At 29.6% G+C, this 57671-nt stretch carries 51 protein-coding genes (1 of these 51 cut by a window edge); 34 read left to right on the top strand and 17 right to left on the bottom strand.

The window, feature by feature from the left end; genetic code table 11:
- The first annotated feature begins 170 nt into the window (after nt 1-170).
- On the top strand, nt 171-1418 hold the full coding sequence (locus KQI86_RS16040) for a S41 family peptidase (protein ID WP_216440435.1): 1248 nt from the start codon (nt 171-173) through the stop codon (nt 1416-1418).
- A gap of 105 nt (nt 1419-1523) precedes the next feature.
- The gene (locus KQI86_RS16035; RefSeq protein WP_216440434.1) at nt 1524-2384 is read left to right on the top strand and encodes a mechanosensitive ion channel family protein; all 861 of its coding nucleotides are present in this window, start codon (nt 1524-1526) and stop codon (nt 2382-2384) included.
- 125 nt (nt 2385-2509) lie between these two features.
- Here KQI86_RS16035 and KQI86_RS16030 read toward each other — a convergent pair whose 3' ends face one another.
- From KQI86_RS16030 to KQI86_RS16020, 3 genes are all read right to left on the bottom strand, one after another.
- Nucleotides 2510-2965, bottom strand: a complete 456-nt coding sequence (locus KQI86_RS16030) for a GerW family sporulation protein (protein WP_343216187.1) — start codon at nt 2963-2965, stop codon at nt 2510-2512.
- On the bottom strand, nt 2958-3497 hold the full coding sequence (locus tag KQI86_RS16025) for a DUF2953 domain-containing protein (RefSeq protein WP_216440432.1): 540 nt from the start codon (nt 3495-3497) through the stop codon (nt 2958-2960). Before KQI86_RS16025 ends, KQI86_RS16030 begins: the two co-directional genes overlap by 8 nt.
- Nucleotides 3498-3851: 354 nt before the next feature.
- Nucleotides 3852-5060 (bottom strand): hypothetical protein, encoded by a 1209-nt coding sequence (locus KQI86_RS16020; RefSeq protein ID WP_216440431.1) that lies wholly within the window; start codon nt 5058-5060, stop codon nt 3852-3854.
- Between the two features lie 70 nt (nt 5061-5130).
- Between KQI86_RS16020 and KQI86_RS16015 the strand changes: the two genes are divergently transcribed.
- Nucleotides 5131-5916: a hypothetical protein gene (locus KQI86_RS16015; RefSeq protein ID WP_216440430.1), complete on the top strand. Its 786-nt coding sequence runs from the start codon at nt 5131-5133 to the stop codon at nt 5914-5916.
- Between the two features lie 103 nt (nt 5917-6019).
- Entirely contained in the window at nt 6020-7231 is a 1212-nt protein-coding gene (locus KQI86_RS16010) for a hypothetical protein (RefSeq protein ID WP_216440429.1), read from the top strand.
- Nucleotides 7232-7416: 185 nt separating this feature from the next.
- Here KQI86_RS16010 and rbr read toward each other — a convergent pair whose 3' ends face one another.
- Nucleotides 7417-8001: a rubrerythrin gene (gene rbr / locus KQI86_RS16005; RefSeq protein ID WP_216440428.1), complete on the bottom strand. Its 585-nt coding sequence runs from the start codon at nt 7999-8001 to the stop codon at nt 7417-7419.
- Nucleotides 8002-8163: 162 nt separating this feature from the next.
- Here rbr and KQI86_RS16000 point away from each other — a divergent pair, with 162 nt between their 5' ends.
- The 3 genes from KQI86_RS16000 to KQI86_RS15990 are packed head-to-tail and all read left to right on the top strand — an operon-like array spanning nt 8164 to nt 10310.
- Nucleotides 8164-9207, top strand: a complete 1044-nt coding sequence (locus KQI86_RS16000) for a DNA polymerase IV (RefSeq protein WP_216440427.1) — start codon at nt 8164-8166, stop codon at nt 9205-9207.
- 36 nt (nt 9208-9243) lie between these two features.
- Nucleotides 9244-9957, top strand: coding sequence for a hypothetical protein (locus tag KQI86_RS15995; protein ID WP_216440426.1), 714 nt, complete (start codon nt 9244-9246; stop codon nt 9955-9957).
- A 59-nt stretch (nt 9958-10016) separates the two neighbouring features.
- A complete protein-coding gene (locus tag KQI86_RS15990; protein ID WP_216440425.1) occupies nt 10017-10310 on the top strand; it encodes a hypothetical protein in 294 nt (97 codons plus the stop codon).
- Nucleotides 10311-11160: 850 nt separating this feature from the next.
- Here the strand turns inward: KQI86_RS15990 and KQI86_RS15985 are convergent.
- On the bottom strand, nt 11161-11601 hold the full coding sequence (locus KQI86_RS15985) for a hypothetical protein (RefSeq protein WP_216440424.1): 441 nt from the start codon (nt 11599-11601) through the stop codon (nt 11161-11163).
- A 159-nt stretch (nt 11602-11760) separates the two neighbouring features.
- Between KQI86_RS15985 and KQI86_RS15980 the strand changes: the two genes are divergently transcribed.
- The 5 genes from KQI86_RS15980 (at nt 11761) to KQI86_RS15960 (ending at nt 16919) form a co-directional block, all read left to right on the top strand.
- Nucleotides 11761-13050 (top strand): NCS2 family permease, encoded by a 1290-nt coding sequence (locus KQI86_RS15980; RefSeq protein ID WP_216440423.1) that lies wholly within the window; start codon nt 11761-11763, stop codon nt 13048-13050.
- A gap of 335 nt (nt 13051-13385) precedes the next feature.
- Nucleotides 13386-13604, top strand: a complete 219-nt coding sequence (locus KQI86_RS15975) for a FeoA family protein (RefSeq protein ID WP_216440422.1) — start codon at nt 13386-13388, stop codon at nt 13602-13604.
- Nucleotides 13601-15352: a ferrous iron transporter B gene (locus tag KQI86_RS15970; protein WP_216440421.1), complete on the top strand. Its 1752-nt coding sequence runs from the start codon at nt 13601-13603 to the stop codon at nt 15350-15352. The genes KQI86_RS15975 and KQI86_RS15970 overlap by 4 nt, the downstream gene beginning before the upstream one ends.
- A gap of 18 nt (nt 15353-15370) precedes the next feature.
- Entirely contained in the window at nt 15371-16006 is a 636-nt protein-coding gene (locus KQI86_RS15965) for a class I SAM-dependent methyltransferase (RefSeq protein WP_216440420.1), read from the top strand.
- On the top strand, nt 15960-16919 hold the full coding sequence (locus KQI86_RS15960; protein ID WP_216440419.1) for a lysylphosphatidylglycerol synthase transmembrane domain-containing protein: 960 nt from the start codon (nt 15960-15962) through the stop codon (nt 16917-16919). The genes KQI86_RS15965 and KQI86_RS15960 overlap by 47 nt, the downstream gene beginning before the upstream one ends.
- Before the next feature lie 93 nt (nt 16920-17012).
- Here the strand turns inward: KQI86_RS15960 and KQI86_RS15955 are convergent, their stop codons facing one another.
- Complete coding sequence (locus KQI86_RS15955; protein ID WP_216440418.1) at nt 17013-17753, bottom strand: MBL fold metallo-hydrolase; 741 nt, start codon at nt 17751-17753, stop codon at nt 17013-17015.
- A gap of 260 nt (nt 17754-18013) precedes the next feature.
- Between KQI86_RS15955 and KQI86_RS15950 the strand changes: the two genes are divergently transcribed.
- Both KQI86_RS15950 and KQI86_RS15945 read left to right on the top strand, forming a co-directional pair.
- Nucleotides 18014-19384 carry an MATE family efflux transporter gene (locus tag KQI86_RS15950; protein WP_216440417.1) on the top strand — a complete coding sequence of 457 codons (1371 nt, stop codon included), beginning with the start codon at nt 18014-18016 and terminating at the stop codon, nt 19382-19384.
- A 101-nt stretch (nt 19385-19485) separates the two neighbouring features.
- Nucleotides 19486-20298, top strand: coding sequence for a PrsW family intramembrane metalloprotease (locus KQI86_RS15945; RefSeq protein WP_216440416.1), 813 nt, complete (start codon nt 19486-19488; stop codon nt 20296-20298).
- A 93-nt stretch (nt 20299-20391) separates the two neighbouring features.
- Here KQI86_RS15945 and feoB read toward each other — a convergent pair whose 3' ends face one another.
- Together feoB and KQI86_RS15935 are read right to left on the bottom strand one after the other, a co-directional pair.
- Complete coding sequence (feoB, locus tag KQI86_RS15940; protein WP_216440415.1) at nt 20392-22503, bottom strand: ferrous iron transport protein B; 2112 nt, start codon at nt 22501-22503, stop codon at nt 20392-20394.
- 17 nt (nt 22504-22520) lie between these two features.
- Nucleotides 22521-22763: a FeoA family protein gene (locus tag KQI86_RS15935; protein WP_216440414.1), complete on the bottom strand. Its 243-nt coding sequence runs from the start codon at nt 22761-22763 to the stop codon at nt 22521-22523.
- Nucleotides 22764-22910: 147 nt separating this feature from the next.
- Here KQI86_RS15935 and KQI86_RS15930 point away from each other — a divergent pair, with 147 nt between their 5' ends.
- Nucleotides 22911-23396 carry a metal-dependent transcriptional regulator gene (locus tag KQI86_RS15930; RefSeq protein ID WP_216440413.1) on the top strand — a complete coding sequence of 162 codons (486 nt, stop codon included), beginning with the start codon at nt 22911-22913 and terminating at the stop codon, nt 23394-23396.
- Nucleotides 23397-23795: 399 nt separating this feature from the next.
- Here the strand turns inward: KQI86_RS15930 and KQI86_RS15925 are convergent, their stop codons facing one another.
- Nucleotides 23796-24416, bottom strand: coding sequence for a DUF2238 domain-containing protein (locus KQI86_RS15925; protein ID WP_246582860.1), 621 nt, complete (start codon nt 24414-24416; stop codon nt 23796-23798).
- A gap of 119 nt (nt 24417-24535) precedes the next feature.
- A complete protein-coding gene (locus KQI86_RS15920) occupies nt 24536-24781 on the bottom strand; it encodes a hypothetical protein (protein WP_216440412.1) in 246 nt (81 codons plus the stop codon).
- Nucleotides 24782-25195: 414 nt separating this feature from the next.
- On the opposite strand from KQI86_RS15920, the gene KQI86_RS15915 reads away from it, so the two are divergent.
- The gene (locus KQI86_RS15915; protein WP_216440411.1) at nt 25196-25864 is read left to right on the top strand and encodes a YoaK family protein; all 669 of its coding nucleotides are present in this window, start codon (nt 25196-25198) and stop codon (nt 25862-25864) included.
- Between the two features lie 81 nt (nt 25865-25945).
- Here the strand turns inward: KQI86_RS15915 and KQI86_RS15910 are convergent, their stop codons facing one another.
- Together KQI86_RS15910 and KQI86_RS15905 are read right to left on the bottom strand one after the other, a co-directional pair.
- Nucleotides 25946-26827 carry an SDR family oxidoreductase gene (locus KQI86_RS15910; RefSeq protein WP_216440410.1) on the bottom strand — a complete coding sequence of 294 codons (882 nt, stop codon included), beginning with the start codon at nt 26825-26827 and terminating at the stop codon, nt 25946-25948.
- 257 nt (nt 26828-27084) lie between these two features.
- A complete protein-coding gene (locus KQI86_RS15905) occupies nt 27085-27933 on the bottom strand; it encodes a PLL family lectin (RefSeq protein ID WP_216440409.1) in 849 nt (282 codons plus the stop codon).
- Between the two features lie 223 nt (nt 27934-28156).
- On the opposite strand from KQI86_RS15905, the gene KQI86_RS15900 reads away from it, so the two are divergent.
- The 3 genes from KQI86_RS15900 (at nt 28157) to KQI86_RS15890 (ending at nt 32261) form a co-directional block, all read left to right on the top strand.
- A complete protein-coding gene (locus KQI86_RS15900; RefSeq protein WP_216440408.1) occupies nt 28157-30217 on the top strand; it encodes a sensor histidine kinase in 2061 nt (686 codons plus the stop codon).
- A 221-nt stretch (nt 30218-30438) separates the two neighbouring features.
- Nucleotides 30439-31170 carry a hypothetical protein gene (locus KQI86_RS15895; protein ID WP_216440407.1) on the top strand — a complete coding sequence of 244 codons (732 nt, stop codon included), beginning with the start codon at nt 30439-30441 and terminating at the stop codon, nt 31168-31170.
- Nucleotides 31171-31262: 92 nt separating this feature from the next.
- Complete coding sequence (locus KQI86_RS15890; RefSeq protein ID WP_216440406.1) at nt 31263-32261, top strand: patatin-like phospholipase family protein; 999 nt, start codon at nt 31263-31265, stop codon at nt 32259-32261.
- A gap of 74 nt (nt 32262-32335) precedes the next feature.
- Here KQI86_RS15890 and KQI86_RS15885 read toward each other — a convergent pair whose 3' ends face one another.
- The gene (locus KQI86_RS15885) at nt 32336-33226 is read right to left on the bottom strand and encodes a hypothetical protein (protein ID WP_216440405.1); all 891 of its coding nucleotides are present in this window, start codon (nt 33224-33226) and stop codon (nt 32336-32338) included.
- 249 nt (nt 33227-33475) lie between these two features.
- Here KQI86_RS15885 and mnmM point away from each other — a divergent pair, with 249 nt between their 5' ends.
- From mnmM to KQI86_RS15870, 3 genes are all read left to right on the top strand, one after another.
- On the top strand, nt 33476-34060 hold the full coding sequence (gene mnmM, locus KQI86_RS15880; RefSeq protein ID WP_216440833.1) for a tRNA 5-(aminomethyl)-2-thiouridylate-methyltransferase MnmM: 585 nt from the start codon (nt 33476-33478) through the stop codon (nt 34058-34060).
- A gap of 221 nt (nt 34061-34281) precedes the next feature.
- Nucleotides 34282-35175 carry a polysaccharide deacetylase family protein gene (locus KQI86_RS20420; RefSeq protein ID WP_216440404.1) on the top strand — a complete coding sequence of 298 codons (894 nt, stop codon included), beginning with the start codon at nt 34282-34284 and terminating at the stop codon, nt 35173-35175.
- Nucleotides 35176-35992: 817 nt separating this feature from the next.
- The gene (locus KQI86_RS15870) at nt 35993-37030 is read left to right on the top strand and encodes an Rpn family recombination-promoting nuclease/putative transposase (protein WP_216440403.1); all 1038 of its coding nucleotides are present in this window, start codon (nt 35993-35995) and stop codon (nt 37028-37030) included.
- 348 nt (nt 37031-37378) lie between these two features.
- Here the strand turns inward: KQI86_RS15870 and KQI86_RS15865 are convergent, their stop codons facing one another.
- Nucleotides 37379-37879 carry an SEC-C metal-binding domain-containing protein gene (locus tag KQI86_RS15865; protein ID WP_216440401.1) on the bottom strand — a complete coding sequence of 167 codons (501 nt, stop codon included), beginning with the start codon at nt 37877-37879 and terminating at the stop codon, nt 37379-37381.
- A 195-nt stretch (nt 37880-38074) separates the two neighbouring features.
- Here KQI86_RS15865 and KQI86_RS15860 point away from each other — a divergent pair, with 195 nt between their 5' ends.
- The 7 genes from KQI86_RS15860 (at nt 38075) to KQI86_RS15830 (ending at nt 47931) form a co-directional block, all read left to right on the top strand.
- Nucleotides 38075-39085, top strand: coding sequence for an acyltransferase (locus tag KQI86_RS15860; protein ID WP_216440399.1), 1011 nt, complete (start codon nt 38075-38077; stop codon nt 39083-39085).
- Between the two features lie 450 nt (nt 39086-39535).
- Entirely contained in the window at nt 39536-43051 is a 3516-nt protein-coding gene (locus KQI86_RS15855) for a cell wall-binding repeat-containing protein (RefSeq protein ID WP_216440397.1), read from the top strand.
- 416 nt (nt 43052-43467) lie between these two features.
- Nucleotides 43468-43722 carry a hypothetical protein gene (locus KQI86_RS15850; protein WP_216440395.1) on the top strand — a complete coding sequence of 85 codons (255 nt, stop codon included), beginning with the start codon at nt 43468-43470 and terminating at the stop codon, nt 43720-43722.
- A gap of 23 nt (nt 43723-43745) precedes the next feature.
- Nucleotides 43746-43895, top strand: a complete 150-nt coding sequence (locus tag KQI86_RS15845; RefSeq protein ID WP_216440392.1) for a hypothetical protein — start codon at nt 43746-43748, stop codon at nt 43893-43895.
- A gap of 313 nt (nt 43896-44208) precedes the next feature.
- Complete coding sequence (locus KQI86_RS15840; protein ID WP_216440391.1) at nt 44209-44367, top strand: hypothetical protein; 159 nt, start codon at nt 44209-44211, stop codon at nt 44365-44367.
- A gap of 617 nt (nt 44368-44984) precedes the next feature.
- A complete protein-coding gene (locus tag KQI86_RS15835) occupies nt 44985-46220 on the top strand; it encodes a hypothetical protein (protein ID WP_216440389.1) in 1236 nt (411 codons plus the stop codon).
- Nucleotides 46221-46545: 325 nt separating this feature from the next.
- Complete coding sequence (locus KQI86_RS15830; RefSeq protein WP_216440387.1) at nt 46546-47931, top strand: M20/M25/M40 family metallo-hydrolase; 1386 nt, start codon at nt 46546-46548, stop codon at nt 47929-47931.
- Nucleotides 47932-48253: 322 nt separating this feature from the next.
- Here KQI86_RS15830 and KQI86_RS15825 read toward each other — a convergent pair whose 3' ends face one another.
- Entirely contained in the window at nt 48254-49240 is a 987-nt protein-coding gene (locus KQI86_RS15825) for a N(5)-(carboxyethyl)ornithine synthase (protein ID WP_216440385.1), read from the bottom strand.
- 377 nt (nt 49241-49617) lie between these two features.
- Between KQI86_RS15825 and KQI86_RS15820 the strand changes: the two genes are divergently transcribed.
- The 4 genes from KQI86_RS15820 (at nt 49618) to KQI86_RS15805 (ending at nt 56341) form a co-directional block, all read left to right on the top strand.
- On the top strand, nt 49618-52512 hold the full coding sequence (locus KQI86_RS15820; RefSeq protein WP_216440384.1) for a cell wall-binding repeat-containing protein: 2895 nt from the start codon (nt 49618-49620) through the stop codon (nt 52510-52512).
- A 216-nt stretch (nt 52513-52728) separates the two neighbouring features.
- Nucleotides 52729-53436 (top strand): lysoplasmalogenase, encoded by a 708-nt coding sequence (locus KQI86_RS15815; protein ID WP_216440382.1) that lies wholly within the window; start codon nt 52729-52731, stop codon nt 53434-53436.
- Nucleotides 53437-53683: 247 nt separating this feature from the next.
- Nucleotides 53684-55738 carry a methyl-accepting chemotaxis protein gene (locus tag KQI86_RS15810; RefSeq protein WP_216440380.1) on the top strand — a complete coding sequence of 685 codons (2055 nt, stop codon included), beginning with the start codon at nt 53684-53686 and terminating at the stop codon, nt 55736-55738.
- Between the two features lie 147 nt (nt 55739-55885).
- A complete protein-coding gene (locus KQI86_RS15805) occupies nt 55886-56341 on the top strand; it encodes a hypothetical protein (protein ID WP_216440378.1) in 456 nt (151 codons plus the stop codon).
- A gap of 306 nt (nt 56342-56647) precedes the next feature.
- Here the strand turns inward: KQI86_RS15805 and KQI86_RS15800 are convergent, their stop codons facing one another.
- Nucleotides 56648-56977 (bottom strand): CGGC domain-containing protein, encoded by a 330-nt coding sequence (locus KQI86_RS15800; protein ID WP_216440376.1) that lies wholly within the window; start codon nt 56975-56977, stop codon nt 56648-56650.
- A 206-nt stretch (nt 56978-57183) separates the two neighbouring features.
- On the opposite strand from KQI86_RS15800, the gene KQI86_RS15795 reads away from it, so the two are divergent.
- Nucleotides 57184-57597, top strand: coding sequence for a DUF2935 domain-containing protein (locus tag KQI86_RS15795; protein WP_216440374.1), 414 nt, complete (start codon nt 57184-57186; stop codon nt 57595-57597).
- A gap of 21 nt (nt 57598-57618) precedes the next feature.
- Here KQI86_RS15795 and KQI86_RS15790 read toward each other — a convergent pair whose 3' ends face one another.
- Nucleotides 57619-57671: the 3' portion of a pyridoxamine kinase gene (locus KQI86_RS15790; protein WP_216440372.1), read on the bottom strand. Its footprint extends 820 nt past the window's final position; the window shows 53 of its 873 coding nt (coding positions 821-873); its start codon lies off the right edge, out of view; it ends in the stop codon at nt 57619-57621.

Raw genomic sequence — 57671 nt, 5'->3', positions numbered from 1 at the left:
GTATTGAAGAAATTCAATACGGTTCTTTATGCTTTAATTCACAATCTTACTAAAATGTAATAGAGAAAATGGAAAACGTAAGGGGATAGTAATGTAAGTATATGGAATATAAAAAGGAATAATATTAAAATATATATGAAGAGATTATTTATAAAAGGATGGATAAGCATATGTTTAAAAAAATATTAATACCGCTAGTAATAATTTTATTATGCTTTAGCTTAGCAGTGCATAGTAAAAGCTATATTTCTAGAAGTGGAGATAGGTCTGATGCTTGGGAAAAAGACATAGAATATCTTCATAAAACTTTACCTAAAAAACATAAGGATTTATTTTTTAAAATAGATGAAAAAGAATTTGATAATAAAATGGAAAATTTAAAAGCATCCGTTGATAAAATGAATGATGAGGAGATAATAGTAGAAATACAAAAGATATTAGCATCAATAGGAGATGCACATACCACAATTAATATATCAGCGAAAAAGATGTTTCCATTAGAATTATATTGGTTTGATGATGGCATATATGTGATTAATACATCAGATGAATATAAAGATATTAAATACAGCAAACTTAAGAAAATTAATGGTAAAGATGTTGATAGCGTTGTAAAAAGCATTAAAGAAGTTATCTCTCACGAAAACCAAGGAAAATTAAAGTCACAAGTTCCAATGTATATTACATTACCAGTGGTGTTACAGGGGTTGAATATCATAGAAAATGATGAAACTGCATTGTTCACATTTGAAGGCTTAGATGGAAAAGTTCAAGAGATTAAATTAAATACTTTAGATGGAGATAGGGTATTTGATGATATATTAGGTAAAGGTAAAGTAGGAGAAGAAGTTCCTTTATATATGAAAAATAGGGATGAATATTATTGGTTTGAGCATTTAGAAGAGAGTAAAATAATATATTTTAAATATAATCAATGTGCTAATATGAAAGACAAACCCTTTAAAGAATTTTCCAAGGAGTTAATTGACATTATAAACAAAAATGATATAGAAAAGCTTGTTATTGATATAAGAGATAATGGTGGAGGAAGCTCTAGAATATTAAATGAATTTATAGATGAAATATCTAAGAGTGATATAAATAAAAAGGGAAAAATATATGTTGTTGTTGGAAGAAAAACATTTTCTTCTGCAATATTAAATGCCATGAGTTTAAAAGAGAAAACAGAGGCTTTTTTTATCGGAGAGCCTACAGGAGGAAAGCCTAACCACTATGGGGAAGTTAAAAGTTTTAAACTGCCAAACTCTAAAATAACAGTGAGATATTCTACTAAATACTTCAAGCATTCTGATGAAGACTTAAAATCCTTTATTCCGGACAAGATAATAGAACCAACCGTGGAAAATTATATAAATAACATAGATGAGGTTATGAAATATATAATAAATTTTTATTAAATTCCTATTAAAATGATGTAAAATATAATTTATAATAATATACTTAAACATAGACATTAATTCGTAGAAATATATATATTAATTCAGAGAAAGGTGAAGCTAGCAATGGGAGATATATTCGAAGCATTAAGTAGGCATTTTAATGGGGACACAGCTTCCCAAAAATTTTTAACATCTTTAATGCTATTTATTATTTTGCATTTAATTAACAAGTCTATAGCAAAATATATAGATAAAGCTAACTTTAGCTCAATGAAAACTATAAAACTAAAAAAAAGTGTGTCTATTTTTACTAAAATTATATTTGCAATATTAATTGTACCGATTTGGTGGTATGAATCTAAAGATATACTTACTTTCTTAGGTTTATTTTCAGCTGGTATGGCTTATGCGTTGAAGGATTTAGTATCTAACTTTTTAGGATGGGTCATGATTAATTCTCATAAACCATTTGTAGTTGGTGATAGGATTAAGATAGGAGAAAGCCTTGGAGATGTACTTGAAATGAATTGGTTTCACACCACAATAATTGAGGTTACACAAAACAATGATAAAACTTATGGTCAAAGCACTGGTAGGTTAACCTATATTCCAAACTCAAAATTTATTTTCGGTGAGGTTGTAAATGAAACAGGCACCTTCCCTTATACTTGGAACGAAATACAAATAAGTTTAAAAAATAATAGTGATTGGAAGAAAGCTAAGGATGTTTTAATGGATGTTGCTTCGAAAGAATTAGGTAATATTGAAGAAGAAGCAAAGGAATATTTAGATATTGCAGCGAAGACTCATCCAATTTATTATCAAAATCTTTCTCACATAGTTTACACTTCCATGGGAGAAGGAAAAATAATACTTACACTAAGGTTCATATGTCGTTCAAGAAACTATAGAAACTTAGAACATAGTATAACGGAAGCGATTTTAAGTGAATTTGAAAAGTATAATAATATTTATTTATTATAGGCTAATTATAAGTTAAAGCTAATAAATGAAATTTAAGAATGAAGAATATAAGAATCCACCTATATTATGTTTTATAGGTGAATCCTTTTTGTTTGATCTTAATTTTTAATTGTTTATTGGCCGAACTATGGTTTTGGCTTTGCTTGGTTTTGTTGCTGAGCTTGCTGTTGATTTTGCTGTTGAGCCTGTTGATTTGGTTGTTGGCCTTGTTGAGCACCTTGTTGCATATTCTGCTGAGCATTTGGCATCATGCTACTAATCACTTGAGGTATTTTATCCATAAGCTGGTTAGCGTTAGCTTTTTGAGTTACAGGCAACATAGATACATTATCTTTATCGATAACCACAACAGCATCTGTGCTTATTTTAGCACCTAATCCAACACCTGGAGTTTTGCTTTCGTTGCTTCCTGACTTCATAGAGTTTGTTCCACTACCATAACCTAAAGTAACAGAAACTATAGGAACCAAGGTCTTATTTTCTACAGTTAAAGGAGCTCCCATAACAGAATTTTGTTTAGCAAAATCTTGTACTTCAGTAAAAAGTATATCCATGTTTTCATTAAAAGATGTATTATTCATATTCATATCCTCCCTTAGTTTTTTTAGAATATAATTTATTTGAACTATAAAAATATTGTATTATTGCAGAAAGAGCATTAATTTTTATTAATCCCTTCATGTTGAAAAAAGAATCTTCAGTCATAAAATCTGCATTATGATACAACTCATCAATATTTAAATATTGGGAGATAAAGCTTATAAATCCATATACCATTCCTGTAATAGATGGGTCATTAAATCCATAGGAAGTTTCCATAACAATATAATCAGGCTTAATTCTTCTTATAAGATTTATGTTATTATTCATTCCACCATTTACATTTTTTAAAGGTCTATCTAATATTTTTTTATCAAATAAATATAAGTTTATTATTTTAATCCCATCATTACTTTTTATATTTCCTCTAAGTATAGATTTTAACCATGAAAAAGTTAAGTTATATTCAGGTATTTCATAAGAATTAACCCCAATAGCAATACTAACGGGAAATATAGCAAGAAGTAAAATAAATAAAAGTATTATCAATAACAAAATCAATAAAATATACATAATAAGCATCTCCTCAATAGATAGTTTGCTACAATACTTATTAAATATTTGTTGATAATAATAGATTAAAATGAAGAATGTAACAATTTAATTTATAAAAAGCCCTAATGCTAAAAACAATTTTGGTTAGATGTTTAGATGTCTAGTTTTTTACATTTTTAAAATTTTTAGATATTGTTAAACGCGAAAGAGCTAAGCATATAGTGAAAAAGCGACTTTTTTCGGAGCGGCTTCATTACATACTTAGCTCTATATTTATGAAACTAAATTATTTTTGAAGTGACGTCATTATATACTTAGTTCCCTTTTGGATACCTGGTTAATTTTTCAGAAACTTATATTTTAAAAATACAACTATAAAATCATATCTGTAATATCTTCTGTTGTCTCTTCATCCATATTATAGAGTTTAATTTTAGTTTTCCCATCTTCTTCTATTAAATAAAGCAAGAAAGATGAATTTTTTTCAGGTCCATAATGTCTCACAAATCTTAGTGGCCCAAAGATATCTTTCTTGGAAATAATATCTTTATAAGAATTATTTTCTAAATTCTTAACTCTTATTGTTCCTTTGCTATTTTCATCATAAAAGGTATATATTAAATTATCTTTATTTTTACTTTGAGAAAATATAACAGCTGGAAGCTCTCCTCTTTTATCCATGTTAAAATCAATAGTATCCAATGTTTGTGTACCTATATTATTAAAAAGACTAGTATAAAAAATACTAATTTTTTTCTCACTAGACGAAGTTTTATCTAAAGCTAGACCGGGAATTATATAATCTTTATTGTTTGGATTTATATAAATTACATCCTCTATAATAGGTTTATTTTTAAAGTAGTTTTTATTATTGTTATTTAAGTCGTGTTCATAGAGGCTTAACTTTCCTCTATTTGAGGAAATATAACTAACTATATGTTCAAAATCATGCATGTAACTAAGACTTACAATAGGTCTAGTGTATATTATATTTGACATGGATCCAGTCGCACCAATGGAAGGATTGAAATTAAAGGTTCTAACATTAAACTTATTAATTGAATTGTCCCCTTCTTTTGCAAATATTAAGTCAGAAGACATATCAGCAGTAGTAGCATCTTCAAAATCTTTTACCTCTACTCTATAATTATTCATATATTTATTTTTCATTTTATCGTTCATGAGAATTTTTGGATCGAAACAAAATGAAATAACACCTTTATCATAAAAACATATTATTTCAGGATAGTCAGAGAATCTATCTGATATTTTCATATAACTATTCAAATACTTATGAGATTTAAACTTATCAAGATGAGTAGTGGTATTATCTTTTATATTTAAAAAATAAATATTTGAGTATTCTTCTGAATTTTCTATAGTTGTTCCTAATATGAGCAAGAACAAATCATCTTCATAAATCAAAGGTTTTATTTCTTTTATAGTGCCAAATTTTTTAGATTCTATATTAAAAGTAGGAGCGCTATATTTAGGAATTTCATAACTATTTTCATAAAAATAAGCACCGATAGTAATTAAGAGCATAATTCCAGTTAAAATAAACATATAAAATTTCTTCATAATTCTTCCTCCAAAATATGGTACAATTATATTATAGTATATAATTGGGATTAATGTAAGGAGAATGACAATGAGTGTTTCAGATAAGTATAGTAAAGCTTTAGGTAAATTGAACAAATATGTTTGGATTATCTTAATACCTATATTGTTGGATTCATTGGATTTAATGATTCATTGGTTAATTTACAAGATAAAATATATACCAGCATTTAGTATATTTAAAATTAAAATAGGATTGATGCATACTCCAGCTTCTGTGAGATTTTTATTAGAGGATTTTCCTACTCCAATATTTAGTTTAAAAAATAACATGGTTTCAGGATTATTAACCAATATAAATTTGTTTACCATATGCTTTGCTATAACAATTCTTCTTGTAGTTAGCTATTTTACTGGAGTATATCTAGTGACATTAAGTAAAATTGAAGAAGAAGATTTCAGTTTGAAAGAAGTTATTATGCTAGACAATAGCATTTGGGCAAAGTTATTTTTGTATAGAGTGGTAACTATAATACCTATGATCTTATTTATACTAGATAGGGCTTTTATAGTGACGTTTTTCCTTTCGATATTCTTTGTCTATGTTGAATATTCTATAATTTTAGACAAAGGATCCATATTAACAAACTTTAAAAATGGTATGGCATTTTTATTTAACAATATAGGACTTACCATAAAAAGTACATTTTATTGCGGAATTATTTTTTCGGTTTTAAGTATTATTGTATTCCCTATTGCTAACTTAGGTATATCAGGCATAATTGTTGACATACTAATTGTTGCTTATTTTGGTACAGCATTTAACAAAATGATAATGGAAATGTATAGAGATGGACAAGTGAAAGTTGAAAACTGAGAGTAAAAAGGCTTTCGTGTAATTACAATAACATTATTTTTAGGTATAAACAAATTTGGTCATATCATATATTTTATATGTGACAATATAATGGTCTCTATTAATGATGTTAGGAGGAATTAACATTAAAGTTGATAATCTGCTGAATGCTTTAAAAAGTATACCACAAGAAAATTTAAAGGAATTAGCGGTGGTTTCAAGAAATGGGAAAATTATAAAGGGTAAAATTGAGTTAATAGCAACTTATAAAATAGAGCGTTACGAAATAGATGAGGCATTAAGCTTTATAGGAGCAAACTTTGAGGACCTAGGATACAATTTTGGAATAATAACAATTAACGTTAAAGACATAAATAAGATATCTAAGATTCCAGGAATAGATGAAATTGAGCTACCTAGGACCATTTATTTTGATGAAGCAAACTATGACTATAAAGCTTTATCTAATGATAACGAAAGTAATTCAATAATTGGATTTATAACATCAGGGATTAGTTATAATCACCCAGAATTTATTGATGATAAGGGTGAAAGTAAACTTGATTATATTTATGATTTGTCTCAAAAAGGAAAAATGTGGGATAAGAATGATATAAATAAAGCATTAAAAAGCCAGAATCCAATGAAAATATTACATCATAGGGATGATTTAGGATATGGAAATTTTATGGTGAAAAATGTACTAAAAAATACTAGAGGAAAAAGGCCAATTATAATGGTAAAAGTAACTCCAGGGAAAAATATAGTGCATACCAAAAGCACTTTAATTATGAAGGGAATAAAGTATTTGATAGATAAAAAAGGAGAATTAAAAAAACAACTTATTATATATTCTGCTTTTAATGATAAATATAATTTCAGCTATAAGGATAGCTTATTTAGCCAATATATTGATATGATAATAGAGAAGGAAGGGATTAAATTTATATTAGAAAAGCAGTCAAATACGGATAAAGTTTATTTCAAGAGAGGTAAAATAAATAAATTTCAAAGTATACCATTCCACATAAGACCTCGAAAAGGCAATGTTACATTGCAACTTCATAAGGAGTTTTTAAACAACTATATATTAGAAATAGTAAATCCCTTGGGAAAGACAAGTGGCTTAATAGAATTATCAAAAGGCTATACCGATGGATATATAGGAGAAAATAAGTATCATATATATGATACAGGTCCAAAATCATATAATATAAACGGTGAAATAATAATAAGCATAGTATTAAATGAAGATGTTATAGATGAAGGACAATGGAAATTAAATATAGTTTGCAAAGATGAGTATAGGGGAATATATGCTTTAAGTTTTGTTTAATTTTATAGTTGATAGCTAATAGTTATTTAGCTGAAAGTTAGGAATGAAGAATTAGCTAAAATTTAAAAATGAAGAGTGATGGATAAAATTCTATCCATCACTCTTCGTTTTTAATTCTCCATTGAACTCTTAATTCTTAATTCTTCATTGAATTATTGATTATCAAGGATCCACTTTCAATTATCTTAAACTGGATCATACATTATTTCAAAGTAACCTTGAGGATATTTACATGCTGGACAAACATTTGGTGCAGCAGGGCCTTCAAAAATATATCCACAGGTTCTACATTTCCATCTTTGAGCAGAGTCTTGGGAATAAAGCTTTCCATCCTTTATTCTATTGTATAAGTCCAAATATCTTTGTTCATGATGAGTTTCAATCTCTATTATTTTTCTAAAGGCAAACTCTATTTCTGGGAATCCTTCTTGCTTAGCTATATCCGCAAATCCAGGATATAAGGTTCCCCATTCTTCTTTCTCACCTTCAGCACCATAAAGCAGGTTTTGTTCTGTATTTCCTATACCAATTGGGTATTCAGCATCAACCTTAATGTGGGCTTTGCCTAAACCTGCAATTAAAAAATCGTAAAATATTTTAGCATGAGCTCTCTCGTTATCAGCTGTTTCTCTAAATACAGAAGCTACGTGTTCATGACCTTCACTTTCTGCAATCATAGCGTAATATGTATATCTATTTCTTGCTTGTGATTCTCCAGCAAAAGCCTTAGCTAAATTATCAGCAGTTTGTGTACCTTTAAGACTTTTCATAAGTATACCTCCATTATTATTTTGATTATATTAGGATTATATCCATAAATATCTAATATAAACTATGAATTTGTAAAAAGTAGCTTTCTTCAGAGATGTAATTATCATAGTTTTTGTGATAACATTAAATTAAAGTATTAATTAAAGGATTGATATGTATATATGGATAGAGTCATTATGCATGTAGATATAGATGCATTTTTTGCATCGGTGGAGCAATTAGATAATCCAGAATTAAAGGGAAAACCTGTGATTGTTGGTGGTGTTGGTGAAAGAGGGGTGGTGGCTACGGCCTCCTATGAAGCTAGGAAATATGGAGTGCACTCTGCCATGCCTGCCTTTAAAGCTAGACAAATTTGCCCTATGGGAATATTTGTACCTACAAGACATGAGAGATATAGAGAAGTATCAAATGAAGTATTTAAAATGCTCTATTCTTTAACTGCCATAATAGAACCTTTATCCATAGATGAAGCGTATATGGATATAACTAAGGTTAATATGGAGCCATTAGAATGTGCAAAATTTATAAAAAGGAATATAAAAGAAAAGGTAGGACTTACCGTATCTGCAGGGGTATCCTATAATAAATTTTTAGCAAAATTAGCATCAGACTGGAATAAGCCAGACGGAATAACCATAATTACAGAAGATATGATACCAGATATATTAAAACCATTGCCAGTAAGCAAAGTTCATGGCATGGGGAAAAAATCTGTAGAAAAAATGAATAATATAGGAATTTTCACTATAGAAGATATGTATAATCTATCAAAAGAGTTTTGTATAGAATACTTTGGGAAGTTTGGCGTAGAGATATATGACAGAATAAGAGGAATAGACACTAGGGAAGTGGAAGTATTAAGGGAAAGAAAATCTATAGGAAGAGAAACTACCCTAAAAAAAGACCTATCCAATAAAGAGGATATGAAAAAGTATTTAGAGTATTTTTCAGAGGAAGTTTCGGAGACTTTAAAAAATAAAAATATATGGGGAAAAACTATAACAGTAAAAATTAAAACATCTAAATTTGCGAACCATACAAAAGGTAAAACTATAAACTATTACACTAACAATAAAGATGAAATATATAAAATAGCCTATGAAATATTAAGAGATATGGAAATAGAGGATAGTATAAGACTTATAGGACTCACAGTATCAACTCTTACAGAAAATAAGGTGGAGCAATTGACATTTTTTTAGATGATAATTGAAAGTTTTATTGAGGAGGGAAAGGAAATGGGGAATAAATTTTGGGGAATCGCTGTGTTGATTTTTATGGCTTTAGCTATGATTTTTTCTGTGTTTTTGGAGCGTAGTTCTGCCGGGCAGAAAATATCTAAAAATAAAAAAATAAAGAATGTTTTAATATACACGTTATTAGCATTATCTTTTGGCTCTTATTTATGTTACAGTACAGAATTTATAAGTGACTTTATATATGCATCCATAATATCTATAGCATTAATTACAATATCTATTTTATGGGAAAAATATTCAAAGAATTATAAGTATAAAAAAATAATAGAGGGAGTCTTAGTTTGGAGCATATTGTTTACTTTTTTTCGACTTTTAAATAAAAACTTAGTTATTAGCGCTGGCCATTACTGGATACCAGCTATGGCAGTATTAAGCATAAGAAATATATTTAAAGAAGATGATGATAAAACCTCTGGGAAAATTCTCTTAGCAAATATAATAGGAGTAGTATTAGTGGTATTTATGTTTAATTATTTTTCAGAACCCTATAGAGGACGTGGAAAAGCTGAAATAGCAGGAGAAAAATATTTAATAGAAAGTGGAATTGCTAAAAAAGGAGAGAATATAAAGATTGATAGATTAAATGGTAATGATGAATATGTTAGGATGTTTGCAAAACTAGAGGATAATCAAGTTTATACATTATATTATAAATTAGGGAAAATTGAAAAGGCTGATAAACTTGTACATTAAATTGCTAGTTTGTAAAATTGTATATAATTGTATAAATATGAAATAGGAGGATAATACTTTTGAATAGCAAAAGAATATTATTATTTAAAGCTATATATATTTTTCATCTTGTTCTTCTTATTATTTTAAGTGCAGGAAGATTTCTTACAAATTCAATATTTCAACAGCAATTATATATATTTATAATTTATTATTGTCTTATGGTTATTTCAGTTTTTTTGATTATTGATCCAAGTATAAGTTATCCTACTAGAAAATCAGATAATAAAGAATTATTTTATACTAGAATTTGGGCAGTTACGCTTGTGCTTTTAAGTATTATAAGATTAATAGAATTATCTATGCTTAGATGAGCCGAGACATATCTAAAAATCTAAAAACTAGGTATGTAAATATCTAATTAAATTGATTTTTCATTTATATATTTTTACAAAAATAATTAGGTATCCAAAATAGGAACTGAGATACATAGTGACGTCGCTTCAAGAAAAGGCGCTCCTCCCACTATGCACCTCAGTTCATCTATGTTTTACAGCATCTAAAAATCTAAGAAATTAGACACCTAATTAAAATGGTTTATCAATTGTAGATTTCTACAAAGATAATTTAGTTTTACAAATGAAAAGCTAAGCACATAGTGAAGCCGCTCCGGGAAAAGTCGCTATTTCACTACATGCTTAGCTCTGTTGTTGTTTATAAATATATTTTTAGATTTAGGTTATGATAAAGAGTTTTTTAATCATTGATTTTCTCAAATTTAGTAAAGATTTATTTATTCTATAAAATTTAAAAAATGCTATGTAATGTGCCCTATGCATTTGAGCAAAATCTAGAAATTCTTAATTTATTTTAGAAAAATATCGTTAAGATGCTGCACATGTTTGACCATAGGGAGTTTGTCAGCATTAGGGAGTTTTATAAAATAAATCTTAGAAGTTCTTATTGCAGCGAATCAGCATAATAAGCATTATATAGTATTTCTTTATTTGTTGTACGCATAGATTGTTTTCAAATATAAGCTTCTACAAAGATAATTGGGGTTCCAAATCATAGAGCTAAGCACATAGTGAAGCCACTCCGGAAAAAGTCGCTATTTCACTATATGCTTAGCTCTGTTGTTGTTTATAAATATATTTTTAAAATTGTAAGTATTCATCAACTTTCAATTATAGATTTTCAATTATATAAGTTTCCTTAATAATTTTATTTTCTGTTATCCAAAAGCATTTTAGAGCCAATGGCTATGAATATTAAAGAAATAATACTAGTCCTAATGTATCTAGTTATCTGCCAATCAATATGAATGTGTGTTAATGGGAAAATTACATTTCTAAATATAGCCATAACTCCTATGATTATAAAGATATATCCTAGGTATTTAACATGAATAAAGTCAAAAGATAAATTTAAATTGTCCTCGCAACTTTGAGGATTATATATAGCTTTTCTTACATCAAATATACTGTAAAACCAAATAATCGGAATGAACATACCTATTATAGGTAGACTAATCCAATCAGTTAAAGCAATTAATCCGAAGAATGCCACCATAATTTGAAGTCCTTTTTTTTGTAATCCTAAATAAAGATGACCTGCTCCGGGTATTAAAGAAAAAAATAAAGCTAATGATTTCTTATTTTCCAAAATCAACATCTCCTTAAATATTTAATATATTATTACTATAGAATACAAATCTTAATATAAAGGAGAGAGTAATATTAATTTTTTCTTAATATGTCATTGTATCTTTGATATAATAATAGATGCATGTTAATAAACATGTGGGTGGGCGGAGGGACTTATATGAAAAGGAAGAGGGAATTGAGAGATAATAATATTAATTTTAAAGAAGAATTAATCGCAGCACTAACTTCATTTTTCGCAGTAGTTTATATCGTTGTAGTAAATTCAGCCATATTATCCGATGGAGGTATACCTTTAGAAGGAGCAATTATTGCTACGGTGCTCGCTTCTGCGACAGGATGTTTATTAATGGGATTTTTGGGAAAAACCCCTATAATACTAGTACCAGGAATGGGTGTAAATGCACTATTTTCCTATACCATAATAAAATCCATGGGATTGCCTCCAGGGCAAGCTTTAGCTGTTGTTTTCCTATCAGGAATTATATTTTTAGCAATAGCATTTACTAAGATAGGAGAAGAACTTTTAAGGTCTATACCTGATTCATTAAAAGAAGGAATTGGAGTAGGAATAGGAATACTGATTACTTTTATAGGTCTTCAAAAAAGTGGAATAATAGTAAGTAATCCTAGCACTTTCGTAGCACTAGGAGATATTAAAAATCCACAAGTTTATACAACTCTTATAAATTTAATACTTACCTTATTTTTATTTGTAAGAGGAATTAAGGGAAGCTTTTTATTTGGAATAATTGGAGGTACAGTTATTTCATATTTATTTGGAGGGGTAGACCTATCCCAAATAAGCTTATCTCTATTTTCTTTAGAAGATTATAGAAGTCTTTTCTTTTCTATGGATTTTAGCGGAATAAGCAATGTTTCTTTCTGGATTGGGGTTTTTTCTATAACTTTAGTATTAGTATTTGAAAATATAGGATTACTTCATGGACAAGTAAATGTAATGTTAAATAAGGAAGACAGGTTTAAAGATAGCTTTAAAGCCTGTGCTATATCATCAATGTTAAGTGGAATATTTGGAACAAGCCCTACAGTAGTGGCTATAGAAGGAGCAACGGGCATAACTTCAGGTGGGAAAAGTGGATGGACGTCAATTTTTACAGGAATATTATTTTTGACTTCACTATTTTTTATACCTTTTATAAAAGTTATACCTAATAGCGCTATTGCCCCAGTATTGATAATAGTAGGAAGCTTAATGGTGACAAATATATTAAACATACCTTTAAAAGATTTTGAAGAAGGATTTCCAGCATTTTTAACTATAGTTACCATACCACTTACCTTTAGTATAGTAGATGGCATGGCTTTTGGGTTTGTAGCCTATCCCTTAATTAAAATTATGAAAGGTGAAGGAAAGAAAGTAAGTTTCACAATGTATATAATATCAACAATGTTTTTAATGAGTTTTTTGGTGAAGATATTTATTTAGAATAGAATAATTAGTGTTGAGCATATAAATTTAAGCTTTTACAAAGATATCAAGTGATTCTTAGCTTCAGATGGAGTTTGCTTAAAAGGAATACTTACTTCAACTGAAGCTTAGAAGAACTTATCCAGGGACGTAGCATCCGTTATCTCCCACTTGTAGAAGATGGGAGTGTTACGGATGCTAGTCATCGGATAAAATGGGTATTAAATTCTAGATTTACAAGGATTTAATACCCATTTTGTGTTTTTTGTAACAAAGTATTGATTTCATGGAAATTATATGGTAAATTAATGGAGAATGATATTCATTATCAATTAAATAAATGGAGGGCAATTATGAATTTATATGATCTAAAGGTAAGCAGTAATTGCGAAATAGGAAACATACCAGAAATACCACTATTGAACTCTATTGGAGTTAGAAAAGGAATAAGAGTTGAAGTGGTGTCAAAGCAACCTTTTAGTGGACCTATAGTTATAAAAATCGCAAAGCGAAACATAGCAATAGCCAAAGAAATAGCAAATAAAATAAAAGTTAAGGAGGTTGCAGTATGAGTTGTTGCAGCAAAGAAATACCAGTTGATATACAAAATGGAGAGCTGAAAATATTACTGATGGGTAATCCCAATGTAGGAAAAAGTGTTATTTTTTCAAAGTTAACTGGTATGGAGGTAATCACAGCAAACTATACAGGAACTACTGTAAGCTTCACTCATGGGAAGATAAAATCTGATAAAAACAAAGCAGTTCTTATAGATGTACCAGGAACCTATTCTCTACAAGCTACTTCTGAAGCAGAAAAGGTAGCGGTAGATTTCTTAGAAGATGGAGCAGACGCAATAATTTGTGTTCTAGACTCAACAAATTTAGAGAGAAATTTAAATTTAGCTTATCAAATTAAAGCCTATGGTATACCAGTGGTATATGTATTGAATTTAACAGATGTAGCTAATGATCAAGGAATAGAAATTGATGCGGTGTTATTAGCTCATGAACTTGGAGCTCCTGTAGTTTCAATGGTAGCGGTTAAAAACATAGGTCTTAAAAATTTATTAGATGCAGTTTGGAAAGTTACAAATACAAAAGTTGAGAAAGAGAATTTAAGTGAGAAACAAATATGGACAAGGGCAGAAGAAGTAGTAAAAAAAGTTCAAAAAGTACAAGTAAAAGAAGTTAGCTTTCTAGAAAAGCTTGGGGATATGTGCATAAAACCTTTTCCAGGAGTATTTATAGCAATTTTTGTTTTATTATTATCTTTAGGAATAGTTGTAGGTGGGGGAAAAGGACTTAGAGCAGCAATCTTATTGCCAATAGTAAATAATTATATAGCACCTTTTATTATTGGCATTGTATCAAAGTTTGTTCCTCAAGGAATATTTTTCAATATTTTAGTGGGAGAATACGGAGTTTTAATAAAAGGTATAGAGTGGCCTCTTGCCCTGGTGCTACCTTATGTTTTTCTTTTTTATATAGTGCTTTCTTTCTTAGAGGATAGTGGATATCTTCCTAGACTTGGAGTATTAATGGACGGGCTCTTAAGAAGAATAGGAATACAGGGTGGAAATATAATACAGATAATGATGGGCTATGGGTGTGCAGTGCCTGCAATACTTGGAACTAGGACTGCTACTAGCTATAAAGAAAGGATAATAGTAGCAACCATAGTCTCTTTAGCTGTGCCTTGCGTTGCTCAAACAGGAGCTTTTATATCTCTACTTGGAGCACATTCCTTTTTATTATTGCTTTTAGTGTATTTAATTTCTTTGGGAACTATGGTTATAGCAGGGGTATTATTAAACAAGTTTATACCTGGAAAAAGCGATCCTATACTTTTAGAAATACCTAATCTATTAATACCAGACATGAGAACTGTAGTAAGAAAGATTTGGATAAGAACAAAACATTTCTTAATAGAAGCTGAAGTACCAATGCTTATTGCCATAGCAATAGCTGCACTAATAGCTGAAACGGGTATTTTAAATATAGCTAATGATTTTATGGCGCCATTGACAGTAAAGTGGTTAGGACTACCTAAAGAAGCTACACTAGGATTACTTTTAGGAATTATAAGAAGAGAGTTAGGGGTATTACCTTTATTAGAATTAAATTTAACTATATTACAATTGTTAGTTGGTTCAGTAGTTTCTCTATTCTATATACCTTGCTTGTCTGTTTTAGGAGTATTGGTAAAAGAATTCGGTGCAAAAATAGCCCTTGCAATAGGAGGGTTTACAGTAGTAAGTGCCTTTTTAGTTGGGGGATTAATAAATCATATAGGCACATTCATTATGAGGTTAGTATAGTAAGGGGGCGACCATAGAATGAAAGTGATTCCAGGATTTACAAAGAACTTAGAAAAAGTATCTTCATTTTTTCCTTCACTTATTCATTTTTATAGAATGTATTATAAAAAAGTTGTGGAAAGAGAAGTGGAGCTTGGAAATATAACAAAAGAAGACAGGGTTTTGTGTATAGGAGGAGGAGCTTTTCCTTCCACAGCTATAGAGCTGGCAGAGCAAACGGGGGCAGAGATTTGTGTTATAGATTGTGATCCTGAAGCTGTTAAGTGTGCAAGAAGAGTAGTGTGCAAATTAAGAATGAATAAGAAAATAAAGATTTTACAAGGAATGGGACAAGAGATAGATCCAGCAGATTTTTCTGTTATTCATATGGCATTGCAAGTATTTCCAAGAGATAAAGTTTTAAATACTTTACTTCAAAGAGCGGAAAGAGGATGCAGAATACTTGTAAGAAGTCCAAAAGATAAACTGAAAAATTTTTACTCAGCTATACCAGAGGACTGTAATTGTCATAGTTGTAAACACATATCACAAGAAAACTCCAATATGAAGGCTACTCTTTTATTCACCATAGAAAGGAATAAAATAAAAGATGAAAAAGTTTATGCTGGTGATTTTAGGAATATTAATAACGGGTGCAGCGCTGTGGTGGGCTGATTTAGGAGAAATATATAGACATTTACTTAACATAGATGTAAAGGTTTTAGTAATAGGATGTTTGTTACAAATAATAACAATACTCTTGATAAATATTCAATGGTATTATCTATCAAAAGAGTTAGGAGAGAAGATATCCTTTGGCCAAATATTTCATATGAATATGGCAGGAACATTTACCGAAAGTGTAACACCTTCAGTAAAAGCAGGAGGGGAAGTAGCTAAAATATACATTCTAAATAAACAAGGTGGACTGCCATTAGAAAGAGCTACTGCTGTAGTAGGGGTGCAAAAGATAATTAGCTTTTCAGCCTTTCTCATTTTAAACTTAATTTCCATTTTGCTGCTTTTAGTTAATTTTAAGCTAAGTGGGGTGTTTTTAAAAATATTATTTCTATCTTTTATTATATTAATTGTGATATTTATAATTATGGTATTTATAGTGATACGTCCTAATAAGATTCAAGGATTGTTAAACCTTTTTCCAAAGAAATATAAATGGATTGAAAAAGCTAATGAATTAATAGAAAGTATAAGTATATCTATAAAGGAAATTTTGAGTCATAAAAGGGTATGGGTTAAACAATTTTTATTATCTTTATTTATATGGGGATTCTTTCCTTTAAAATCTTATACTATAACTAAAGGATTAGACATATCTATATCTTTTATATCTATAGCTATAATTACATATCTTACCTACATGGTTGCCATGGTACCTATGCTTCCAGGGGGCATGGGAACCTTTGAAGGGAGTATGACATTTTTACTTGTACCTTTTAACATTTCACCGGATAAAGGTATGACTTTAGCTATAGTAGTAAGGTTTGTAACCTTTTGGTTTGTATTTATAATAAGTGCTGTTTATTTAGGTAGTAAATATTTTCATAGTCTCTTATGGAAGAAAAGCTAATAACAGATTTGTAGAATATTATTAAGGCTATTGATTTTCGTCAATAGCCTTATGTATTAAAAGAATTCTATCTTTAAAATATTATATTAAACTTTATTTAACAAAGTCTATAACTTGTCCTCTATTTTTAATTTCTACAATTTCACAGAAATCTCTTTCAACTTTATCTTTAAATTTTTTTGAAGTAGAGCATTTAGCCCAGAAGTGCATAGGGATAAAAAGTTTTGGTTTAACCTTATCAATGAAATATTCTCCACCTACGTGAAAAAAATCATCAAGTCTAGGGTCTGTAGGGAAGAAGGCTATATCTACATAATGCTCAGCAATTTTTCTTATTTCTTTTTTAAAAGCTAATTCCATTTCTAGCTTATCTTCCATGGTATCATCTTTCCAATACCACCAATTAAAATCTCCAGCATGAAAAATGCTTAAACCATCAACTTCTACCAAATAACATACTCCTATATCTGTTGAATCAAAGGTTTTTATCACTACATCCCCTAGTTGAAGCTCTTTATTAGACCATAATATATTATAGTTTTTTTTGTAGTCAGGAAGGTTAATATCGCTACTTAGTACATAATTTATATTTGGATTGTATTTAATCCAATCTAAAATAACAGGGTTGAAGTGATCTCTATGTCCATGAGAGGAGAAAACTAAAACATTATCCTTAATTTTCAAATCCTCTTCCCCTACCACGCCGTTATTTAAATTTCTTACCTCATTAACAGGGGAATCTTTATAATAGTCAAAGATTAAAAGATGATTTTTTGTTTCAACTGAAAAACCATCATGATATAAATAATGTATTTTGGCTCTATATTCATTCATAAATCATACTACCACCTTGTAAAAATATTAAATATATATACAATAAACATTATACTAGATTATTTACTTGAAATAAAATGTCATTTATAATATAATTTTTACTGTATTTGTATAATCTATTTAAAATTTAATGAAAATACATACTATTTAAGTTTGTAACAATTTAAGAAAATATGGTAGTGCAGAAGCCAGCCACTTTGAAATGGAATTTCAGGGTGGTTATTTATATATGATAATAGAAAATAGGAGGAAAAAAAGCCATGGAGAAAACTAAGAGTTCACTGTTTAGAGATAAGGAATTTTATAACACCCTTATGAAAATTGCTTTGCCTATAATTATCCAAAACTTTATAAACTCATTTATAAATATGTTGGATACTGTTATGGTTGGAAGCTTAGGAGAAACAGCAATAGCAGCGGTAGGAATAGCTAATCAGTATTTTTTGTTATTTAATTTATTAATAATAGGAATATATAGTGGATGTGGAATATTCATATCACAATTTTGGGGAAAAGAAGATACTAAAAATATAAAGAAAATGGTTGGAATGGCTTTATTCACTGGTATTATGATTTCAATTGTACTAGGAATTTTCGCTCTTATTTTTCCAAGAGAAATAATTAGCTTTTTTAATAAGGATTACAAAGTAGCACAATTAGGAGTTGGATATTTAAGAATAATTGCTACAAGTTATATATTAATGGCTATTACTTTGTGCTTTGCTTTTTCTTTACGTTGTATTGGACAATCATCTGTCCCTATGTGTATAAGTGTAATAGCTCTAATAAGCAACGGAATATTAAACTATGCATTCATCTTTGGTAAGTTAGGTTTACCAGCCATGGGAGTTAATGGAGCTGCAATAGCAACAGTTATTTCAAGGGTTATAGAAATGATGATAATGGTTTTTTATGTTTATAAAACTAGAAGTGTCTTAGCTATAAAATTAAGAGATATGTCAGGTATAACAAAGGATTTTATAGCAAGAACCTTTAAAACAGTAATACCAGTTGTATTAAATGAAGCTTGCTGGGGACTTGCAACTATAGTATATGCTGCAGTATATGGAAGAATAGGAACAGATGCAATAGCTGCAGTGCAAATTTGTAGCACGGTTCAAAATTTATTTACGGTTGTAAGTATTGGTATGGCAAATGCTTCTACGGTTATGATAGGAAATAAAATAGGTGCGGGTCAAGAGGAATTGGGAAGAGAATATGCAAAGAAATTCTCTATTTTAGGGTGTATTTCAGGTATAATTTTAGGAGCTATTTTGGCACTGTCAGCGCCATATATATTAAAGTTATTTAATGTGTCTCCAAATGTGGCCTATGATGCTAGAATGATTTTATATATAACTGCACTGGTAATGGTGATAAGAGTATTTAATATAATACTCATAGTAGGAATACTTAGAGGCGGTGGAGATGCAAACTTTGCTCTAATAGCGGAAGGAGTTACAATGTGGTTTATAGGAGTACCATTATCATTCCTTGGAGCTTTTGTATTTAAATTGCCTGTTTATTTGGTGGTTGCTCTACTTACTGCAGAAGAAGTGGTTAAGTGTATTTTAGGATTGACTAGACTTTTATCAAATAAATGGGTTAATAATGTGGTTTATGATATGTAATTTAAAATTAATTGTAGAATAAATTAGCCCGTATTATAGATAATAATAATAGATAATGTATTGTATTATTTATTATTTTATTTATGAAACGAGGATTCATCATGGAAAATGTTATTAGCGTAAAAAAGAAGAAGTATAAGTGGCATAAATTATTAAGTATAGGATTGGCTACTTATATATTAGGTGTTATAGTACTAATTTTAACAGGGAATATAGTATTGTTCCCAGCAGTAGTTATGTTAGGAAACTTTCTTATTCCTGTTACTTATGTTTCTTTTTTCTATGAGAAAAGAAACACCAGTAATGTAACCATGACAGATGTCGTTGCTACTTTTTTTTATGGTGGTTTTTTAGGAACCTTTGCAGCATCTATATTAGAGCCTATTTTTATTACTAGTTTAAATTTTAGAACTGCTGTAATGGTTGGGTTAATTGAAGAGTTTACTAAGATTTTAGGGGTGCTATTTATATATAGACGTAAAAGACATAGGCTACATATGGATGGAATAATACTAGGAGCCGCTGCAGGTATGGGATTTGCCGCTCTAGAGAGTACAGGATATGCATTTTCTACTTTCTTAAGAAGTAGAGGAAGTCTATCTCTTACAGTTTATATTACTTTAATGAGAGGAATACTATCTCCTTTAGGCCATGGAACATGGACTGCCATATTGGCAGGGGTATTTGCTAAAGAAAATATTGAAGGCCCTTTAAAGATAAATGGAGAGATTATAAGTGCATATATAATAGTTGTATTGCTTCACACACTATGGAATTCAGTACCAACAGTAATGTCTATATTATTTCCTTTCAGTGCATCAGTTTTGGTTTCCGAGTTAATAATAGGAGCTGCTGGAATAATTATATTAATGGTACAATGGAACAAAGCTAATAAGAGTTCATATAGTTTATAGTTAATAATTAAGAGAGGGATTTTGCTGATGCAAAGTCCCTTCTTTTCAATTATCTATTTTAAATTCTAAACTGAGCAAAATTATTGTTGAATTTTAAATAAACAATCTAACCACTTGTGTTACAGTAAAACATGTAAGTATTCCTAAAGCTGTAGGGAGAATAAAGGATACAGCAGTCCATTTCCAACTTTGAGTTTCTTTTTTTATGGTTAATAAGGTAGTTCCACAAGGGAAATGCATTAAGCAAAACAGCATTACATTTATAGCTGTAAGCCAAGTCCAACCATTTGCTACCAGTAAATCTCTCAAAGCATTAAGGCTATCTAGCTCAATCATTGCTCCAGTTGACATGTAACTCATTATAAGGATTGGCATAACTATTTCATTAGCAGGAAGTCCTAATATAAAAGCCATGAGAATGTATCCATCCATGCCGATAAGTTGAGCAAATGGATTTAAAAAATTTGCACTGTGGTCTAGAAGTGTCATGTTACCAGCTTTAATGTTTGCCATAATCCATATGATTAAACCGGCAGGGGCAGCTATTGCTACAGCTCTACCTAATACAAAAATGGTTCTATCCAAGATAGATCTAACTAATATTTTTCCTACCTGAGGTTTTCTATAAGGAGGTAATTCTAAGGTGAAAGAAGAGGGAACACCTTTTAATATTGTCTTAGATAAAAACTTAGACATTAAAAGAGTAACTATAACTCCAAGAACTATAACTCCTGTTATTGTTAAGGTAGCGATTAAAGATTGAAAAGAACTATTTGAAGCACCAGCAATAAAAATAGTAGTTACAGCAATTAAAGTAGGAAAACGTCCATTACAAGGAACAAAGAAATTAGTGATAATGGCAATTAGCCTTTCTCTAGGTGAATCTATAATTCTACATCCAATAACTCCAGCGGCATTACATCCGAATCCCATACACATGGTTAAAGCTTGTTTTCCGTGAGCACAAGCCTTTTTAAAGAAATTATCTAAATTAAAGGCTACCCTAGGCAAATAACCTAAATCCTCAAGGAGAGTGAACAATGGGAAAAATATTGCCATAGGAGGTAACATTACAGATATAACCCAACCTAAAGTTCTATATACCCCTAGTACCAACATATCATGTAACCCTTGAGACCAGCCATTAGATAGAAATAATTGAGTCAATTTATCTTCTAAAAAGAAAAACATATCAGACAACAATTGAGAAGGATAATTGGCACCCTTTATAGTAAACCAAAAGATTAAAGCTAACATTAGTATCATTATAGGAATACCAAAGGTTTTAGAAGTTAATATATCATCTATTTTTCTGTCAATATGGTTGTAGTCGCTTTTTTCAAAATGAACCACTTTATTTGCAACATTTTCACTTTCTTTTACTATACTAGAAGCTATTTCATAGGTGATATTTTCCTCGGTTTTTATAAGCGATAACAAAGATTCATCTTCAGATATATTAAAACCTAAATATTTATCTATTGATTTTAATATAAAGTCTTCTCCATCTATTAATTTTAATGCAAGCCATCTACTCTCTAGTTTATCTCCACACAGTTCTTCAAGCTTTGGGCTTAATTTTTCTATTGTATCTTCAACAAAAGAATTATATTTTATTTTTAAAGGGTTGGTGATGATTTCTCCCTTTGATACTTTGTAAACAGCTTCCATCAATTCATCAACACCATATCCGCTGCGAGCGCTAGTTCCAACTACAGGTATACCAAGAATATTTGATAATTCTTTTAAATTTATATTTATTTTTTTTCTGTTAGCCTCATCAATTAGATTAACACATAAAACTACCTTATCTGTCATTTCTAATGTTTGAAGAAGTAAATTTAAATTTCTTTCAAGACAAGTAGCATCAGCTATTACTATAGTAGCGTTAGGATTGCCAAAGCAAATAAAATCTCTTGCAATTTCCTCTTCTGCAGAGTTAGATAGTAAAGAGTAGGTCCCAGGTAAATCTACTAGAATAAAATTTTTATCCTTGTACTCATAGCTACCATGAGCAGTGGTAACTGTTTTTCCAGTCCAGTTACCAGTATGTTGCTTCATTCCAGTTAAACTATTAAAAAGAGTACTCTTGCCAGTATTGGGATTACCAGCAAGAGCAATTACAATATCTTTCTCAGGATCAATTTTAATGTCTAGCATATCCTTCATTAAAAATAATCCTGTGGACTGATTTGTAAGTCCCATTACAATACCTCCTGAAATTAATTAATGACTTTTACCAATATTTTTGATGCCTCTTCGGAGCGAAGGGCAATTACAGCGCCTCTTATTTCGTAAGCAATGGGGTCCCCAGAGGGACTTTGTCTTAAAGATTCTACTTTAGTTCCAACTATTAATCCTAAATCCAACATCCTTCTTTTTGTATTTCCATCAGAAGTTAAGCCTTGTACTCTGGCAGAACTACCAAGGGGGATGAGATTTAATGGCATTATATTTTGTTCCATATTATTACCTCCAAAAGTTAGTTGTGGGAAAGATTTTATTTCTATACTGGTAATATATTAATAATTAATTAAATTTGTTACACATATAATTAGATTAATTGGAAAATTTAGAGTCGGTAGTTCTATTTAGAAAAGGGGGAATAAAAGATGGGGGACTATAAGAATTTCCATACGGTAAGAGGGTATGAGATAATTGAAAAAGAGAAAAAGACTTTAACACATAGCATGGAAGATTATTTGGAGATGATATATAGAATAAGTTTGGAAAGTGAAAGCGTTAGAGTAAATGCATTATCTGAAGCTTTAAATGTACAACCTCCTTCTGTAACTAAAATGGTACAAAAACTTACTAAATTAGGCTTTGTGAACTATGTAAAATATGGAGCTATATTTTTAACTGAAAAGGGAGAAAAGATGGGAAAGTTTCTTTTAGATAGGCATAACATAATTGAAAAATTCTTTAGAACATTAGGATTAGAAAAGGATGTCCTATTTAATATTGAGCTCATGGAGCATAATATAACTAAAGATGCGTTGATCAAAATAGACATACTCAATAATTTCTTTAGAGATAATCCAGATATTGAGAGAGGTTTTCATGAATATAAAAAATCTATTAAAAATTTAGAGTGAAAAAGGCGCTTCTCCCATTATATACTTAGTTACTTTATGTTTTACAAATGTGTTTTCAGATTTAGGTTATGACAAATTAGTTTCCAACTTATAAGTTTTATAAAGATATTTTAGAATCCAAAAGAAAAACTTAAGTACATAGTGACATCGCTTCAGAAAAAGACGATCCTCCCACTATATACCTAAGTTTTTTTATATTTTACAGATGTATTTTCAAATTTATATTATGATAAATTATTTTCTCAATCGTAAATTTCTACAAGGATAATTTAGTATCACAAATAGAGAGCTAAGTACATAGTGAAGTCGCTCCGGAAAAAGGCGCTATTTCACTACATACTTAGCTCTTTTGTATTTAAAATTTCTAGATGAATAAATTTTTTAATATATATCTATTTACTAGGGTTTATCAACTGAAGAATGTTTTTCATCGATGCCATTGTTTCTATTAAAAGATAGCATACCATATAAAGCAGAAATTACACCACCAACTAAATCTGCAATTAAATCTATCATAGTATCCCCTACTCCAGTTAATAAACTGCCTTGCATATCCATACCTAAAACAATATCACCAGCAAATTCATAGATTTCCCAAAGCACTCCACATAATAATACAAAAGAAATGATATATATAAAAATAAATTTTGGATTTAGGGATTTTACAACTGTAGGATTATTTAAGTTATTCATAACTACTATACCTAATAGGCCAAGTATTACTCCTGAAATCAAATGAAGCATTGTATCCCACCAAGTAAACTTGTAAAAATTATTTAGAGTACCTAGATAAATGGACAAAAAAATAAAAAATATTATTGAAAAGTCCAATGCTCTGCTTTCATTTCTTTTAAATATACTATTATACATATAAGGGATAAAAGTTAAAGCCATACCTATCATGGCCATAAGAAAAAAATAGTAGTCTTTAATAATAAGATTATTAATTGCATTAAGTACAAATAAAATTCTAATTATCCAAGTTAACAAATTATCCAAGTTATCTAAAGCTCTTTTCATATAAATACCGTTCCTCGCTATATTTGTTTTATTATATAATAATATACAGTAATGAACATTTAATTAATAGAATAATACAAAAAAGTTAATATTTAAAATATTTAATTTGAAAATTCTACTCAGGATTTAAAAAGTTCTTTCATAGCTTTAATTTTATAGTAATTCATGGATTTTAAGCTTTCTATCAGTGCAAATATACTAGAATTTAAGTAATCATCCAATCCTTTTGAGTTTAAATTTGAAGTAAGAAGGTTTAAGGTTACTAATTTAGCAGGCACATAGTATCTTTTACTTTTAATATAGCTAAATAAAAAAGGAGTTTTTTGAACGACTCTTCTGGGAAGAGATAAATCTATTATAGTCATATACACACCACCAACAAATACTCGATTTATTATATGTAATTTTTGTAATTAAGTTACAAAAATTACATACTTACCTCTTTTATGTTTTACAGATATTTAAAGATTTATAAATAAATAAGTTTTTAATATATAAGGTACAAAAGTTAAAGCCATACCTATCATGGACATAAGAAAATAATAGTAGTTTTTGATGTTGCGATTCAATTTTTCTTGACAAGAAAGTACAAAAAGTATTACTGTAAAATATAGATTTACTAACATTATGTTGCTAAAGGAGGTTTATTATACATACTAAAAAAGATTAATAAATCGTCGTTTTAGATTTTGCTAAAAAGATGATTTATTACATAGTGTAGGGGTATTTTGATTTTATATAATAAAAAATATTTTCTAAATTTGAAAGGGGAAGTGGTAGTGGGCGATAATTCGACGGTTAAAATATTAACGCCAGTTAATATAGTGGGATTTATACTAGTTATGATGGCAGGATGGATTGATACAGTTGGTGTACAAGTTTTCACAAATGAAAGGGTTTCATTTATGACTGGTCGTGCTGCTGAACTGGGTGAGTTAATAGCCAAAGGTGATATGAGAGGATTTTTATTTATACTAATTATAGTGCTAATATTTGTTGTTGGTGCAACGATATCAGCTAAAATTACTAGGAAGTGGGGACTAATGGGTGGTCTGACTTTTTCAGGAATGCTTTTAATAATTGCAGCTTTTTTTACATATGAAGGAGAGACGCATTTTGTAGAGATAGCAATACCTATGGCCATGGGAGGACAAAATGCAGCCACAAGTTTGACACCCATTAACCGTACTACTCACTTAACTGGTCCAGCTACTGATATTGGATTATATTTATCTTCTGGCAACTGGAATGGTATTATATTTTGGTTATTGAGGTGGATAGCATTTCCAGTAGGTGCGTTCATTGGATTTAAGGCTGTAGGAAAATCAATGACACACAATCATGTAAATATAGTACTGACGCTTATAATTCCAGCTATTATAATTATTTTTACTGGTATTATTCAGAAAATGACTGTAGACATACCCTTACTAGAAGATAAAATATGACCAGTAAGAGCTTATACATAGAAAGATTTTATTGTAACTAAAAATCTAAAATACAATTATTAATGCGTAATGCCAAAGGCATTACGCATTAATAATTTCTCCACCATTCACATGTATTACTTCTCCAGTTATATAAGAAGCTTCAGGAGAGGATAAAAATAGGTACGCTCCTGCTAACTCTACAGGTTGCCCTGGTCTTCCCATAGTTGTGTTACTTCCAAATTTAGATACATCAGTTTCATTAAAGGATGAAGGTATCAATGGAGTCCAAATAGGTCCTGGAGCTACTGCGTTTACTCTAATACCTTTAGGTGCAAGAGATAGAGCTAAGGATCTAGTAAATGTTACTATGGCGCCTTTGGAGGAAGAGTAATCTATAAGTTGTTCATGTCCTTTATAGGCAGTTACGGATGCTGTATTAATAATTGAAGCACCATTTTTTAAGTGAGGAAGAGAAGCTCTAACCATGTAAAACATGCTAAATATATTAGTTTTAAAAGTTTTCTCTAGCTGTTGATCTGTAATATTTGCTAAGTCTGTTTGAATATATTGTACTGCGGCGTTATTAACTAATATATCTAGTGAGCCAAATTTATTTATAGTATCGTTTATAGCATTATTGCAAAAATTAGAATCTGATATATCTCCAGGGATTAATAAGCATTGCCCTCCAATACCCTCAATAACTTTCTTTGTTTCTTCAGCATCTTGGTGCTCGTCATAATATACTATTGAAATTTTAGCTCCTTCTTGAGCATATGCAACTGCAACAGCTCTCCCTATTCCACTATCCCCACCAGTAATTAGAGCTACTTTATCCTTAAATTTACCTGATGGCTTATAATTAGGGTTTTGAAATACAGGTTTGGGATTCATATCAGACTCCAATCCTGGATGCTTTGTTTGATGTTGTGGTAGAACAGATTTTGGAAGACTGTTTATAAAGTCTAATTCTTTACTCATTATGTATTCATCCTTTCTAAACATTTTAATATATAGATAATAGTATTTGTGTTTTTTTATTTATAATTCACTTATTTAAATTGGAATTTGATAGTAAAGAATTAAGAGGTGGTTTATTAAGGAGTGGAAGTAATAGAAAAGATTTTTTAAAATGACCAAAGAGAATTTAGGTTAAATATGCAAAATATAAAAGTTGAGAGCTGAAAGAAAGAGCTAATAAATAACTCTTAATTCTCAATTCTCAACTTTCAATTGCTTTAAGGTGTAAAAAATCTGTGTATTACAGAATTGCCCCTTCCTCTAGCAAAGACATCAATTCTGTTTTGATTCCAGGATACAGAAGCAGGTGCAGAGGTTAAGAATCCTCCGAGATTTCTCCAGTTACTCCATCTACGTCCATCCCACTCTCTATGCATTAAATTATTGAATATGCCTCTAGCAAAAACGTCTATTTGATTTGGTCTTCTTGATGAAGCACAAGGTGCAGAAGTTAAAGTTCCACCGAGATTTTCCCAGTTGCTCCAGCTACGTCCATCCCACCATTTATGGAATAAGTTGTTGTTTGTTCCTCTAGCAAAAACGTCAATTCTATTAGGTCCCCAAGAAACAGCACCAGGTGCAGAAGTTAAGTTTCCACCTAATGCTTCCCAGTCACTCCAACTACGTCCATCCCACCATTTGTGGTATAGTTGATTATCAGTTCCTCTTACAAAGCAATCAAGTCTATTAGAAGCCCAAGAGCATATGCTTGGAGACGAAGTAAGGGTACCACCAAGATTTTCCCAGTCACTCCAGCTACGTCCATCCCACCATTTATGGTACATGGCATTATCAGTTCCTCTTACAACTACATCAATTCTATTAGGCCCCCAAGAAACAGCACTTGGAGCTGAAGTTAAAACTCCACCAAGATCTTCCCAGTTATGCCATCTGGATCCATCCCACCAATTGTGGATCAATTCGTTTCTAGTTCCTCTAGAAAAGATATCTAATCTATTTGGTGCCCAGGAAGATACCCCTAAAGCTGAAGTTATTCTGCCAGGAAGAGTTTCCCAAGGGGACCATCTCCTATATAAATCTTGATCAAAGAAAAAATCCATAAACATCCTCCATATATTGCTACTTACATAATATTCAATAAAAACAAATATGTTACTACAATATATTTACTAAAAAATTGTTAAATTATTATCCAGCAATAACTTTATATTTCTTAATGTTTGTCGAATATTTCTTATAAGAGGAGCTTTTTTTATTCCAATTAATTTAAATTATTAGCTTTTCATAGATTAAAAAGACTGATACCATATTTTATATAGAGGTGGTTATATGAGTAAATTTATGAATATAATTAACAATCATGTAAAGAATAGAAAAATTGATGGCTTCAAAATTCTTATGATTTTGAGCATGATATATATTATTGTATTAACCAGTCTTTTTAATCCCATATTAGTAAATTTTATTATGGAAATATCTACAGTTGTCATTGGATATACTGTAATGATAATTGTAATAAATATTTATAATATATCAGATAATAATTATGTTTTATTTTTAGGGATAGCCTATGCTTTTATAAGCACTTTGGATTTAATCCATGTTATTACTCATAATGGTATGAACATAATACTTCAATGTTCAGTGTATAAATCAAATGAATTGTGGGTTTTTGCAAGGTATTTAGAGGGGATATCTCTTTTGAGCGCAAATAGATACTTTAAAAAAGAGATAAATTTTAAAAAGGTGAGTATTATATATTTTTTATATCTTGTTATAATATTTATACTTGTCTTTAAGGTGGATTTTTTGCTTACACCTATTTCTTATAGATATGGAATTAAAGATATTAGATTAGTAAAGCAACTTATTATATGTGCCATCTACATTTTATCCATAGTAAAGTTAAAAAGTTATAATAACATAGATACACAGTATAAAAAATATATAGTTTTATCCATAGGTTTAAAGATAGTGTCTCAATTATTTTTAATTCATTCTGATGGGCCAGAAATAACCTTGAGTACAGTAGCTCATACATTTAAGTTTTTTTCTTTTGTATGTTTATATTATGTCATAATAAAATCTTCTCTAAGAGAACCTCTTAATCTTCTTTTTAATGGAATAAAAAATAAAGCTATAGAATTACAAGATGTAAACATTGAATTACATAATAAGAATATTGAATTAGAAAATATAAAAGTTTCTCTCCAAAGCAATATTGAAAAATATAAAAAGATATTTGAGTTTTTGCCAGATGCAGTGATTATTAGAGAAGAAGAGAAAGTAATTTATGCAAATAAAGCTCTCTTAGAAATGCTAGAGATAAGTGATAAAAATGAGATAATTGGTGAAGATCTACTATCTTTAATACATCAAGACTGCAAAGAAGAGGTAAGAGAAAGGATTATGAGTAATAAGAAATACATTCATAAGATGGAAGAGAAATTTATAAAAAGAAATGGAGAATCTATAGTACTAGAGGTGTCTGCTATATCAATTCTTATTGATGATAAAGAATATTATTTAGCAATAGGAAGAGATATTACTGAACGAAAAAAATTGGAAGAGATGAGGATTAAGTTGCAAGAAAGGGAGAAGTGGGACAATCTGAGAAGTGAATTTTTCGGGAACATATCCCATGAATTAAAAACCCCTATAAATGTAATATATAGTGCTTTGCAATTAGAAGATATATACATAGAAAACAAAGATATAGATGGCATAAAAAAATATAATAATATTATTAGGCAAAATTCATTAAGATTATTAAGATTAAGTAATAATATAATAGATATTACTAAAATTGATACTGGTTTTCTAAAACCTAATTTAGGTGTTTTCAACATTATAGAAATAGTAGAAAGCTTAATTGAATTTGTAATCCCCTATGTAAATAGTAAAAATCTAAATATTATTTTTGATACAGAAATAGAAGAGGCTCATGTAAAATGTGATTCAGATATGATAGAAAGAATAGTTCTTAATCTTATTTCAAACTCAATAAAGTATAGCAATGAAAATGGAAATATTCTTGTTCAAATGTATTGTAATGATAAAGATTTTATTATTATAAATATAAAAGATGATGGTATAGGTATACCAGAGAAAAAACAAATAAATGTATTTGAAAGATTTGCTCAAGTAGACAAGTCTTTTACAAGAATATGTGAAGGAAGCGGTATAGGACTATCTATTGTTAAGGCCTTTGTAGAACTTCAAAATGGAGAAATTTTCTTAAAGAGCAAAGAAGGGGTAGGAACAGAAATAACCATTACTTTTCCATTGTTTAAAGCCACGAAAGAGGATTGTGCCACACTAGATTATACTTGCAAAAATGAAAATATTATAAAAAAAGTAGACATAGAATTTTCGGATATATATTTATAAAAGTTTCCAAAAATTTAAAAGGATGAAATTATTAGAAAAAAGAGGATATACAATTAGAGCATAGAAGATAAAAGTAAAGAAGATTTATGTCGAAGATAAAATAAGGTAAAGGCCTATGAAATAAAATATTAGTCGCATCATCGACTAGTTATTTTATTTCATAGGCCTAAGTGTAACATAATACTATGATAAAATAGTATATTATATGGGGAGGGATATATATGTTTAATTCAGCGTTAAAAAAATTTAAGGATAACTATTTACTTATGTTACCATTCATTTTAGTAAATTATGTGATGGTTGGAGCTGTGGATATAATTGGCGAAGGAAATGCTCAAATTACTGATAAATATGATGTTTTATTAAATGGAGGATTTTCTGGAGGAATAGGTACAGCACTCTTAATATTAATTATAGTTTCTATAGTGTTAGGGCCATTAATATACTGTTCCATGGGTATTGTGTGTAAAAGAGCTTTTAAAGAGGAAGAAAGAATAAGCTTTATTGAAGCTATGAAAGAGGCTTCTCATTATTATTTTAGATATCTAGGATTAAATATATTAATATTTGCTATAGCAATTGGATTGGCGTTAGGAATAATGCTTATTGGATCTATGGGACCTTTAATAATGATAACTCCATTGTTATTAATAGCACTAGCAGCTTTCATGGTCACTTACGAGCCATGTAGAGAGTATTTGGTCTACTACGATGTTCCAGCGGAGGAGGCTTTAAGCAAAGGAAGAAAAATAGGTAAAAAGTATTATCTTGAAATAATTCTAATTTTAATAGTGAGTGGTGTTATAGGATTTATAGTTGGAAAATTATTACAAAATAATTTAACAGCTAATTTAATAGTTTCTTTCATAAGTATTAATATACAAGCATTTTTAGTTATGTTCAAGATGAACCTTTGTCATATGGAGTCTTTAGAAGTTGGAGAAATATATTAAACTGATAAAAAATATCTCGTTCATATATTAAATATTAGATAACTAACATCATATATTGATACTATACCAATGGATATATGAAAGGGAATTATATGAATAAAAGAAACAAGCTTGCAGATGCTGTATTTGAAGGTGGAGGGGTTAAAGGTATAGCTTTTTGTGGAGCTTTAAAGGTTATGGAGGACAGTGGTTATAGCTGGAGAAACATAGCAGGCACTTCAGCAGGATCTATCGTAGCTGCACTTCTTGCCGTAGGATATACTGCCGACGATATAAAAATATTGATGGAAGAATTAGATTATAGAAAGATAATGGATAGAAGATTAGGATCAGCTATGAATTTAGCCTTTTACAAAGGACTATATAAAGGGGATTATATAAGAGAATGGTTAGAAGAGAAGCTCTATTTAAAAATGAAGGATAAGTTAGGAGATAGAAAATCGGTAAAATTCAAGGATTTATTGATAAATGGAGAAGAAGGAATACTTTTAAAAAACCCAAGGTATAAAAGAAAATATAAGCTTCACATAATAGCCACAGATTTAACAAGAGGAAGAATATTAATTCTACCAGAAGACATTGAATACTATGGGATAGATCCCAATGAGTTGGATGTGAGCTTAGCTGTAAGGATGAGTATATCTATACCTATGTATTTTGAACCTGTAATACTTAAAGACTATAGAGGAAAATATTATATAGTAGACGGCGGTGTAATGAGTAATTTTCCAGTATGGCTATTTGATACAGAAGGTGATCCAGAATGGCCAACCATAGGCTTTAGACTTTTAGATTTTAAAAAGGCAGGGAAAAATCATAAAATAACTAATATTTTTAATTATTTTTCTGCCTTAGTTGAGACGGTTTTAAAAAATGATATAAACTTAGAAGTAACAAGGATGGATAACTTAAGGACAATAGATATAAATAACTTAGGTGTGAAAGCTACTGATTTTAAAATATCAGATGAAAAAATACAAGAGCTCTATTTGTCAGGTGAAAATTCTGCAATAGAATTTTTGAACGATTGGGAATACAACTATACGACTTATGTACAATTGAGAAAGAGATTAAGACTTACTCAGATTTAGAAAAATAAAAAACAAAGGTTGTTGATAAATATAAATTACCAACAGCCTTTGTTTAAAAAATACTTAAGAAATTTTTAAGCACTAGTAGGCATATTAGGAAGATTATTAGGAGTATATTTTACAAACTCTAAATCCTTTCCTTTATTAAAATATTCATCCACATTAAAAGGAGTAAGTCTATTATAAATTGCTCCTGCCATAGGGTTATGCAAATTTTTATAATAGCAGTATATTTCCTCTTGCAGTATGCTAGTAGGGTATTCTCTTCCCTGAATCTTAAAACTATCTACATAAGGTTGAAAAAGTTTTATATACTCTGGGGGTATATAAATAAGATCTTCTTTTCTATCACCCTTAAAACATTTTATAGATTGAGAGTTTTCGGGAGTACTATTCCAATGTTCTTTTGCTACGCTACAATTATATAGGCAATAGGAATTTGCCAATATACTGTACTTATAATAAGGAGGAAGCTCCTTTAATCTTGATAAAGCTCTATTAAAAGGAAAATGAAGTACTATTTTATCGTACATATTCAAATCCTTTTCCCATAAATCCTTAGCGCTTAAGGTTTTGGTAATAGAGGCTATAACTTTATATTTAGAATCAATTTTCTTTAATGTGGAAGCTAGTTTGTCTGAATTCACCACAAAGGTATTTATATTAAGATTTATATAATGCTTTACCACATCCATTGGAAGACCTTCTTCTTTCTGAAAAAGCACTCCTGGATTAAATCCTCTTTTCTGAATTTCTTTTATATAAAAATCATATTCCTCTCTAGTATCAGGTTCTTTATAAGTTCCCCAGGCCTTCTCAACCCCTTCAGTATGGCTTCTGGCATTAGGAGAATCACCTTTAAAAGGAGGAAGAAATATAAATTCAATCCAATCCTTATCTATACTTTCCTGAAGAAAATCTAATAATCTCAAATCAAAGTTGAATGGAACTTCATATTTAACCAAAATATGCACCTTCTTATTTGAATTTTTTTCAATAAAATTACTTTTAATTCCTTTTATATTTTACTACAATTTTAAAAATAGTAACAGTAATTTTGCAGGAACTTATTCCAATGTATACCATTAAAAGCTATTATTTTTATAAAAATCTATATTTAAAAATATATAATTACTTATTGCAAACTAATTTCTAGGGAATGTAGTATAATTTAGTAAGAGGGTTAGATAAGTAGATAATGAAGAAGGTGAATTATTTTGAAAAACTTTTTTACAAATTCAACTAATTTGGCAAAAGAAATTTGCAAATTAAAATTGGAAAATGGAGATAGAGCTATAGATGCTACCATGGGGAATGGTAATGATACTATTTTTTTAAGAGAGCTTGTAGGGGAAGATGGAAGTGTTTATTCTTTTGATATACAAAAAATGGCCATAGAAAACACAAGAAAGAAATTAAATGATATTAATATAGATATGAGAAATGTAGAGCTAATTTTAGATGGACACCAAAACATAGATAAATATGTTAAAGAAAAGGTTAAATTAGTTATGTTCAATTTAGGGTATCTTCCAGGGGCTGATCACAAACTTACAACAAAGGCAGATACCACAATAGAAGGAATAGAAAAATCCCTTAACATTTTAGAGAAGAATGGTGTTGTTATTTTAGTTATATATTATGGACATGAAGGTGGAGAGGAAGAGAGAGAAGAAGTTTTGGATTTTATTTCCTCTTTAAATCAAAAGGAATATAATGTTGCAAAACTATCCTTTATAAATCAAGTTAATAGTCCTCCAGAACTTATTTGTATTGAGAAAAGAGGGGTAGAGGGTTAGCGTTAATATTAAGAAACAAATAAAATTTTTTAATATAGGTTTTAATCATGTGAAGTTTAAGTAATTCATAAGTAAATCGTAAGCAAATTGTTACAATTTGATAGATTTTTAATGTTAGAATATTAATAAGTAATAATTATTTTTAACTAATGCAGGTTAAGAGTAAAGGATAGCTCTAGTTGACAATCATTAATTATCAACTGGATAGAGGGGGATGACGTATGGGTAGAAAAAGAAGAAAAAGAAAAAGCAGAGTTTTAAGGAGAATAGGAATTTTAACATTTTTAGTAATGTTATTCTCAATTTCGGCATGGACGGGAATAAAGGTTTTTAATCATAAGAACTCAACTACTGCCTTAGCTGTAAAAGAAGACGACAAATCTTCAACAGACAAAGAAGATAAGTCAGATAAAACTAAAGAAGAGACTCCGAAAGATGATGCAAAGAAAGAGGAAGATAAAAAAACTGATGGTGGAGTAGATAAGGGAGAAGGAAATAAAGATAAAGAGAATGATGGAAAAGAAAAGGTTCCTGAAAATAAAAAGATAGCTTATCTAACTTTTGACGATGGTCCAAGTGCTAACGTAACTCCACAAATATTAGATATACTTAAAGAAAATGATGTAAAAGCTACTTTCTTTGTATTAGGATATATGGTAGAACAAAATCCAGAAATATTAAAAAGAGCTAAAAATGAAGGACATGCTATAGCAAACCATAGTTATAGCCATGATTATAAAAAATTATATGCAAGTACATCAAACTTTTTAGCTGATATTAAAAAGAATGAGGACACCATAAGAGGAGTATTAGGAGAATATGATTCAAAGGTAATAAGATTTCCAGGTGGATCCTTTGGAAGACATGATTTCATAAATGCAGTAAAGGATGCGGGATATGTTTCAGTAGATTGGAATGCTTTAAATGGAGATGCAGAAGCTCAAAATGTACCAAAAGATAAGCTAGTGGCTAGATTGAAAGAAACAGCATTAGGACAAGATAAATTATATGTATTAATGCACGATGCTCCAGCAAAAGAAACAACCGTACAAGCATTACAAGAAATAATTGATTATCTTAGAGAGTGCGGATATGAATTTGGAATTCTTGAATAATGTAAATTAAAAAATATATATTTAAATCATAAAAGAGCTAAGTATGTAGTGAAATATGGGTTTTTCCTGAATCAGTTTCACTATGTGCTTAGCTTTTCGTTTGAGAGACTAAAAGAGACTAAATTATTTTTATTGAAATCTATATTTTAAAAACAATCTATGGGTTCAACAAATAAAAAAATGCTACGCAATGCTTATTATGCTGATTCGCTGCAATAAGAACTTCTAAAATTTATTTTAAAAAAGTCCCTAATGCTGACAAACTCCCTTCGGTCAAACATGTGCAGCATCTTAACGTCACTTTCCTAAAATAAATTAAGAATTTCTAGATTTTGCTCAAATGCATAGGGCACATTACATAATATTTTTAAGTTTTATACAATAAAATTATAAAAATCAACATTTAAGAATAAGATGTCATAATATAAATTTGAAATATATCTTTAAAATATAGAAGAACTGTTGTATATAGTGGGAGGAGCGTCTTTTCTTTAAGCGACGTCACTATGTATATCAGTTACTCTTTCTGATATATAAATATACTTATGAAAATTTATAATTATAAACTAATCTTATATGACTTAATTTAGAAATCATCTTTGTAAAACACAAAAGAGCTAAGTATATAGTGAAAAAGCGACTTTTTCTGGAGCGGCTTCACTACGTGCTTAGCTCTTCACTTGTAAAACTAAATTATCTTTGTAGAAATCTATAGACGAAAAGCTAATATGTAAAAATAATTTGATGAATATAACTAGTGAATATGTTTAAAATTTAAGATATAATATAGGTATACTAAGCTTGGGAGAGATAACTAATGAAAAAAGAAAGATTAGAAGTGCATCATCAACATGATGTAGGATACAAACATATATTTTCACATAAGAAAACCTTTTTAGAGCTTATAAGAAGCTTTATTAAAAAGGATTGGGTAAACTTAATCAAGGAAGAGGATTTAATACTTGTAGATAAATCCTATATATTAAGTGACTTTGAAGAAGAAGAGTCAGACATAGTTTATAGAATAAATATAGACGGACAAGAAATAATATTTTATGTATTGCTAGAGTTTCAATCTAAGGTAGATTTCCAAATGCCTATGAGATTATTATTCTACATGACAGAAATATGGAGAGATATTTTAAAAAACACCTTAAAAAAGGATAGAAAAAGAAAAGAGTTTAAATTACCGGCAATAATTCCAATAGTACTTTACAACGGAAAAAACAAGTGGACAACAACTACAAGCTTTAAAGAAATATTACAGGGAAATGAACTTTTTGGAGAAAATGTATTAGATTTTAACTATATATTATTTGATGTAAATAGATATAATAAAGAAGATCTACTAGAGATTGCTAATATGGTATCCTTGCTATTTTTATTAGAACAGGATATTGATAAGAATGAGCTTGTAAAAAGGTTAAGAAGTTCAGCCTTTGTATTAAAGAAAATAGGACCGGAACAATTTGATGTATTTAAAAGATGGCTGAAAGGTATAGTAAAGCCAAGGCTTGATGATAACTCTCAAAAGGAAATAGAGAATATTTTAGATAAAGCCAAACAAGAGGAGGTTGATAATATGGTTAGCAATTTAGGAAGAACTTTAGATAAAATTAAAGAAGAGGCTATAAGAGAAGGTAAAGAAGAAGGTATTAAAGAAGGTATTAAAGAAGGCATAAAAGAAGGCATAAAAGAAGGTAGAGAACAAGGTAAGGAAGAAGGTATCAAAGAAGGTAAACTTGAGGCAGCAAGAAATTTTCTAAAGATGGGATTGAGTGTAGAGCAAGTAGCAGCAGGTACACAATTACCAATAGAGGAAGTTAAAAAATTAAAAAACGATATAATAAATTAATAATAGCCTTTTAGTGTATGGAGTTAAATAATATATTATAGAAATCACGTTAAGCAAAAAACTTAGCGTGATTTTTTAGTTTGAATTACATTATTATATCTGCAAACTACAAAAGAGCTAAGTATGTAGTGAAAAAGCGACTTTTTCTGGAGCGGCTTCAGTACATGCTTAGCTCTTCACCTGTAAAACTAAATTATCTTTGTAGAAATTTATAAATGAAAAACTAATTTAGAGATTAATCTAATCATCTTTAAAAGCTTCAAAAAACATCAAAAGACGAATTCCTTCGTCTTTTGATGTTTTTGGGGCTATCATTTTTTTATTAAAAAAGGAGAAGAAATATAAAAATTATATATTTTTACCACAGCAATTTTTATACTTCTTTTCACTACCACAAGGACATAATTCATTTCTGCCTATTTTAGGAACAGTAATGGTTTTGTCTTCAGAATAAGCAACTTGTAAATCAGCTAACTTATCCTTTCCAAAAATCAAGTTCCATTCTGGTAGATTGTACAAATTATCTACGCCAGCTTCTAATAAAGCAATGTAGAGTTTTTCAAAATCTATATCTAAACTAATTCTAGAATTCTCTGTTATGTTCTCAAGGTCCACAGGTCTTTTTAATGTAGGATTGATTCCATCTAAAAATCCTACAAAGGATATTTCAGAAACATCAAACTTCTTAGCTAGGTTTTTGAGGGCTCCCCTCATGATAGTTTTATAATTCTTTAATATTATTGGTATTATTTTTTCCTGTACTGCATTTAATTCGTTCCAAAAATCCTCTTGCCCTCTAGTGTGAACGAAAAATACAACTAATTCTTTCCACTCATTGTATAAGCTCATATGCTATTTCTCCTTTTACTTAAGTGTAGTTCCACGTCTTATTATATACAATATTATGTGGATTTTCAACTTAATAAATGTAACTATAAAATAAGTTTATCATAATATAAAAAAAAATCAATATATGATATAATGTGAAACATAAGAAAAATTTAGAAGGAAGGGATTAATATAGAAAAAAAGCACATAGTAGAAATGGATATTGGGAAAGCCTACGCTACCTTAGCTGTAATTATGATACATGTCTCTGCCTTTGCTATGTCTTCTAGTAACAATGAGAGTTTCAATTATAAAATATTTGTAATATTAAACCAATTAGCTAGGTTTTCAGTACCAGTATTTGTTATATTTTCGGGTATAGGATTAGGATTAAGTTATAGGAAAGAAAAAAGCCTATTGAATTTTTATAAAAAAAGAGTATTTAAAGTAATTCCTCCCTATATATTATGGGGAGTTATATATTTAACCTTAATAAATAAAAACTTCAACTATAGTACGTGGCCTAATTTATTTTTAAAAGGAGATAAAATTTTTTATCATCTTTATTTTTTGCCAATGATTATCGAACTTTATTTAATTTTTCCCGTATTATATATTGTCAGCCAAAAAATATGGGGAGTAATTCTAACATTAATAATATCTGGCGGAATTATCACTACTGGCCATTATTATAATATTCCTGACTTAACTTTAGATTTTTATTCTAAGAGAAATATAATATTTTGGTTATTTTATTTTTCTTTAGGAATATATTTTAGTGGGAATATAAAAGCTAGCATTGAAAAATTAAAGAGGAATAAAACTCTTATAATAGGCATATTATTACTATGCGTAACTGGGATTCTATGGGAAAGCTTTAATAGCATAAGCCTTGGAAAGAGCTTAGATTATGCAACTACCTTTATAAGGCCTTCTGTAATAATTTATTCCATAATATTTACAGCCTATATATTAAGTAGAGATTATAAAAAGGGTATGGCGGTTAATATACTAAAAAGTATATCAATAAATTCCTTCGATATATATTTTTCCCATCCATTAGTAATCTATTATTATATGAAGGTTTTTAAATACTACAAAATGGATATAGGAAGCATGGAATTTATTTTATCTTCATTAATATTATGCACTACTCTTCCTATATTAATAAATAGTGCCAGAAGATCTATATTCTCTATAAATTTAAATAAAAAGAAAAAAAATTAAAATTATAGAAGGAATTAAGAAAGTTATGTAGAATAAGTAATCCATAAAGTCTATATATGGATACGTAAGAAATGATTAAGAAATGATATAGAATAAATAATACTAAATGGTAATCATGGTTACATTTTCTAAGGAAAAAGGTATAGCAAAATTAGAAGTGTTGTTGTATAATAGTAACCGAGGTTAAAAATGCTAATAGTTTATGCTATTAGAAATTATCTTAAACTATGGTTATATATAAAATTTTATGTATATAAACCTAAAATAAAGTTAAATTGTGAAAAATTTTTAATAAACCTAGAAAATAAAAATTTTTTATGATATAATTACCATTAAGTCTAAAATGGTGAATTACTGCCATTTGTATAAATGTGTTATATATTAATTTAAATATATAAATAAAATAAAAAACAATTTTTAATTTCACTTAAATGAGGAGGTTATCATAATATGAGTAAGAAAAGCCACAAGGCACTAGCAAGTGCAACAGTTATGAGCTTAATACTTACATCAACATTAACTGCAGTACCAGTAAGTGCAGCAGCAACTGTTGAAAGACTAGAAGGAGCAGGAAGAGAAGAAACTGCTATAAGCGTTGCTAAGAAGGCATTCGCTGATGGAGCTGAAACAGTAGTATTAGTTAACGGATACGGATACGGAGACGCAGTAAGTGCTACTCCACTTGCAAAAGCATTAAATGCACCAATTCTTTTAACTAATAAAGTAGACGTGCCATCTGCTGATTTATTAAATGCTTTAAGCAGTTTAAAAGCTAAAAAAGTAGTTATTGTTGGTGGAGAAGGTGTTGTAACAACAGCTTTAGCTAACAAGTTGGCTGAAACTTATACAGTAGAAAGAATCGGCGGAGCTTCAAGATATGAAACTAACGCTGGTGTTGCTAAAAAAGTTTTAGAATTAACTGGAAAGAAAGAAGCTTTCTTAGTTAATGGACAAGATGGATACGCTGATGCTTTATCAGTAGCTTCAATAGCTGCTTCAAAGGGAGCACCGGTATTATTCGGAAACAAAAACGAAGTTCCATCAGTAGTTAAAAACGTTGCTGAAGGTTTAACAGTTTCAGCAGTAGGTGGAGCAGGAGTATTACCAACTTCAGTTATCGATTCCGTAAAAGGAACAAGAGTTGCTGAAGGAAAAGACAGATTCGCAACTAACTTAGAAGTATTAAAGAAATTCAAAGATGACTTAAAGTTAGATAGCATATACATGGCATTTGGTGGAGCAACTCCAACTCAGTTCGCAGACGCATTAGTTGCATCAGCTGCAGCTGCTAAAGTAGGAGCTCCAGTAGTACTAAGCGGAAGCAAGAATTCTGACGCTTCAACAAGTGCTGCTAAAGACTATATAAAAGAAAACCACAAAGACAACACTAAGATTTACTTAGTAGGTGGAACTGGATCCTTAGATTCAGCTATCGAAAGCTCAATCAAGGATATGGTTAACCCAGTTGTTACTGAATTTAAAGTTGATGGAATAAAATCCGAAAATCTTAAGGATTTCGAAGTTAAATTCACTCAAAAAGTTGACAAGAAAACTGCTGAAGACAAAGACAACTATACTTTAAATGAAGGAAGAGAAGTTGAAAAAGCAGTTTTATTAGATGATGGAATGACAGTTAGATTAGCTGTTAAACTTGACAATGATAAAGCTTTAGAAAATCAGAAAGAATACAAATTAAGCATTAGAAATGTTAAGAATGAATCAGGAGATAAAAAGCTAGAAGTTAAAGATTTAGTATTCAAGACATTAGATGCTGCTTTACCAGAAATTGAAAAAGTAGAAGCTTTAGGAAATAAAGCTGTAAAACTTACTTTCTCAGAACCAGTAAAGAAAGAAGTAGCAGAAAAAGCTGATTCATATAAAATCGATGATAAATATTTAGCAGGAACAGTAGAAGCTGATAATAGCAGAGTAGTTATAATAAAACTATATTCAAAATTATCAGATGGAGAACACACAATTAATGTAAAAGGAATTAAAGATTTTACTGACTATACAATGATTACAAAAGACTTGAAATTCAACGTTGTTGAAGATAAAGCAGCACCAGTTGTTGAACAAGTAACAGCTACATTTGAAAAAGTAAGAGTTAAGTTTAGTGAGCCAGTTCAGGTTGGAACTGTAAGAGGTGGAAGCTACACTTACTGGACAAGAACAAATTCAACTACAGTAAAAAATAATTCTGAAACTAACGTAGAAAAGATTTCAGATGATACTTACGAGTTTGAATTTAAAGGTGATAGAAAGTTACCATCATATGAAGTAAACTTATATATCACTGGAGTAAAGGATTATTCTGATAATGAAATGCCAAAGGATAAACCAATAGCAGTAACAGCTAACCTTGACCAAACAAGACCAGAAGTTACTTCAGTTGAAGTTGTTAAAGATAGCAGTAAGCAAATAAAAATTAAGTTCTCAAAACCTATTGAAAATATTACTGAAATGAAAAATTACACATTAAAAGATAAAGATGATAAAGCTGTTAGCATACAAAATATAAAAGCTGAAGATAACAACAAGACTGCTATACTTACTTTCTATAAAGATTTAAAAGAAGGCGAGCATACTTTAAAACTTGAAGGATTAAAGGATACTACAACATTACAGAACTCAATACTACCTTATGAAGAAGTTATAGATATAAAAAATACAGAAAAACCTAAAGTTGAGAATATAGATGTAGAAGGAAGACGTATAATAGTTAGATTTAATAAAACTATGTCCTTAGAAGGAAGTGGTTCTATTACAAATATTAACAACTATTTAATGGAATACGAAGAAAATGGTGCAGCTACATCTAGAAACTTCCCAGATGGAACAAGCATTCAAGTATTAGAAGATGGAAAATCAGTTATGCTTGTATTACCTGAGAAATATCCTAATGATAAGAAACAGCTTAAATTTGTAACAGTTCAAGGTGTTAAAGACCATAATGATAATAACATGGCACAATATGCTGAAAGAAAAGAAATCAAGTATGACACTAAGTTTGAAGTTGCAAAAGACAAAGATGATGATACTAAAGATGATATAACTTTAGTAGATTCAAAAACAATTGAAGTAGTATTCAATCAAACTATAGGTGAAGGTATTGGTTCTGAAGACTTTACAGTAACAGGAAATACAGTAAGTAATGTAGAAGTTGACGGAAGCAAAGCAATAGTAAGATTATCTGAAGAACTTTATAGTACAGATAAGATTACATTAACTGTTAAACCTGATTTTAAATCAAGATTAGGTAGAACAGTTACAGGTAATTCATATCTTGGCTTTACTGATAAAGTAAAACCTGAATTAAAATTAGCAGATAAGCAAACTACATTAGCAGTAGATGGCAAAACAATATTAGTTCCATTTACTGAAAAAATAGATGATACGAAAGTTTCAAAGGATCTAATAGGTGCTGATTTTGAAGTTATAAGAGTAAGAGACAATAAAGTAATGAAATCAGGAAGCGACTATAAGACAGCTTATTCATACAAAGATGGAAGACACTATGTTGCATTAACAATGGAAGATAGTGCTATGACACAAGATTCAATATTTACAGTTAAATTGAAATCAGACGTAACTTATGTAACAGATATAGCTGGTAATAAAGCTGTAAGCTTTGATGCAGTTACAAGTGAAAATATATTATCAAAAGTTGACCAAGATAAATTAGCAGACAAACAAGCAGTAGTTGATGCTAAAGCTAAGTTATCAGTAGTTGCAACTGGAAAAGAAAATGAAATTAAAGCTGACCTTGATTTACTAACTGAATTAGACGGTTGTACTATTGCATGGGAGACAACTAATAAAAATGTAATTACAACTGAAGGTAAAGTAACTAGACCAGCAAAAGATCAAGAAGATGCAGAAGTTACTTTAAAAGCAACAATTACTAAAGGTGACGCAAAAGAAACTAAAGAGTTTAAATTAACTGTTGTAGCAATGACTGAATAAATAATTCAAATAAGAGAGATAGTCTGAGAAAGGCTGTCTCTCTTTAATTTTTAAAATGAAAAATTAAAAGTGAACAATAGGTTAAATTATAAAAATCAATATTTGAAAAACTAATTTGTTATAATTCAGATTTGAAAATATATTTACAAAGCACAAAAGCACAAAATGGCTAAGTACATAGTTGAATAGATAATTTTACCAGATGGGATTCGCTATATATTAGCTATTTATCTACGAAACTAATGTATTCTTGTAAAAATTTACAATGAAGTAACTAATTTCCTATAATCATTCAGAAAATAAGGTATGTAGTGAAAAAAGCACCTTTCGATGAATAAATCTGTAGCACTTTGAAGTGTTTTTTATATAATAATATTATATATAGAAAAATTTAAATAAGGGTTGGTGTTTTATATATGTTCTTTTTCTTATGGTGCTTTTTTATAATAATATGGATTGCGATAATATGGATTATAATAATAGCGTTAATAAGCTTATTGTGCCAACCTCGTCTTTGCATATTTGATAGAAATATTAAAGATATAGATAAAATTCAATTGGGAGAAAAGGACAATAAAAAGAGGATAACACTAGTAGTTAAAGGTGATAGTGGTTCTGGAAGGACCATCATCAATGCAAATAAGATAAATTTAAATGTGAAACGTACTTAACTTTATAAAGTGAGGTGAGCATGATGAAAGAAATTAAAAAAGATATTATATCCGTAGATAGATATGAAGAAGATAATAGATGCAATAGACCTGGTAATAGTAGATCTGATAGATGTGGAGAAATAAGAATTAAAGCTGATACAGTTAACATTAGAATTAATTGTAGATCATAGATACAAATATAGAAGAGATAGTCTTCAAAAAAGGCTGTCTCTTTATAATTAGATATTTAGATGAAAATATAATGAGCACATAATAAATAAAACTGTAACACTTCAAAGCATAGTATATATAATATTAGTATATATAATATATTTAAATAATAGTTGATATTTTATATATGTTTTTTTGATTATCATACTTTTTTACAAAATATAGATTATAATAATACTTTTAATAAACTAATTGAGGCAACTTTATTCTTATATAGTTGTTAAAAACCTGAAAAGGATAATGTACTTAACTTTGTAAAGTGAGGTGAGTATGATGAAAGAAATTAAAAAAGATATTAGATATAATGAAGTATCTGCAGATCAATATGTAGAAGCTGAAAGATGGGGAAGACCTGACTGGGATTCTGACAGATGTGGAGAGATAAGAATTGAATGTGACACAGTTAATATTACTATTAATTGTAGAGATTAGTTATATATGGGAAGATAGTCTTAAAAAGGCTATCTTTCTTTTATATTTGTAGAAATTTATAATTTAGAAACTAATTTATGGATATAACAAATGAAAAATGCTATGCAATGATTATTATGCTATCCCGCTGCAATAAGAACTTCTAAAATTTATTTTATAAAACTCCCTTTGGTGAAACATGTGCAGCATCTTAATGGCACTTTTATAAAATAAATTAAGAATTTCTAAATTTTGCTCAGATGCATAGGGCGCATCACATAGCATTTTTTAAAAATTTTGTACAATAAATAATTAGTGACAATCTGTGCAATAAGCAACATTTGAGAATATATTCGTAAAATACAAAAGAGATAAGTATGTAATGAAATAGCGACTTTTTCTGGAGCGGCTTCATTACGTACTTATCTCTCTATTTCGGAACCAAATTAACTTTGTAGAAATTTATCTTTGAGAAATTATCTGCAAAACATAAAGGAGCTAAGTATATTTACAAGCCTAATTATATAGTGAGAATAGTTCAAATTTAATAATATATTAACTATTTTGTCATGAGTTTTTTATTATTAGCGCTTATAATAAATATAACAAAATAATTTATTTATAAGGTGGGTAAAGAAATGGAGATTTCAGATATACTGAGTAAAATAAATTCTTTAAGTGAAGAACTACAAGATAAAATTGCACCAGTGGAGATATTAAAGAAATTTAGTGGCGGTAAATCAGGAGCCAAGGTATATTTAGTGGAATATGGTGATGACAATAAAGTAGGAATTTTGAAGATAAATAATTGCGATGAAAGTGAAGTATTTAATAAGGCCTATGAAATAGCTTCTAAAAACAATATGCATAAATATATAGCAAAGCTTATTACTAATTATGAAATAAAATATAAAAACACTCTATTATATGTTAATCTTTATGACTTAGCAGGAGATCATATATATAAAAGTGAAACATTTTTAGACAAAGTCTTAAATGAAGATGATCTTAAAGATAGCATAATATCTAAAATAACTAAGTTCTTATTTAACTGGAATAAAGAACATGAGAAGAAAGTTATTTCACCTTCAGAAATAATGAGAAATGAATTATCCTATAGATATATGGATGAAAAATATGAAGCATCCTTTGATGAAATTGGAGTGCCTAAAGATATAAAATGGATATCTTTAGATGGTACTGACAATATATTGCCTAATCCATATTATTTCTTCAATCATGAAGATGTATGGAATGGATTAAAAATAACTTGTTTAACCTCTCATGCACATGGAGATTTTCAAGGGGATAATATTATCATAACTGAAGATAAACCCATTATAATAGATTTTTGTGACTTGCTTGAGGATTGTAATGTGTTTCATGATTTAAGATATCTTGAATCTATTACTCTAGGGGACTACATAGAAACTAATCAAAATTGTGATAAAAAATTATGGATTAAAGCATGTAATAGCTTAAGTGAAGGAATAATGGATGTGGATATACCACAAGGAAGAGGAATGAGCCTTTTAAGACAGCTTATGCCAAAGCTTAGAGAGAATGTAAAACTTGTAGTATCAGACTCTCGTAATGTACTTTATAACCCTTCTTTTTACTTAGCAGGGGTAGCTTGTGGGCTTATAAATATGAGAAAATATAAGGATAAAAATAAGAAGAAAGCAGCCTTTATATATGCTGCATATAATTTGAAGATGTTTTTAAAGGATGAAGCAGTTAATATGTTTAGACCTAATTTAAATTCCTGTATGGTTTTTAATTGGATTAATGAGAGGGAAAATTTATTTGTGAATTTAGAGCCATTACATCAAGCTCCAGCAGCTTCTGGGGGATTATTGGTGGCAGTAAAGTAATTAAAAATGAAAAAAATTGTAAAAATTAATATAGACGACTATAAATTATATATAAATATAAGTAAATATATGTAAACATATATAAGAAATTTAAGTGAAGTTAAATTAATATATAAGAGTGTGGAGTAAGGAAATTAAAATTATCCTTACTCTTTTTCTATCTGCACTTAATAAAATAATTATACAGAAAATAAAAAATATAATAAATATTATGATAAATATTACGATAAATAAGTAGTGCACTAAATCAATATTGTAATAAATAAATTGGGACAAGCATATTTATATTAATGTGAAAACTAAGAAATATTAAGGGGGTTTATTAATGAAACTTAAAAAAAGACTTTCTTTCCTATTAACTAGCCTTGTAACTTTAAGTTTAAGCTTCAATGTTTATGCATCACCAATTTCTTTTGATCAAAAGGTTATCTCAAAAATTAGCACTAAAAAAATGATGGAAAACCTTAAATATTTATCCGTGGATATTGGCCCTAAGGTGGCTAGTTCTCCAGAAGAGAAGAAGGCTGCAGAATTTATAATATCAGAATTTGAAAAACAACATTATGATGTAGAAGTGCAGGAATTTAACTATGAAAATAATGTAGGATATTTAAAAGTCCTTCAACCTGAAACTATGGATTTACATATACAAGTAACTAAAGGCTCACCTCTAACTCCAGAAGGAGGAGTAACTTCAGAGGTAATAGACTGTGGATTTGGCTCCAAAGAAGAATTTACTGATAAGGTAACAGGTAAAATCGCCCTTGTAAAAGTTAGTGAAAAAACCACAAGCATGTATAGAACAATACTTTTAAATGCAGAAGAAGCTGGAGCTATAGCAGTAATAATTCAAAATGATGACTGGCGTAGATTAAGTATTTCTTCTTCAGTAACTAGCAAAATTCCTTTTGCTACGCTAAACAATGAAGCAGGAGAAATGCTTTTAAAAGAAGGAATTACTGTAAACTTCCAGGTTAATAGATACGATACATCTCAAAATATTATAGCTACTAGAAAGCCACATAAAAATAAAGATAGCGGAAATATTGTTATAGTGTCTGCTCATTATGATTCAGTTCCAACGGCTCCAGGAGCAAGTGATAATATTTCAGGTGTAGTATCCCTATTAGAATTATCACGTATATTCTCTTCCTTCCCTATAGATACAGAAGTGCGTTTTGTAGCTTTTGGTTCTGAGGAAGTAGGATTAGTTGGATCAAGATATTATGTTTCTCAACTTTCACAGGATGAAAAAGATAGAATTATAGGTAACTTTAATATGGATATGGTAGGAACTGCTGGAGAAAAACAAACTACACTATTTGTTAATGTTACAGATGGACAGGATAATTTAGTTTCAAAAACAGCTAGAGCAACTGCTGAAAGATTAGGATATGCTGATGTTATAAAAGCTCCATTTATGCGTGGAGCAAGTGACCATGTATCCTTCTGGGAAGCTGGTATTGATTCAGCAAACTTTATTTGGAGAGACCCAGTAACTGTTGAATTAGAACCTTGGTATCATCAACCTTATGATACTATAGACAGAATAAGTGTAGAAAGATTAAGAACTGCTACAGAAATTGTTGGAGTTTCAGTTTATGATGTAATAAGAAAGGATACTCCAAATCTACACAAGAGTAAAAATGCAAGAGAAAGGTTAGATTTCTACCTAATCAATGAAGATACTAACATGGAATCAGATTTTTAGTTAATTCTTATATCTTATCCCAAACAGATTGGAGATATTATAAAAAGTTAGCTATGAGATAAAATATTTTATCAAGTGATTCTTAGCTTCAGCTGGAGTTTGCTTAAAAGGAATACTTACTCCAACTGAAGCTTAGAAGAACTTATCCAGGGACGTAGCATCCGTTATCTCTCACTTGTAGAAGATGGGAGTATTACGGATGGTAGTCATCGGATAAAATGTAAAGAGATAGTCTAAAAAAGGCTATCTCTTTTGCTTGCAATGAAAGATGAAAAATTAAAGTATGCAATTTTCTTAGCGATTAAATTATTAAATCATTAAATCATGCAATATGTCTCTTCTTTAACTGTCTACTTTGAGTCTTAGCGATTTTTTCATCTATTATTTGGGCATCATTTATAATTATAGCGTTACGCAATACTTTATTATTATTTTCCTTACCCTCAATTATTACATCCAAATATTTTGCCACTTCTTTACTTATCTCAAAAGAAGAGGTCTTGTAAAAAAGTGAAGGGGTATGGTCTACCACATAATGAACTATGCCATCAATAGAATAAATAGGATTTTCTATTGATGTAGGTATACTGGTTTCAATGGCTTTGCTATTGTCGCAGCTTACATCTATTATCAATGCGTTTTTTTTCATTCTCTTTAAGTCTTCTCTATACAATATATGATCTTCTCTTGTATTATCCCAAAGTACTGCATTTACTATAACATCATAATTGCCTATTTCTTTTTTAAACAGTGATTCCATATTTCTGCTATAAACTGTAATATCTGCACCTAGTCCATTTAATATCCTATAGGCACCTCTAGCGGTATTACCTCTTCCTAATATGGCAACTTTAGTGTTATAAGGGAATATGCCGTGTAATTGAAAGGCTTGCATTACAGCAGCTTCTCCTGCAATTTCGTTGTTACGCCAAAAACTATGCCTTCCATCCTCAAACATATCTTCCCAAGCTATACATTTAAATCTTTTTTCTAATAATAAATCTGTTAACTCTCTATTTTGAACAGCATGTACCCATCCAAATAGAATTTTATTAGGTTCTAGATTTTTTAGATAATCTCCATCTCCTATCTTTGGATCACATATTACATCTTTTTTAAAAATTTCTTCTATAGTAACTACATTAGCTCCAGCTTTTATGTATTCTTCATCACTTATGCCCAGTACCTCTCCATAACCTTTTTGAAAATACAGCATATTAGAATTCTTTAAGTTTAAAATATCCTTTGGTACAATTGCTCTTCTTTCTTCATTTTCCTTTGGACTAATTAAAAATCCAATTTCTCTCATAAAATCATCTCCCTAAAATTTAAAACACATAGAATAGCAATGTGACAATTTCAAATAAAATATTAAGTTGTTACTATGTAGTGATTAACATTATTATACTATAATTGCGTAAAATACCTCAACCAACAACCTGGGCTACAGAAAGTAGGTTGTAACTACTAACCTCTATCATTGAAATTTATCTTACTATTACATAGTTATGCTCCTTATTATAGCAATTACCTATATATACCAATGACTTTTGTTATAGAATTTCGTACTATATGTGGGTTATATTATAAATGTAATCAATTACCACTAGTTTTACTAAATTTTAGTGTTATTATTATATATAGGTAATAGTTTAAGTTTTTACATGTTATGTAGGAGGTCATAAAATGAAAGGAAAGAGTATTGGTAAATTTAATAAAAAAGTTGTGAGCAAGGTAGTGGCTACAACCATTTTACTTAACATGGTAAGTTCCACAAGTGTACAAGCTTTAGGGAATTTCGATGTTAAGTCTAGTTTTATATCAAAGGAAATAAACAAAGAAGAATTTGAAATAGCTCCAGGTATAAAAGAAAAAAAATATTCATTCAGAGATAAATCTGGTAAAAAAATAGAGATGGTTACTGTGGAAGTAGATACATATAATCCTAATGCAGGAATTGAAGTGGGAACCCCAAATGATAAAGATACCTATGGAATGCAAATATTAAGAGAACAAGCAAAGGCTAATACAACATCAGAAGAAAAAGTAGTTGCAGCAGTAAATGGGGATTTTTACTACATGGTAACAGGTGAACCTATTGGTATAGTATATAAGGATGGAAGAGCCATTAAATCAAAATATGAAAAGGGATGGAACTTTTTTGGAATACTAAAGGATGGAACTCCAGTGATTGGAGATGAAAAAAAATATAATGAAGTTAAAGATAATCTTGAGGAAGCCTTAGGTGGCAACGCTATTATTGTAAACAATGGCAAAGTTCATGGAAACCTTTCTACTGAAAAGGATCCAAGAACAGCAGTAGGTATAAAGGCAGACGGAACCGTGTTCTTCCTTACTATTGATGGAAGGCAGGAACCTTATTCAGCAGGCATATCTCTAGCGGATTTAGCTCAGATTATGATTGACATGGGAGCGGTACAAGCATTAAATCTAGATGGAGGAGGTTCTTCTACATATATTTCTAGAAAACCTGGAAGTGATGAGCTTTCTTTAGGTAACAAACCTTCAGAAGGAAAGGAAAGAGTAGTTGGAAACTCTTGGCTGGTTGTTTCTAAAGTTCAATCTGATGGTGAGTTTGCTTCAGCATATATAGAGCCTTTTGATAAAAGCTATACACCAGAATCTACTGTAGAATTTAAAGCAAAAGGAAGAGATAGATCAGGTGCACCTTCACCATTGCCAAGCAGTGGATTAACTTGGTCTCTTTCTGATGATTCCTTTGGAAATATTGATGAAAAAGGAGTATTTAAATCTACTGGAAAAACTGGACAAGTAGAAGTTTTATTAAGCTATTATGGGGAAGTGGTAGGAAAAACCCTAGTTGAAATCGCTCTTCCCGACAAAATAGATGTAAACACAAAACAAATTTCAGCAGAAAAAAATTCTCAAGTTCAATTAAGTATTTATGGTGAATATAGAGAAAGAAAATTAAAAGTTAAAAATGAAGACATAATATGGGATATATCTGGAGATGTTGGACACATAGATAACAATGGAGTACTTCATACTAAAGATAAAACAGCAACAGGTAAAATTACAGGAACATTTAAGGGAACTAGCCTTTCTGTATCTATAGATGTGGCAGTGGGTAAACCATCTCAGGTACTTTACGATTTTGAAAAGGACACAGGAAGTTGGAAAATAACTACCGCTGGTAGAGGAGAGAAAGCCTCTATAGAAAAAGCTACATCAAGTAAAGATCCTATAAAAAACGGCAGCGGGTCTTTAAAAATCAACTTTGATTTTACAGGTGGAGAAAAAAATGCCACCCTTGGAGTGTATACAGGTACAGGAGAAAGTCAAAATATATCTGGAAGACCAAAGGCTATAGGTATGTGGATTTATGGAACTCCAGAAGCTAAAGGCTATTGGTTGAGAATGGCTTTAGTTGATGGTAATGGACAAACTCAAAATATTAATTTAACTTCGGAATCAGGAGTAAACTGGACTGGATGGAAATATATTAAAGCAGAAATTCCTGAGAGCATGAAAGCTCCTTTCAAAATCAGTGAAACTCAAGGAATTAGATTGATGTCTCTTGCGTCAGGCAGTAAGGGGCCAATGACAAAGGGTGCTATATATATCGATGATATTAAAGCTATTTATAGTGATGAGGATATTGTAGATGAGGGCACAGATCAGGGAGAAGGAAGTACATTAAACAAGACTAGAGTAGCAGGAATAAATAGATTCCAAACGGCTACATCAATAGCTAAAATGATGTATGATAAAGGAACTTCCGATATAGTTATTGCAAATGCATTTAACTATACAGATCAGATATCTGCAAGTATTTTAGCAAATTCCCTAAATGCCCCTGTGCTTTTAATAGGCAATAATCCTAACAACGATAAAGAGGCATTAGAATACATAAAATCACATATGAACAAAGCTGGTAAGGTACATATAGTTGGAGGAAAAGTTGCTGTAAGTGATAGTACGGTAGATTCTATAAAAGCCCTAGGCATAAAAAACATTGACAGAATGGAAGGCAAGGATAGGTATGAAACTAATATTAAGACAAATGCAAAATTAAACATCCCTGAAGGAAGCCCTATAATAATAGCAAGTGGTGAAGGTTTTGCAGATGCTCTAAGTGTGACCAGTATAGCACAAATAAATAAATATCCAATAATACTTACAGGAAGTAAGAGTCTATCAAAGGACGCAGAAGAATATATAAAGAAAATAAAACCTTCTAAAGTATATATCGTAGGAGGAGAAGGAGTAGTAAGCCCAAATGTTAAAAATTCAGTGGGCAAATTAACTGCTCTAAAGGATAAAGATATAATAAGAATAAGCGGCAGTGATAGATATAAAACCAATATGAATGTATTAAAACATTTTAATATAAAGGGAGATACTATTGCTATAGCGTCTGGAGTAACCTTCCCTGACTCTTTAGTTGGAAGCGTATATGCTACTTACAATAATGCGCCAATAATGCTTGTGAATAATGATATGAATATATCGGAGCAAAAAGACTTTATAAGTTCAAAGGCTTATAAAAACATGATAATATTTGGTGGAAACGGAGTAGTTAAGGAAAATATGTTTTAAAAAATATAAAAGAGGATAGTCTAAATGACTGTCCTTTTTCTATACTTCTTTTCTACTATTATAATTGTAATTTAGTTTTAAGCCTTCAAATAAAATATAAATAGTTAGGTATTTAGTAGTTAATTATTTATTAATTCACTATTTATTCATCATATGTATATATTTGGTGTGATATAATTATTTATAGAAGTATTTGGATGGGGTGTGAATTATAGTATGAAATTATTTGTGTCTAGTGTAATAGCTTTGCAAATAATTATTTTTATTTTTGTTGCACATAGGTTAATAAAAAAGGGTGCTAGGTATGGAAATGACGTTTCCTTACCATTGAATATAAAGGTAACTCTAAGTATCTCCTGTATAGCATTAGCCGCAGCAGTTTTTATGTTTAATTCAGGAAAATACTATCCTTATTCAAAATATGTTTTGCTTGGTATGATTATCTCCTTCTTTGGAGATTTAGCCATGGCTGAAGCACTAGGATTTAAAAATAGGCTGATAGGTGGCATGAGTATATTTGCCTTAGCACAAATGATGTACACTTTAGCCTTTATAAAAACTATCACATATAATCAGGTTTTTAGCGTGAGATATATTTATATATATGTTGCTATCTTAATAATTTTTATTGCACTATGCCTTAAATTTTTAAAACCCAAATTTAAAGGAGAAAAGAGAGAATTAATCTTTGGTATAGCCTACGCTTCCTTAATATTGACTATGGGTATATGGGCTGCTTTATTAGTTTACTCTTTTAATGGAAAGTTATTTTTAACCCTTATTGGAGCTATTGTGTTCGTTGTATCCGATAGCCTTATTGCTCTAGCAGAATTTTTCCATCTAAAGATACCTTATGGAGGATTTTTAATATGGGTGACCTATGTAATGGCACAGGTGTGTATAATCTCTAGCCCAATAGTGTAATAAGTAAAAGGATTACTGTAAAAATAAAAAATATTTTAATCCGTACGTCTAATTAGAATTGACGTACGGTTTTTTAGTTTTTGGAATATTTTATTTTCTAGCAAATTATAAAAAGTAAAATGTTCCAATAAATTATAAATTATTGCTATATATTGTCATAATTTGTGATATAATTATAAAAAAATGAAAAATTTAAATAAAAATTATAAAAAAATTAATTTTTATATTTAAGAAGGAGGCAAAGTTTATGGGTAAAGAAGAAAAAGTAAAAAAGTTAAAAAAAGTAGAACTTAAAAAAGTAGGGAAACTTAGAAGTATTAAAACTAAACTATTAATTTCTTTTACTTTGTTAATACTGGTCATATGTGCTGGACTAGGTACAATTTCTTACAAAATTTCATCTAATTTAACCATTGAGAACATGAAAGATAGATTAAATAAAACAGCCAGTGAAGCCACAAGGCTTGCTAAGAGTAGAATAGATATAGAACTTATGGTTTTAGAGGTAATTGCAAGTAAAAGTGAAATAAAAGATCCTAATGTTTCTTGGGATGTGAAAAAAGCTATATTAGAAGAAGAAATGAAGAGGAATGGATATTCCATTATGGATATGGCTGATAAAAATGGAAAAGCTTTATCTACTGATGGCGGCGTTTATGATTTAAAGGACAGAGATTATTTTAAGAGAGCTATGAATGGAGAAAGTGTTATTTCTGATCCCGTGGCTAGTGTGGCAGATAAATCTGTAATAGTACCTATAGCAGTACCTATAAGAAATAATAATGAAATAGTAGGAGTTTTAGTTGGTATAAAGGATGGAACTATACTAAATGATGTGGTAGCAGATATTAAATATGGGGAAAGCGGCGGAGCGACCATGCTCAGTAAGGACGGAACTGTTATTGCTGATGGGGATATAAAAAGAGTTTTAAGTATGGAGAATACAATATCAAAATCCTTAGAGGATCCAGAAGTTAAGGAAGTTGCTGAAATACATAAGAAAATGGTAGCTGGAGAAAAGGGTATAGGGAAATACTCCTATTTAGGAGAATCTAAGTATGCGGCATATGCTCCTATTGAAGAAATGGGTTGGTCAATTATGATATATGCCAACGAAGAAGAAATTACAAGTGGAATAGATACTCTACTGAAGTACATAACCATAGCTTCTATAATATTTTTATTTATAGGGATTTTGTTCACTGTTATTCTAGGAAGAAAACTTACCTCTCCAATTATTGCAATGGTAGAATATATCAAAGTTATAGCCACAGGGGATTATACATTAGAGATTCCAGAAAAATATATAAAAGAGAAGGACGAGACTGGGGACTTAGCAAACGCGGTGAAAAATATGCAAGGCAGTGTAAGAGATATGCTTTCACTAGTTAAAAATAGTTCCGAAGAAATTGGACTTCAAACAGAAAGTTTAAGTGCCACATCTGAAGAAATGGCATCCTCTGCAGATAATATTTCTCAGACTATTGGTGAAATAGCAAAAGGTGTGGGAGATCAAGCGCAGGATTTATCTAGTATAAATGAGGTTTTAAATAATTTTAATCAAGAGCTTACTTATATCGTTAAATCTATAGAAGATGTCAGTGATAATTCAACGGGCATAGAAGATATTGCACTAAACAGTAATAATAAAATGGAGGATTTAATAGAATCCATAAATAATGTGAATAAAACATTTAAGGACTTTATGTATAAAATAAATTCCTTAGGAGATAACATAAAAAATATAAATGAAATAACAAACTTAATTAACAATGTATCAGAACAGACAAATTTATTGGCTTTAAATGCAGCTATTGAAGCTGCTAGAGCAGGGGAAGCTGGAAAAGGATTTGCTGTTGTAGCAGATGAAATAAGAAAGCTTGCAGAAAAGAGTAAATTGTCTGCTGAAGATATTAGCAAGTTAATAGAGCAAATATCTAAAGAAAGTAAAGATATAATTCAATCTAGTAGCAATGTGGAACATGATTTGCAAAACTCTATAACTGTTATAGACGAGTCTATGGAATCATTTAAGAAAATAATAGAATCTATAAATGAAATAAATCCTAAGATACGAAATATTAATGCAGGAGCAAGAAATATCAATAATAGCAAAAACTTAATAGTAGAAAAAATAGAGACTTCTTCCTCAGTTGCTGAAGAAATATCCGCATCTTCAGAAGAAATTGCTGCCTCATCACAAGAAATGGGTGCGTCTACAGAGGAGGTTGCAGCGTCTATTATAAATCTGGCAAACATGACAAAAGAGATGAATAGTAGAGTAAATAAATTTAAAATATAGCCATAAATTGTTAATAATTACCCCTCTCTACTTAATTATTAGTTCATAAATTTATGATATAATAAGGCATGTAAAATAAAATATGCCAGTATGTTGGCAAGTTATTTTTGGAAGATGCCTAATTAAGTAACAAAGGAGGAGATACTAATGAAAATAAAGAATAAAAAAATTATCGCTGTATTCTTATTAGTTTTAACTTTAGTTGTAGGAGGATGCTCAAAAAAAGAATCTCCAAAGACTGATGAGAAAAATACTAATGGACAGGAACAAAAGGTAGACGTAAATAATGACGATAAGGTAGAAGTTAAAGATGAAGGCAAAGACCAATCTAAAGAAGAGGAAAAAGAAGAAGATAAAATAGTAAAGCAAGAAGACCTTACAGAAAAGCTAAAAAAGGAAAGCATAGTAGCGGATGGACAAGTTTATTTCCAGGGAGACTACGTAATAGCTACAATCCTAGCTAAGGAAGGATCAAAGGAAGACGAAGTTAAAAAACTTGCAGATAAATACGCACAGGATTTAAAGAAAAAATATGATGATAAAAAAGTAAATGTTCAAGCAATAAGCGGTGGTAAAAATGTAGCTACTGTGATTTTAGAATAGGTTTTTAAATTTACATAAATTTAGTTTTACAAATAGAGAGCTAAGTACGTAATGAAGGCGCTTCAAGGAAAAGTCGCTATTTTACTACATACTTAGCTCTTTTGTATTTTACGAAGGTACTTTCTAAATAAGCTATATAAGATTAGTTTACAATAATAAAATTTTACAAAAATAATTTAGTTTATCAAATAGAGAGCTAAGTACACAGTGAAGCCGCTCCAGAAAAAGTCGCTATTTCACTATATACTTAGCTATTTTGTGATTTACAAATGTATTTTCAGAATTAGGTTATGACAAATTAGATTCCTATTTTTTCTTACTATGGGTATACCCAACTACATTATGATCATTTGATAATTCTTTAATAAAATCGTTGTACCAAGGACATTTTGATCTAATGCAGGAGGAGAGATGTATATATTCCACTCCAAGCTCCTTCATTCTTCTAGCCTTTGCTAGCACTTCTTCTACAGATTGTTCACCGCATCCATTGCAATGAACAAAACTTATTAATTCTGTATCCTTATCTGCGTATTCCTCAAAAGCTCCTGTATTATTATTAAATGCTTTAAAACAGCCTGAGCCTGAGCACCTTTTTGAAACTTCATAACAATTTATAATACCAATCTTTTTCATAGTATCCTCCTCATATTGATAAGTGCGTAAGTAAAATGAACTTTATATTCGTTAATTGTTGGATTAATCCACAAAGTGTACAATATACGGAATACATATTATCATAGATATTGCTTTTACTCTATGATGATAATCACGATAATGTAACCTTTTTATGCATATGGTCATATATTGTAATTATGAGATATTTTGTAGGGGGAAAAGGTTTGTATTGTTATACTTTAGTAAATAACTTAAATTGCGTATTTAATGAATTGATTTTATGGTCCGATATATCAAGTGAACATCCTATATTCATTAAGACTCTTGGAGAATTGACTAAGAAAGACTTACCTAAAGATATAGTTAATCAGCTAATGCATATAAATAAAGTATTTTCTCAACTTAAGACTAAAGTTGAAGAATTGAAAAAAAGAGGTTGTCCAATACCATATGCTGTAATGGAACTTAAAAAGCTTATAAATGAATTTTGTATGCATGATGCTCATTTTTTAAGTTTGCTAGAGGAAGTTAAAAAGTATGGTAAAAAGGATAAGGTATGGCAGACTTTATTAGAACATATAACCCATGAACAAAAATTCATGTATGAATTAATGGGTAATATAAATATGCAACTTTAAAAAAAGCCCAATTGGGCTTTTTTATATTAATTCATAACTGCTAACTATTACAGGTAATTTTAAAGTGTCTAATA

The sequence above is a fragment of the Clostridium mobile genome (genome assembly GCF_018918285.1).
GTDB classification, from domain to species: Bacteria; Bacillota; Clostridia; order Clostridiales; family Clostridiaceae; genus Clostridium_AW; species Clostridium_AW mobile.
The sequence above is the reverse complement of the archived record's forward strand: the minus strand, read 5'-3'. Positions and strand labels throughout refer to the sequence as shown.

Bases quoted from the DNA above. Each gene is read 5' to 3' on its own strand.
- KQI86_RS16040 (WP_216440435.1), top strand. From the start codon at position 171: ATGTTTAAAAAAATATTAATACCGCTAGTAATAATTTTATTATGCTTT.
- KQI86_RS16035 (WP_216440434.1), top strand. From the start codon at position 1,524: ATGGGAGATATATTCGAAGCATTAAGTAGGCATTTTAATGGGGACACA.
- KQI86_RS16030 (WP_343216187.1), bottom strand. From the start codon at position 2,965: ATGAATAATACATCTTTTAATGAAAACATGGATATACTTTTTACTGAA.
- KQI86_RS16025 (WP_216440432.1), bottom strand. From the start codon at position 3,497: ATGTATATTTTATTGATTTTGTTATTGATAATACTTTTATTTATTTTA.
- KQI86_RS16020 (WP_216440431.1), bottom strand. From the start codon at position 5,060: ATGAAGAAATTTTATATGTTTATTTTAACTGGAATTATGCTCTTAATT.
- KQI86_RS16015 (WP_216440430.1), top strand. From the start codon at position 5,131: ATGAGTGTTTCAGATAAGTATAGTAAAGCTTTAGGTAAATTGAACAAA.
- KQI86_RS16010 (WP_216440429.1), top strand. From the start codon at position 6,020: ATGATGTTAGGAGGAATTAACATTAAAGTTGATAATCTGCTGAATGCT.
- rbr (WP_216440428.1), bottom strand. From the start codon at position 8,001: ATGAAAAGTCTTAAAGGTACACAAACTGCTGATAATTTAGCTAAGGCT.
- KQI86_RS16000 (WP_216440427.1), top strand. From the start codon at position 8,164: ATGGATAGAGTCATTATGCATGTAGATATAGATGCATTTTTTGCATCG.
- KQI86_RS15995 (WP_216440426.1), top strand. From the start codon at position 9,244: ATGGGGAATAAATTTTGGGGAATCGCTGTGTTGATTTTTATGGCTTTA.
- KQI86_RS15980 (WP_216440423.1), top strand. From the start codon at position 11,761: ATGAAAAGGAAGAGGGAATTGAGAGATAATAATATTAATTTTAAAGAA.
- KQI86_RS15975 (WP_216440422.1), top strand. From the start codon at position 13,386: ATGAATTTATATGATCTAAAGGTAAGCAGTAATTGCGAAATAGGAAAC.
- KQI86_RS15970 (WP_216440421.1), top strand. From the start codon at position 13,601: ATGAGTTGTTGCAGCAAAGAAATACCAGTTGATATACAAAATGGAGAG.
- KQI86_RS15965 (WP_216440420.1), top strand. From the start codon at position 15,371: ATGAAAGTGATTCCAGGATTTACAAAGAACTTAGAAAAAGTATCTTCA.
- KQI86_RS15955 (WP_216440418.1), bottom strand. From the start codon at position 17,753: ATGAATGAATATAGAGCCAAAATACATTATTTATATCATGATGGTTTT.
- KQI86_RS15950 (WP_216440417.1), top strand. From the start codon at position 18,014: ATGGAGAAAACTAAGAGTTCACTGTTTAGAGATAAGGAATTTTATAAC.
- KQI86_RS15945 (WP_216440416.1), top strand. From the start codon at position 19,486: ATGGAAAATGTTATTAGCGTAAAAAAGAAGAAGTATAAGTGGCATAAA.
- feoB (WP_216440415.1), bottom strand. From the start codon at position 22,503: ATGGGACTTACAAATCAGTCCACAGGATTATTTTTAATGAAGGATATG.
- KQI86_RS15935 (WP_216440414.1), bottom strand. From the start codon at position 22,763: ATGGAACAAAATATAATGCCATTAAATCTCATCCCCCTTGGTAGTTCT.
- KQI86_RS15930 (WP_216440413.1), top strand. From the start codon at position 22,911: ATGGGGGACTATAAGAATTTCCATACGGTAAGAGGGTATGAGATAATT.
- KQI86_RS15925 (WP_246582860.1), bottom strand. From the start codon at position 24,416: ATGAAAAGAGCTTTAGATAACTTGGATAATTTGTTAACTTGGATAATT.
- KQI86_RS15920 (WP_216440412.1), bottom strand. From the start codon at position 24,781: ATGACTATAATAGATTTATCTCTTCCCAGAAGAGTCGTTCAAAAAACT.
- KQI86_RS15910 (WP_216440410.1), bottom strand. From the start codon at position 26,827: ATGAGTAAAGAATTAGACTTTATAAACAGTCTTCCAAAATCTGTTCTA.
- KQI86_RS15905 (WP_216440409.1), bottom strand. From the start codon at position 27,933: ATGTTTATGGATTTTTTCTTTGATCAAGATTTATATAGGAGATGGTCC.
- KQI86_RS15900 (WP_216440408.1), top strand. From the start codon at position 28,157: ATGAGTAAATTTATGAATATAATTAACAATCATGTAAAGAATAGAAAA.
- KQI86_RS15895 (WP_216440407.1), top strand. From the start codon at position 30,439: ATGTTTAATTCAGCGTTAAAAAAATTTAAGGATAACTATTTACTTATG.
- KQI86_RS15890 (WP_216440406.1), top strand. From the start codon at position 31,263: ATGAATAAAAGAAACAAGCTTGCAGATGCTGTATTTGAAGGTGGAGGG.
- KQI86_RS20420 (WP_216440404.1), top strand. From the start codon at position 34,282: ATGGGTAGAAAAAGAAGAAAAAGAAAAAGCAGAGTTTTAAGGAGAATA.
- KQI86_RS15870 (WP_216440403.1), top strand. From the start codon at position 35,993: ATGAAAAAAGAAAGATTAGAAGTGCATCATCAACATGATGTAGGATAC.
- KQI86_RS15865 (WP_216440401.1), bottom strand. From the start codon at position 37,879: ATGAGCTTATACAATGAGTGGAAAGAATTAGTTGTATTTTTCGTTCAC.
- KQI86_RS15860 (WP_216440399.1), top strand. From the start codon at position 38,075: ATGGATATTGGGAAAGCCTACGCTACCTTAGCTGTAATTATGATACAT.
- KQI86_RS15855 (WP_216440397.1), top strand. From the start codon at position 39,536: ATGAGTAAGAAAAGCCACAAGGCACTAGCAAGTGCAACAGTTATGAGC.
- KQI86_RS15850 (WP_216440395.1), top strand. From the start codon at position 43,468: ATGTTCTTTTTCTTATGGTGCTTTTTTATAATAATATGGATTGCGATA.
- KQI86_RS15845 (WP_216440392.1), top strand. From the start codon at position 43,746: ATGAAAGAAATTAAAAAAGATATTATATCCGTAGATAGATATGAAGAA.
- KQI86_RS15840 (WP_216440391.1), top strand. From the start codon at position 44,209: ATGAAAGAAATTAAAAAAGATATTAGATATAATGAAGTATCTGCAGAT.
- KQI86_RS15835 (WP_216440389.1), top strand. From the start codon at position 44,985: ATGGAGATTTCAGATATACTGAGTAAAATAAATTCTTTAAGTGAAGAA.
- KQI86_RS15830 (WP_216440387.1), top strand. From the start codon at position 46,546: ATGAAACTTAAAAAAAGACTTTCTTTCCTATTAACTAGCCTTGTAACT.
- KQI86_RS15825 (WP_216440385.1), bottom strand. From the start codon at position 49,240: ATGAGAGAAATTGGATTTTTAATTAGTCCAAAGGAAAATGAAGAAAGA.
- KQI86_RS15820 (WP_216440384.1), top strand. From the start codon at position 49,618: ATGAAAGGAAAGAGTATTGGTAAATTTAATAAAAAAGTTGTGAGCAAG.
- KQI86_RS15815 (WP_216440382.1), top strand. From the start codon at position 52,729: ATGAAATTATTTGTGTCTAGTGTAATAGCTTTGCAAATAATTATTTTT.
- KQI86_RS15810 (WP_216440380.1), top strand. From the start codon at position 53,684: ATGGGTAAAGAAGAAAAAGTAAAAAAGTTAAAAAAAGTAGAACTTAAA.
- KQI86_RS15805 (WP_216440378.1), top strand. From the start codon at position 55,886: ATGAAAATAAAGAATAAAAAAATTATCGCTGTATTCTTATTAGTTTTA.
- KQI86_RS15800 (WP_216440376.1), bottom strand. From the start codon at position 56,977: ATGAAAAAGATTGGTATTATAAATTGTTATGAAGTTTCAAAAAGGTGC.